The organism is Desulfosarcina variabilis str. Montpellier (assembly GCF_048565275.1).
Taxonomy (GTDB): domain Bacteria; phylum Desulfobacterota; class Desulfobacteria; order Desulfobacterales; family Desulfosarcinaceae; genus Desulfosarcina; species Desulfosarcina variabilis.
Window position 1 is genome coordinate 7321257 of sequence record NZ_CP159846.1, and the last position, 57671, is coordinate 7378927.

44 protein-coding genes (2 of these 44 cut by a window edge) are annotated in these 57671 nt (G+C 55.7%); 21 read left to right on the plus strand and 23 right to left on the minus strand.

Features of this window, described 5'->3' with window-relative positions:
- Positions 1-937, minus strand: partial view of an OFA family MFS transporter gene (locus Dvar_RS33090; protein WP_419657396.1) — the 5' portion only. It extends 404 nt beyond the left edge of the window; 937 of the gene's 1341 nt are visible here — the first part of the coding sequence; its start codon is at positions 935-937; the stop codon falls past the left edge of the window.
- A gap of 535 nt (positions 938-1472) precedes the next feature.
- Positions 1473-1721: a hypothetical protein gene (locus Dvar_RS33095; RefSeq protein ID WP_419657397.1), complete on the minus strand. Its 249-nt coding sequence runs from the start codon at positions 1719-1721 to the stop codon at positions 1473-1475.
- A gap of 127 nt (positions 1722-1848) precedes the next feature.
- On the opposite strand from Dvar_RS33095, the gene Dvar_RS33100 reads away from it, so the two are divergent.
- Positions 1849-2148 (plus strand): DUF2845 domain-containing protein, encoded by a 300-nt coding sequence (locus Dvar_RS33100; RefSeq protein ID WP_419657398.1) that lies wholly within the window; start codon positions 1849-1851, stop codon positions 2146-2148.
- A 22-nt stretch (positions 2149-2170) separates the two neighbouring features.
- Here Dvar_RS33100 and hrpA read toward each other — a convergent pair whose 3' ends face one another.
- Complete coding sequence (hrpA, locus tag Dvar_RS33105; RefSeq protein WP_419657399.1) at positions 2171-6181, minus strand: ATP-dependent RNA helicase HrpA; 4011 nt, start codon at positions 6179-6181, stop codon at positions 2171-2173.
- Between the two features lie 293 nt (positions 6182-6474).
- On the opposite strand from hrpA, the gene Dvar_RS33110 reads away from it, so the two are divergent.
- Positions 6475-7638: an ATP-binding protein gene (locus Dvar_RS33110; RefSeq protein WP_419657400.1), complete on the plus strand. Its 1164-nt coding sequence runs from the start codon at positions 6475-6477 to the stop codon at positions 7636-7638.
- A 669-nt stretch (positions 7639-8307) separates the two neighbouring features.
- Positions 8308-8877 carry a hypothetical protein gene (locus tag Dvar_RS33115; protein WP_419657401.1) on the plus strand — a complete coding sequence of 190 codons (570 nt, stop codon included), beginning with the start codon at positions 8308-8310 and terminating at the stop codon, positions 8875-8877.
- Between the two features lie 30 nt (positions 8878-8907).
- Here Dvar_RS33115 and Dvar_RS33120 read toward each other — a convergent pair whose 3' ends face one another.
- From Dvar_RS33120 to Dvar_RS33170, 11 genes are all read right to left on the minus strand, one after another.
- Entirely contained in the window at positions 8908-9240 is a 333-nt protein-coding gene (locus Dvar_RS33120; protein ID WP_419657402.1) for a PilZ domain-containing protein, read from the minus strand.
- 137 nt (positions 9241-9377) lie between these two features.
- Positions 9378-12194, minus strand: coding sequence for an RNA polymerase-associated protein RapA (rapA, locus tag Dvar_RS33125; protein WP_419657403.1), 2817 nt, complete (start codon positions 12192-12194; stop codon positions 9378-9380).
- Between the two features lie 254 nt (positions 12195-12448).
- A complete protein-coding gene (locus tag Dvar_RS33130) occupies positions 12449-13594 on the minus strand; it encodes a TRAP transporter substrate-binding protein (RefSeq protein ID WP_419657404.1) in 1146 nt (381 codons plus the stop codon).
- A 128-nt stretch (positions 13595-13722) separates the two neighbouring features.
- Positions 13723-15048: a TRAP transporter large permease gene (locus Dvar_RS33135; protein WP_419657405.1), complete on the minus strand. Its 1326-nt coding sequence runs from the start codon at positions 15046-15048 to the stop codon at positions 13723-13725.
- Complete coding sequence (locus Dvar_RS33140) at positions 15048-15581, minus strand: TRAP transporter small permease subunit (RefSeq protein ID WP_419657406.1); 534 nt, start codon at positions 15579-15581, stop codon at positions 15048-15050. The genes Dvar_RS33135 and Dvar_RS33140 overlap by 1 nt, the downstream gene beginning before the upstream one ends.
- 297 nt (positions 15582-15878) lie before the next feature.
- Positions 15879-16292, minus strand: coding sequence for a hypothetical protein (locus Dvar_RS33145; protein ID WP_419657407.1), 414 nt, complete (start codon positions 16290-16292; stop codon positions 15879-15881).
- A gap of 51 nt (positions 16293-16343) precedes the next feature.
- Positions 16344-16472 carry a hypothetical protein gene (locus tag Dvar_RS33150; protein ID WP_419657408.1) on the minus strand — a complete coding sequence of 43 codons (129 nt, stop codon included), beginning with the start codon at positions 16470-16472 and terminating at the stop codon, positions 16344-16346.
- Entirely contained in the window at positions 16450-17475 is a 1026-nt protein-coding gene (gene cydB, locus Dvar_RS33155; protein ID WP_419657409.1) for a cytochrome d ubiquinol oxidase subunit II, read from the minus strand. The genes Dvar_RS33150 and cydB overlap by 23 nt, the downstream gene beginning before the upstream one ends.
- Entirely contained in the window at positions 17468-18874 is a 1407-nt protein-coding gene (locus tag Dvar_RS33160) for a cytochrome ubiquinol oxidase subunit I (RefSeq protein ID WP_419657410.1), read from the minus strand. The genes cydB and Dvar_RS33160 overlap by 8 nt, the downstream gene beginning before the upstream one ends.
- A gap of 318 nt (positions 18875-19192) precedes the next feature.
- Positions 19193-19498: a putative quinol monooxygenase gene (locus tag Dvar_RS33165; RefSeq protein WP_419657411.1), complete on the minus strand. Its 306-nt coding sequence runs from the start codon at positions 19496-19498 to the stop codon at positions 19193-19195.
- Complete coding sequence (locus tag Dvar_RS33170) at positions 19495-21045, minus strand: sigma-54 interaction domain-containing protein (protein ID WP_419657412.1); 1551 nt, start codon at positions 21043-21045, stop codon at positions 19495-19497. Before Dvar_RS33170 ends, Dvar_RS33165 begins: the two co-directional genes overlap by 4 nt.
- A gap of 397 nt (positions 21046-21442) precedes the next feature.
- Here Dvar_RS33170 and Dvar_RS33175 point away from each other — a divergent pair, with 397 nt between their 5' ends.
- Positions 21443-22693, plus strand: a complete 1251-nt coding sequence (locus tag Dvar_RS33175; protein WP_419657413.1) for a thiolase family protein — start codon at positions 21443-21445, stop codon at positions 22691-22693.
- Positions 22694-22707: 14 nt separating this feature from the next.
- Positions 22708-23865, plus strand: coding sequence for an acyl-CoA dehydrogenase family protein (locus tag Dvar_RS33180; protein ID WP_419657414.1), 1158 nt, complete (start codon positions 22708-22710; stop codon positions 23863-23865).
- 236 nt (positions 23866-24101) lie between these two features.
- Here the strand turns inward: Dvar_RS33180 and aqpZ are convergent, their stop codons facing one another.
- Positions 24102-24851: an aquaporin Z gene (gene aqpZ, locus Dvar_RS33185; RefSeq protein WP_419657415.1), complete on the minus strand. Its 750-nt coding sequence runs from the start codon at positions 24849-24851 to the stop codon at positions 24102-24104.
- 458 nt (positions 24852-25309) lie between these two features.
- On the opposite strand from aqpZ, the gene Dvar_RS33190 reads away from it, so the two are divergent.
- The 6 genes from Dvar_RS33190 (at position 25310) to Dvar_RS33215 (ending at position 35658) form a co-directional block, all read left to right on the plus strand.
- Positions 25310-27043 (plus strand): acyl-CoA carboxylase subunit beta, encoded by a 1734-nt coding sequence (locus Dvar_RS33190; protein ID WP_419657416.1) that lies wholly within the window; start codon positions 25310-25312, stop codon positions 27041-27043.
- A 759-nt stretch (positions 27044-27802) separates the two neighbouring features.
- Positions 27803-28942: an ABC transporter substrate-binding protein gene (locus tag Dvar_RS33195; RefSeq protein WP_419657417.1), complete on the plus strand. Its 1140-nt coding sequence runs from the start codon at positions 27803-27805 to the stop codon at positions 28940-28942.
- Entirely contained in the window at positions 28939-29967 is a 1029-nt protein-coding gene (locus tag Dvar_RS33200) for a FecCD family ABC transporter permease (protein ID WP_419657418.1), read from the plus strand. Before Dvar_RS33195 ends, Dvar_RS33200 begins: the two co-directional genes overlap by 4 nt.
- 156 nt (positions 29968-30123) lie before the next feature.
- Positions 30124-30738 carry an ABC transporter ATP-binding protein gene (locus Dvar_RS33205; RefSeq protein ID WP_419657419.1) on the plus strand — a complete coding sequence of 205 codons (615 nt, stop codon included), beginning with the start codon at positions 30124-30126 and terminating at the stop codon, positions 30736-30738.
- A gap of 299 nt (positions 30739-31037) precedes the next feature.
- On the plus strand, positions 31038-34934 hold the full coding sequence (gene cobN, locus Dvar_RS33210) for a cobaltochelatase subunit CobN (RefSeq protein WP_419657420.1): 3897 nt from the start codon (positions 31038-31040) through the stop codon (positions 34932-34934).
- Positions 34935-34977: 43 nt separating this feature from the next.
- Positions 34978-35658, plus strand: a complete 681-nt coding sequence (locus Dvar_RS33215) for an ABC transporter substrate-binding protein (RefSeq protein WP_419657421.1) — start codon at positions 34978-34980, stop codon at positions 35656-35658.
- Between the two features lie 4 nt (positions 35659-35662).
- Here the strand turns inward: Dvar_RS33215 and Dvar_RS33220 are convergent, their stop codons facing one another.
- The 8 genes from Dvar_RS33220 to Dvar_RS33255 all read right to left on the minus strand — a co-directional run bounded on the left by Dvar_RS33220 (position 35663) and on the right by Dvar_RS33255 (position 41973).
- On the minus strand, positions 35663-36055 hold the full coding sequence (locus Dvar_RS33220) for a type II toxin-antitoxin system VapC family toxin (RefSeq protein WP_419657422.1): 393 nt from the start codon (positions 36053-36055) through the stop codon (positions 35663-35665).
- The gene (locus Dvar_RS33225) at positions 36055-36288 is read right to left on the minus strand and encodes a type II toxin-antitoxin system Phd/YefM family antitoxin (protein WP_419657423.1); all 234 of its coding nucleotides are present in this window, start codon (positions 36286-36288) and stop codon (positions 36055-36057) included. The genes Dvar_RS33220 and Dvar_RS33225 overlap by 1 nt, the downstream gene beginning before the upstream one ends.
- Before the next feature lie 133 nt (positions 36289-36421).
- Complete coding sequence (locus Dvar_RS33230; RefSeq protein ID WP_419657424.1) at positions 36422-37777, minus strand: tetratricopeptide repeat protein; 1356 nt, start codon at positions 37775-37777, stop codon at positions 36422-36424.
- Positions 37778-37779: 2 nt separating this feature from the next.
- Positions 37780-38484: an energy transducer TonB gene (locus Dvar_RS33235; protein ID WP_419657425.1), complete on the minus strand. Its 705-nt coding sequence runs from the start codon at positions 38482-38484 to the stop codon at positions 37780-37782.
- A gap of 119 nt (positions 38485-38603) precedes the next feature.
- Positions 38604-39020: an ExbD/TolR family protein gene (locus Dvar_RS33240; protein WP_419657426.1), complete on the minus strand. Its 417-nt coding sequence runs from the start codon at positions 39018-39020 to the stop codon at positions 38604-38606.
- Between the two features lie 135 nt (positions 39021-39155).
- Positions 39156-39767 carry a MotA/TolQ/ExbB proton channel family protein gene (locus Dvar_RS33245; RefSeq protein WP_419657427.1) on the minus strand — a complete coding sequence of 204 codons (612 nt, stop codon included), beginning with the start codon at positions 39765-39767 and terminating at the stop codon, positions 39156-39158.
- A complete protein-coding gene (locus Dvar_RS33250; RefSeq protein WP_419657428.1) occupies positions 39764-41203 on the minus strand; it encodes a MotA/TolQ/ExbB proton channel family protein in 1440 nt (479 codons plus the stop codon). Before Dvar_RS33250 ends, Dvar_RS33245 begins: the two co-directional genes overlap by 4 nt.
- On the minus strand, positions 41200-41973 hold the full coding sequence (locus Dvar_RS33255) for a DUF3450 domain-containing protein (protein WP_419657429.1): 774 nt from the start codon (positions 41971-41973) through the stop codon (positions 41200-41202). Before Dvar_RS33255 ends, Dvar_RS33250 begins: the two co-directional genes overlap by 4 nt.
- Positions 41974-42814: 841 nt before the next feature.
- Between Dvar_RS33255 and cobN (Dvar_RS33260) the strand changes: the two genes are divergently transcribed.
- The 10 genes from cobN (Dvar_RS33260) to Dvar_RS33305 all read left to right on the plus strand — a co-directional run.
- On the plus strand, positions 42815-46729 hold the full coding sequence (gene cobN / locus Dvar_RS33260) for a cobaltochelatase subunit CobN (RefSeq protein WP_419657430.1): 3915 nt from the start codon (positions 42815-42817) through the stop codon (positions 46727-46729).
- 205 nt (positions 46730-46934) lie between these two features.
- Complete coding sequence (locus Dvar_RS33265) at positions 46935-49151, plus strand: TonB-dependent receptor (RefSeq protein ID WP_419657431.1); 2217 nt, start codon at positions 46935-46937, stop codon at positions 49149-49151.
- 66 nt (positions 49152-49217) lie between these two features.
- Positions 49218-50255, plus strand: a complete 1038-nt coding sequence (locus Dvar_RS33270; RefSeq protein ID WP_419657432.1) for an ABC transporter substrate-binding protein — start codon at positions 49218-49220, stop codon at positions 50253-50255.
- Between the two features lie 85 nt (positions 50256-50340).
- Positions 50341-51156, plus strand: coding sequence for an AAA family ATPase (locus tag Dvar_RS33275; protein WP_419657433.1), 816 nt, complete (start codon positions 50341-50343; stop codon positions 51154-51156).
- Complete coding sequence (locus Dvar_RS33280) at positions 51149-52471, plus strand: nitrogenase component 1 (protein WP_419657434.1); 1323 nt, start codon at positions 51149-51151, stop codon at positions 52469-52471. The genes Dvar_RS33275 and Dvar_RS33280 overlap by 8 nt, the downstream gene beginning before the upstream one ends.
- A complete protein-coding gene (locus Dvar_RS33285; RefSeq protein WP_419657435.1) occupies positions 52446-53804 on the plus strand; it encodes a nitrogenase component 1 in 1359 nt (452 codons plus the stop codon). The genes Dvar_RS33280 and Dvar_RS33285 overlap by 26 nt, the downstream gene beginning before the upstream one ends.
- Before the next feature lie 9 nt (positions 53805-53813).
- The gene (locus Dvar_RS33290) at positions 53814-54527 is read left to right on the plus strand and encodes an ABC transporter substrate-binding protein (protein WP_419657436.1); all 714 of its coding nucleotides are present in this window, start codon (positions 53814-53816) and stop codon (positions 54525-54527) included.
- A gap of 27 nt (positions 54528-54554) precedes the next feature.
- A complete protein-coding gene (locus Dvar_RS33295; RefSeq protein ID WP_419657437.1) occupies positions 54555-55757 on the plus strand; it encodes an ABC transporter substrate-binding protein in 1203 nt (400 codons plus the stop codon).
- Positions 55758-55766: 9 nt separating this feature from the next.
- Positions 55767-56843: a FecCD family ABC transporter permease gene (locus Dvar_RS33300; RefSeq protein WP_419657438.1), complete on the plus strand. Its 1077-nt coding sequence runs from the start codon at positions 55767-55769 to the stop codon at positions 56841-56843.
- 13 nt (positions 56844-56856) lie between these two features.
- A protein-coding gene (locus Dvar_RS33305; RefSeq protein ID WP_419657439.1) for an ABC transporter ATP-binding protein crosses the window boundary here: on the plus strand, positions 56857-57671 show its 5' portion. 19 nt of this gene lie beyond the right edge of the window; 815 of the gene's 834 nt are visible here — the first part of the coding sequence; it begins with the start codon at positions 56857-56859; the stop codon falls past the right edge of the window.

The window sequence follows — 57671 nt, forward strand, 5'->3', positions numbered from 1 at the left end:
AAGCGTTGACCCGGCCGATCTTGTCGGAGTAAAAACCGGTTCCCACCCGGCCCGAGGCATTGATCAGCCCGCCGAAGGATACCAGAATCCAGGCATTGGCGGCCAGGAAAGGCACATCGGCCGCGGCTTTCTTCAACAGACCGGCGGCATTGGCGATGATTAATAGACCGGATTGGGTGGAAATGGTGAACATGATGACCAGGGCATAGAACTGCCAGGATTTGAAAATCTCCTTGGGCGTCCAATCATGTTTGGTGCTGTCCTGGACCTGGTTGACCTTGAGATTTGCCGGTACAGGCGGCACATACCCTTCAGGAGGTGTAAACAGAAGCTGGCCGCAAAGAATGGTCACCACGGCAAAAAGCATACCCAACCCAACAAAACTGCCGGTGATTCCATAATTGTCCATGAAGTACTGACCGAGCCCACCGATGTAAATGGCAGCACCCCCGTAGCCCGCGACAACCGTGCCGGCGATTAATCCGCGTTTGTGGGGTCCGAACCATTTCAGGGCCGCCGGTGTGGGCGCCGCGTAACCGAGCCCCATGCCGATCCCGCCAAGGATACCGAATCCTATGATCAGGCCGGTCTGGCTTTTCATCAACCCGGCGAGAATACATCCGGCCGCCAGGAAGAGGCCGCCGGCGGTAGCACCCACCTTGGGGCCGAATTTATCCTGGATCCTGCCGCCGGGGATCATGAGCACGGCAAAAAGGATCACACAAATGGCAAAGGGAGTGGCGGCCTGGGCGTTGGTGAGATACGTCCAGCCGGCATTCAAACCGGTCATCGTTTCACCGGCTCTGTCAACATCAACCAAGGCCTTTTTCCAGATACTCCAAGCATATAAAATACCAAGACATAAGTTGATGGTGGTTCCGGCAAACGTGGTGATCCATCCCTTCATGGGAACTTTTGATACTGGCTGTGCCGACATACGACCTCCCTTTGCTGTGGTTGAATGAGTTGGCGAACTGGGAAAATAAATACAGTTGGCTTTAGCGACTGATCCGCCATCTGGTGTGGCTTTTATATTTACTACATTTAATGAACTAGCTTCATTTTTATTATTTTTTTGTTAAACTGGCTTGGAATTGTTTAATAAATATGATTCATTATTTAACAACAAAACTTAGCAAAAAAAGTGCCAAGATTTATTAAAACTATTTTTTCATCCCTAAAAGGCACTCAAGGGCCATCCAATATAAAATTTAAGCTTTTGTATTCTAAAGAAAATTAAATTTTTCAAGGGTTCGTTGAAAGAAAAAATAAAAATGAAACCGGAAGCGGGTGGGTCGGGATGGATGGGTGAATACTCATGCAGTATACAACTATAATTGTAGATTTTTTCTCCCGAGTCTTTGGTAATAATCCGAAACAACATCAAAATTTTAAAAATTACAAAGCATGTTGCAGTTACAACTTTTATTGTAATAAGCCATGGGCGTCCTTGCATGACAGGCACCATCGCATCATGCCATGCTAAACCGGATATGAAACGGAATACTATGAATCACCCGATTTGCCAGCGGCTTGAATGGTCTGAACTCCACCAGCCACATACTGAATCGAAACAACCAACGATAGTACGTGACCGGCATAACATTCACCGCACGAAGATCATACAGTCTGGCCTCCGTCCAGTAATACACACCGAGGCGGTTCCAGCGGTAGGCCAGGGTCCTCAAGGGCACCAATGTTGCTTTTTTAAAACGTTTCATCTCGCACCTCCTTTTGAAATACCTGTAACCTGATTCGGCGCATTCAATCTGTAAGCTGGGTCACATTTTTTTTGTGATCTATGTACGTCAGATGATATATTAATATTTTAAAGAAGGGAGGCAATCGATGAAGGGCATGAGCATGGTGCTGATCATTGGCTTTTTTTTCGGGGCATGGACGGCAACATCGTTGGCTCAGACCATGCGTTGCGGAAACGATTTTATCCAAATCAACGACAGCAGCTTCATTGTCGTCAAAAAATGCGGTGAACCGGTTTCCAAAGTCCAGGTGGGATATACCATTGACCAGGCCGGGAATCGTGAACTGGTCATCGAAGAGTGGGTCTATGGACCCGTAAAAGGGTATTACTACTTTGTCACCATGACCGGTGGGCATGTAACCAATATAAGATCCGAACGTCCATAGGTAGTGCCCATCCAGAAAATAGTCACCGCATGCGTTCGATCTCACCGATCAGCTTGTTGAGCCGCTTGGGCGAAACCGGTCCGTCGGTCCCCACTTCCTGGGCAAAAAGAGACACCTTGTACTCTTCGATCATCCAGAAAAAGGCTTCCACGGCGCTTCGTTTTTCGTTTGATGTCGCAGCATCCATGGACGTTAACATCTGGTTGAGACTTTCCAGAAACGGTGCCACCTGCCCCTGCCGCAAGCGGTCTTTTTCCAGGTCGGTCAGGCCGCGCTGCACCCGGATGGAAATGGCTTTCAGATATCGCACCAGGTGCCCAAGACGCTGGCGGTCGTAGAGGAAGACAAAGTTCTCCGGCACCAGACGCGTCAACTCATCACCCAGGGTTTGCAGGAATTGCACCACCAATGGCGCAGTGATGCGCCGTTTTTCTACTTCCAGAATTCGGCAGCGGGCCTCGTGGTGGGCCTCGATCACTGCGATCACCGCAGTACGCAGCGCCTCGCCGCTCTGGTGAATACGCATCCCAATGAGCTTGGCCACATGGTCGTCAAAGGCCTGTTGGGTGAGCAGATTGACGGCAAACAGCGTTTGGGTGACGCACTGGACCATCTGGGCCTCAATGGCCGTCATGCCGCCAAAGTAGTAAACCTGGCGCTTTAAAAGGGCCGGTAGCTTGAGACTTTTCTTAAGGTACTTAAGATCCTCGGCAAAACGGCGGCTGAGAAGTGCCGCTACCCCCTCCAGGTGAGCGGTGTGGGCGGTTTTCGAATCTGTTAACAGCCGGATACCGATGCTCTCGTTTATGACGGTCAAACGCGGATACAGACGCCACGGCGTGCCCCGCGAATCATCCACGGTCAGCACATCGGGCAGATCACCAAAATCCCAGTCCGTTATCCCCTGCCGCTCCCATTTGCGCTTGAGCGCCTGCATGCCCTTGGGCAGCCGCGGCTGCGCGGCCTGCTGGTCCAGCAAGGATTCATCTCTCCCACTGGCCACAACCCGCCCTTTGGTATCGGTGATGGAAAGGCGCATCTTTAAATGATCCGGCAACGCATCCACGGGCCAGGCCGATGCCGGGATATCCACCTTCAGGCGCGAGAAAAGAAAGCGGCTCAGGGCCGTGGGCAGACTCTCCCGGCCGCGGGGCATCTCCCGTACCAGCAGGTCCACCGTATCGGCCACTGGCACCAGTTGGACCCGATGGGCCTTGGGCAGCCCCTTGATCAGGGCGGTGATCTTCTCGGCCAAAAGTCCCGGCACCAGCCAGTCCAGTTGCTCACGGGGCACATCGCCGGTGGTCTCCAGCGGAACGGTCAGGGTCACCCCGTCGGATTCTTCACCGGGTTCAAAGGCATAGTCACACTCCAGCACCCGATGGCCCAGGTCCAGTTGTTGGGGAAACTGCTCCAGTTCATCCGCTTCAGGCAGATAGCGGGTCAACAGATCCTTATTCAATCGCAGGAACCCGTCCCCGCCTTTTTTGCGAATGCGGTACTTCAGGGTACGCATATCGCACACGCCGGGCAAGCGCTCCTGGTAAAAGGCGACCAGCACCGCATCGTCAACGAGAATATCGCGCCGCCGGATACGATCTTCCATGTTGCGCACATCGGCCACCAGCTCGGCGTTGTGGCGCATGAACCCCAGGGGCTCGCGGACATCCATCTCGATCAAGGCGCTGCGGATGAAAATCTCGTTGGCCTTGGCCGGATCGATGCGACCGAATGCCACCTGGCGATCCTCGACAATGGGCAGGCCAAAAAGACTCACCTGCTCCCTTGCCACCACTTCGCCCCGGCTGCGTGCCCAGTGGGGGTCCGACCAGCTGCGCCGGCACAAATCGCCGCCCAGCGGCTCCAGCCACCCCACGTCAATGGTCGCCACCTTGCGCGCAAAAAGCCGTGAGGTTTCCACCATTTCAGCGGCCACGATCCAGTCCCCGGGATTTTTGAATAGCCCGGAGCCAGGAAAAATCATCACCTCCCGCTCCTTGGCGGCCCGAAAAAAAACCTTCTCTTTTTTCAAGGCGATATTGGACAAAAACCCACTTAAGATTGCACGGTGAATCGCTGCATACAATGGATGGAAGCCCCCATCGTCAGCCCGCCCGGCATCGGGCACAGGCCCGGCGTTCCTCACGCCGATCCCTTCGGTTTGCATGCCCTGCTCCTTGAGCACGGCCGTGATCTGGTTGTGAATATCACGCCATTCACGGATGCGCCGGAAACTGAGAAAATGCTGACGACAGAATTTTTTGAGTGCGTTCATGCTGCGGGGGGCTTGGGGCCCATGGTGAATGGCCGTCCAGAGATTGAGGATGGTGATAAAATCGGACAAGGGATCCACAAACGGCCGGTGAGCCTGATCAGCCAGGTTCTCCTTGTCCAGCGGCCGTTCGCGCACATCCTGAATACTCAAGGCCGCGGCGATAACCGTTACCTGGGCAAGGCAATTCTCTTTTTGCGCCTCGATAAGCATCCGCGACAGGCGCGGGTCAATGGGCATGCGCGCCATGATGCGGCCGTTGTCGGTCAGCCCAAAGGCCTTGCGGGCATTGGGGCGCCAGATAGCCCCCAGTTCCTCCAATAGATTGAAACCGTCCCGGATACTCTTCTCTGCCGGCCGATCGATAAAAGGAAACGTGTCGATATCCCCCAGCTTGAGAGAGATCATGCGCAGGATGACATCGGCCAGGTTGGCGCGCAGAATCTCCGGCTGGGTAAACAAGGGGCGGCTCTGGTAATCCTCTTCGCTGAACAGGCGGATGCAGATTCCGTTTTGCACCCGTCCGCAGCGCCCCTTGCGCTGGTCGGCGCTGCTGCGCGAGATGGGCACCACCGGCAATGATGTGGTGCGCGAGCGCGGCACATACTGGGAGATCCGCGCCAGCCCCGTATCAACGACGTATTTGATGCCCGGAATGGTAATCGAGGTTTCGGCCACATTGGTAGCCACAATGATTTTACGCCATCCGGTCGAGGCAAAAACCCGTTTCTGCTCGGCCTGGCTGAGCCGGGCAAACAGGGGTAGAATCACGGTCCGCGGATAGCTGCGTCCCTCCAGGGTCTCGCAGGTTTCACGAATATCCTGCTCGGTGGGCATAAAGACCAGCACATCGCCCCGGGCATGCCGACCGGACAACTGGTCGATGGCCTGGGCCGCCAAATCGACCGAGGTGCGTTCTTCCGGCTCTTCCCGGTCATCGGTATCGGGTACAAAATAACGGGTTTCCACTGGATAGAGCCGGCCGGAAACCTCGATCACCGGTGCATAGTCAAAGGCCTTGGAAAATTTCTCCGTATCGATGGTGGCCGAGGTAATGACCAGCTTGAGGTTGTGGCGCCGCTCGACCAGGCGTTTTAAAATCCCCAGCACAAAATCGATGTTCAGGCTGCGCTCGTGGGCCTCGTCCACGATGATGGTGTCGTATTCGTTGAGCCAGGGATCGCCTTGGGTTTCGGCCAGCAGAATCCCGTCGGTGACTACCTTTATATAGGCATCCGGATCAGCGGTGTCCTGGAACCGGATCTTGTAGCCCACTGAGCGGCCCAGTTCCTCTCCCAGTTCTTCGGCAATGCGGGCCGCCACGGTGGTGGCGGCAATCCGCCGAGGTTGGGTGCAGGCAATTTTGCCGTCGATCCCCCGGCCGGCAGCCAGGCAGAATTTAGGAATCTGGGTGGTTTTCCCCGAACCGGTCTCACCGGATATGATCGTTACCGGGTGGTTTTTCAGGCTCTCGATGATATCGTTCTTGGCTTCGGAAATGGGCAGATGCAAAAGGTCCTCAAACCGGGGCACCCGCTGGAGTCGCCGGCGCTTTCGCTGGGCTGCCACCTGAAGACGCGATTCCAGGCCCGCCAAGCGCCCGGCAAAAGCCGCCTCATCCATCCGTTTTTTAGATCGCAGCAAACGGTCCAATTCACGGCGCAAGGCGATCGTATCGCTGTGCATCAGGGTTTTAAGCGTTTTTCTAAACTGACTTATCGGGTTGCGGCTGTCGGCCATATTGCTTTTACTTTCCCACATCGAATTCTATCAACGATAACGATTCATGATACAAATAACCCTTTTCGGCAAAGGGGCTATTTTTCGCCAAGCAATAGTTACCATGAAAAATCTGGAATACAACCCTTTTTCCCCTAACCCGGCCGCGTAGGACAATCGTGAATCCTCGTGGTCGCAATCGGCTGTAACCGGGTTCCCAAGCTTTGTTGGGAACGCACCACTCCCCTATTATCCATCAGCCAATGCACCAAAGCGATGACCTTCACCGCCAAATAGTCCTTGCATTTTAGGATCTCAACTCCTAAAATGCAAGGATGATAAAACGCACGTCCAAAGATAATCTCCTATCTTTATTAGATTTATTTCCATCCGTAGCTTTATTGGGGCCACGTCAGGTTGGAAAGACTACCCTCGCCCTGGAAATAAGCACCAGAGGTGACTGTGTGTATCTTGATCTTGAATCCGAGGCAGATAAGGCAAAACTCGCAGACCCGGAACTTTTTCTTGAAGGCCTGGAAGACAAACTTGTGATTCTGGATGAAGTCCACCGCCTCCCCAATCTGTTTCAGGCATTACGAAGTTTGATTGATAAAGGCCGACGACATGGATTCACCGCGAAACGTTTTCTTTTATTGGGATCTGCGTCAATGGATCTTCTCAGGCAATCGGGTGAGTCCCTGGCCGGTCGCATCGCATATCTTGAACTGCCACCATTCAATCTAATCGAAGCATTACCGGAAACTATTGATGCACTCTGGTTACGGGGAGGTTTTCCGGACAGCTTTCTGGCGGCAAGTGATGCCAAAAGCATGATCTGGCGAAAAAACTTCATCCGGACGTATCTGGAACGGGATATTCCCCAGTTCGGACCGAGAATTCCGGCTGAAACGCTGAGGCGCTTCTGGACGATGCTGGCTCATTCCCAGGGCGGGCTGCTCAACGCATCGCAGCTTGCCCGTGGTCTGGGCGTAACCGGAAAAACAGTGTCCGGATATCTGGATTTGCTGGTTGACTTGCTCCTGGTACGTCGTCTGCCGCCTGTGCATCGCAATGTGGGGAAACGACTTGTCAAATCGCCAAAAGTCTATGTCAGGGATTCTGGTTTGGTCCATGCGTTGTTGGGGATCAACAACATTGAGACCCTGTTTGGCCACCCGGTAATCGGTACTAGCTGGGAGGGCTTTGCCATTGAAAACCTTATGACTGTCGCTCCGGAAGAAACGCACGCCGGCTTTTATCGTACATCAGCAGGAGCGGAAATAGACCTCCTGCTTGAAATGCCAAACAACCGACTCTGGGCCGTGGAGTTTAAGCGCGGATTGGCTCCTCGTCTGGAAAAGGGATTTCATCTTGCCAGAGAAGATGTAAAGCCAGACCGATGTTATGTGGTGTATTCCGGACAAGATCGATACAAGCTGGCAAAAGGTATAGAAGCCATCAGCCTGGCAGAGCTTATGCGTGAACTGCATGCGATATAGCCTCAATGTAAAAGATTCGCCCAATCGTGGAATGCACGGGGAGTTTATTCTAAAAATGACAGTCGAATTTAACTCATATTATCCGTACCCACGCAGAGCGTAAAACGCACCGCTACCATATTTTACAAACATCCAGCAGGCCCTGTTCCCCCGATGTAATTGCGTGCGCTCGAATAGCTATATGAAAGCAGGTTCTTATAGGTTATTCCGACCGCCGGAAATCACATAACAGCAGCTGGCCGGAGTTGACCAGAATACCCGAGCTGGTCGAAGTCACCAGAGCGTGATCGATTACACGTACGAGCACGAAAAAACGCCAATGCCTGTCGGTCGTGCTCGTGCTCAGCGAAGCGGTGCTCGTAATCGGAACGTTCGACATGGCATAATTACAATTGCTGGTTTCGTTTGACCGGCCTTGACCAATGTTTTGGGTACCCGATGGCTTGATCCCGGACACAGTACCAGCAGACACCACTCCCTCGCCCCGCGAGGGGAGAGGGTCGGGGTGAGGGGCGATAAAACCGACATTATCTAAAATAATCAGGCTTTATGCCAATGTTACTTGCGATTACCCTGATCCTTTGGCGAGTTAAATTTGTCACAGGCTACAAGATCTGCTAAACTCCAAATATAAAAATCAACTCTCCACATCCACATTTCGGTGCCTGAATGAAAAACACACCCAATAAATTTTTTTGGATTTTCATCCTGTTTGCCGCCATGGTCCTTTTGGGCGGAATTGACCAGACCACCAAGGATGCACTGAAGGTTCAACACATCCTTAAAACCATCGAACGAAAACCCAAGCAGCCCGACACCAACAAAGAATCGATTGCCGAAGTGTCAGAAAAAGAGGTCAATGCCTATATCGCCTATCGTCTGGCACGGGAGGAAAATCCGATTGTCAACAACCTGACCGTCAACCTTTTGGGTAACAATCAAATCCAGGGAAAAGTCCGCATCAAGGCAGATCAATTGAACCTGGGCGGACTGCTGGGCAAGGACCTGAATTTTGATTTCAAGGGGATTGTGCAAACCCGGGACAATGCGGCCCGGCTGAACCTGACGGATCTTTTCCTTGACGGGTATTCCGTCCAGCCGCAGGTGCTGGATTTTGTGATCAGCTCGGCTGGCGCGCTCTACGACACCGACGTGGGGCGTGTGGGGGACTGGTATACATTGCCTAAGGGCATGAAACGGGTCAAAGTACAAAAAGCCAAAGCAACGATTTACTATTGATCGTCCTACCGACCGATTGCGTTTAGTCCATCAACGCTCACTCTCATGAACGATTTCAGGAAACTCTCCTTCTTTGCAAATCAACCCGTCGATGGGATGATCAAAGACCACGGAAAAGCCCTTCACGTTGCTGAGTACCACGGTGCCCCTGATCGTCAGCGGGTCATCAAATTCGAAAACCGGAAACCGCAGCTCAATGGGTTGTCCCTGGGCAATTTTTCGCCACGTGCTGATAAACACACCCCTGGCGCCGATATTCTTGATAATGTCCCGAAATGTTCCTTCACGGACAGTGTAATCGGCGATAATAAAGGCCGGGCGACGGGGAAATTGACGTTTGTCATTCTTGGCGAAGAGATTCATACTGCTTTTTTTGCGCTACCGTTGATATCAGCTTATGTTTAAAAAAAGAGTCCCTTACCATGATTGGGCATGAATGCCAACGCCCAAATGTCAAATGAAGGATGAAATCGATTTAAAATGATTGTTCTGCGCCCCCATCATCCAATTTCGCCTGTGACCACCAGCCGCAGCGCATCCAGTCGAACGCGGGCCTTATCGACGGCCGCCAGCACTGCATCGCGGGTGCGTTTCGCATCGACGATGTCCTGATCCGCAATCGCCGGATTCGCCCGGCCCAGCGCCTCAAGCCGGCTGACCGTTTCCCCCAGTGTTTGCCGGGCGGCTTGGCGTGCTGTGGCAATGATCGGCTTGGATCTTTTCTGTGCCAGCCGCCGCCCCTTTTCCACCATTTGTGGAATCACGGGTGAAACAAGGGGCAGGATCTTGGTCCAAAGGGTATCCGGTCCATCCGCTAACGCGCCGGCATCCGCCTCTGACAGCCATTTGGGCTGCTCGCCAAGTTCATGGTCAACCACCACACGAAGCAGCGTAGGCGGCAAGAATGTACGCGGTGCGGTATTGGCCGGTGCCGCCGCCTCGATGACAAACAGCATTTCCAGCAAAATCGTCTTCTGGGAGGCGCTCGGCAGGCAGGCAAAAGCAGCGTTACCTTTTCCGGTGCCCAGAAAATGGTCCATGGCGCCAGTCACCAGCGGATGATCCGCAGTCAGAAAATCCAGATCCTCACGGGTCAGGGCCAGCTGGCGGTCCGTTGTAATGGTCAGGCCGGAAGGCCTGAACCCGGGCAATGCGTCGGCATACCGATGATCCGGCACCAGGTGGTACACGCCTCGATCGATTGGATCCATGACAATCCCCCATGCGTCCAGCAACTGCTCGACCAGCTCCGGGAAAACAGGATCGGCATCCACGTGTTGAATGCCTTCGATCAGCCGATCCACGATCGGGGCGGCCAAGATGCCGAGCTCCAGCAGCCGGTCCCTTCCCGATTCAAGAAAGCGCTGCTGGCGGGCAATCGCAAAGCGACCACAACGAATCAGACGGTCAAGCCGGACATCGGTGGGCGCCCCGCGCGGGTCGCGAATCAGGTCACACAGCGGGCGCCAAAGGCGACGCATCACCCAGCCCGCAGCAGGAACGTTTTGTTCCAAGGCGCTTAAGGCCTCATGATACCAGCGGGCCAGGATTTCGCCGGCGGTTCCTCTGACAAACGGCACCATGACCTTGACCACGCCTTTCTGGCCGATCCGATCCAAACGCCCGATGCGCTGTTCCAAGAGTTCCGGGTCAGGCGGTAAATCGAATAGCACCAGGTGCCGCGCAAACTGAAAGTTGCGTCCTTCGCTGCCGATCTCCGAGCAAAGCAGCAATACGGCACCGTCCGGCTGTGCGAACCAGGCTGCATTGCGATCCCGTTGAACAAGGGTCATGCCGTCATGATACCGGCCGGTCTTGACGCTGATGCGCCTTTCCAACTGGGCATGAAGCGCCTTGACCTTCTCGGCACTGTGGCAGATCAACAGAATTTTCTCGTTCCGATGCGCCTGCAGATAGCCTTCCAACCAGGCCACACGGGGATCATCGGCAAAATCGATCTCGGATGAAGCCGCTTCCAAGGCGCAGTCCGCCAAAACCTCCCGGTCGATGCGATCCCGGATGCCACGCCCGTCAGCTTTTATATCAAGCGGCAGCATTCGTGCCTGCCGGCCCGGAAAACCGCTGACCATTTGCCGGGTGGTTTTAAACATCACCCGGCCCGTTCCATAGCGATCGATAATTCTTTTGATCAACTGCTGCCGGCCGGCCAAATCGGTGGGGACTTGACGAATATCCCGGTCGGTAATCCCGGCGCTGTCGGCCAGTTGACCAAGGGTGGCACTATCCATGGCCGGATCTTTGACCAGGGCCTCGACCAACCGGGCAATCTGTTCAAAGGATTGGTTCTCAGCCTTGAATCGATCGTAATCGGGGTACCGCTGCGGGTCGAGCAGCTTAAGGCGGGCGTAGTGTCCGTGAGAAGACAGGTGCCCGGGCGTGGCGGTAATCAGGATCACTCGCCAAATGACCTGCGACAACGCTTCCACCAGGGCGAATAATCGCCCGTCCGGCTGCATATGATGCGCTTCGTCCACCACCAGCAGATCATATTGCCCCTCCAGCAAATGCTTGTTCAGGGCAGGCTTCGCCTGGGTAATAAAAGACACCGAGCAAAGTCCCAAGGGTTCCTGCTCAAAAGGATTGTGCCCGGCTGCGGTGTCAAGGCTGGCCAACCACGTGTCATCAAAGAATCTGAATCGCAAATTGAATCGCCGGGCCAATTCCACATACCATTGTACCACCAGGGCATCGGGAACAATGATCAGAATTCGGCTGATCCGCCCGGTCATGATCAAGCGATGGATGATCAGACCGGCTTCAATGGTTTTTCCGAGTCCGGTTTCGTCGGCCAGCAGCACCCGCGGATGGGTTCGATCGCTCACCTCATGGGCAATGGCGAATTGGTGCGCAATCAGGTCCACGCGCCCGCCCACAAACCCCTCTACCAAGTCACCGGTCATGCGATGACGGTAACCCAAGATACGGCGCCGCAAATCAAAAAGCGAGGATGCATCCCGTTGCCCGGCCAGAATCCGATCCTTGGGCGTATCAAGGGTCAACAGGCCGGCCAATCGATCCTCACGCAGCCGCGTGTCACCGCTGCAATAGACCATCAGATCGCCTTCCATCTCAACAGTGGTGATGGTCAGAACGTTGCCGGCATCGTCCTGCACCCGATCGCCGGGATGAAAAACCACACGCCGCAGAGGAGCGCTCTGGGCCGCATACAGACGGACCATGCCGCTGTCCGGATAGCGCAGGTGAACCGTTCTTCCTTCCACGGCATCAATGATACCGATTCCCAGTTCGGGTTCCATTTCGCTGGCCCAGCGCTGGCCCACGGCAAAGTCGCTCATCGGCGGTTCCTTCCAAAAGAATCATCGGCTCCAGCAGATTTACCGGAACCGATGATCGAATACATCGTTACGCCCCCATGAAAAGGGAGGTTTTATCACAGCCCTTCAAACACCTAAACACCACTTGGCTGAAAAGCCTGGATCAAGCCCGATAACAAGGCGGAAAACGGCTCAAAAGCGGAGCATATATGTAATATGTGAGCATTTTGAGACGTTTTCCAACGCCGTTAGCGGGTTTTAGACAGGGTTTTCAATTACCCCTTCAGGGAGAACTTGGGCTGAATAATATTATAGTAGGCCGTCTCTGAGATGCTGCCCCAGGTACCGACAATCTTCTGGAAGGCCTTGAAAGCATCATTGACCTTGGTGGCCATGGGCGTCTTGGCCGCTTCCTCGGCCAGCACCTCGTCGGCCAGTTTTCTCAGTTCACCCAGCACCTCATCCGGGAACTGGATCAGCTCGACCTTTTTCTCGTTGATCAACGTCTGCAGGGCCTGGCCGTTGCGCGCTTCGAACTGGGACAGCACCCAGTGCTCGGTTTCCACACAGGCTGCATCGATAATATGCTGAAGGTCCTTGGGCAGCTCGTCATACACCTTTTTATTGAAAAAATACTCCAGATAGGTTCCTGGTTCATGCCAGCCGGGGTAATAATAGTACTTGGCCGCCTGGTAGAAGCCCATACGCAGGTCATGCAACGGTCCGACCCACTCGGTGGCGTCGATCACACCACGCTCGAGTGAAGTAAAAATCTCACCACCGGGCAACAGCACCACGGTCCCGCCGGCCTTGGCCACAACCTTGCCGCCCAGGCCCGGGATTCTCATTTTAAGGCCCTTGTAGTCATCGATCGTGTTGATTTTTTTGTTGAACCAGCCGCCCATCTGCACACCGGTGGAGCCACCGGGACGGGGAACCAGGTTAAACGGCGCATAGGTTTCTTCCCACAGTTTCAATCCGTCCCCCCCGTGAAACCAAGCGCTCATGCCCTGCCCGTTCATGCCAAAGGGCACCGCGGCGAACCACTGCGTGGCTGGTTCTTTGCCCGCCCAGTAATAGGCGGCGCCACTGCCCACTTCCACGGTACCGTCGGAAACCGACTGGAAGCTTTCCAGGGCCGGAACCAGTTCACCGGCAGCAAATACCTGAATTTTGATACGACCATCGGAGAGTTCTTCAATGCGCTTGGCCAGTCGCTCGCAGCCATCCTGCAGGACCGGCAGTTTGGGGGGCCAGGTGGTGACCATCCGCCAGTTGTAGGTCTTCTTTGTGACAACCGCCGGCGCTTCCACCTTTTTTTCTTCTTTCTTTTCCCCACAACCCATCACCCCGGCTGTAGTCACGGCTGCTGCGGCTGCTCCCAAGCCTGCTTTCTTTAGAAAGTCTCTTCTTTTCATCATCTCCTCCTCGAAAGCGTTAGTATTGAAGGACCACCACTAAAAAAACGGTTAAACGATTTTAACGTACTGATTCGAAAGAATGGCTGACCAATGGTGACGCGCGCACAAAAGGGCGTTGTTGCAAGTGATTAGGGACCGAAGACCACTCTCGGCAGCCACGTAGCCAATTGGGGGAACAGGACCACGATGGCCAGTCCGATAATCTGAACGACGACAAAAGGAATGATGCCGCGATAGATGTGCCCGGTGGTTATTTCCGGCGGCGTCACCGCCTTCAGGTAAAACAGGGAAAACCCGAATGGGGGAGTCATAAACGAAGTTTGCAGGTTGACCGCGATCAGGATACAGAACCAGACGGGATCAAACCCGAATTCGATCATGATCGGCGCCAGCACCGGCACGTGAATAAATGTGATTTCGATAAAATCGAGAAAGAAGCCGATCACGAAAATCAGCCCCATGACAATGGCCAGCACCATGTTATGGCTGTATTTGTGTGCCAGGGACCCTAAGAACTCACGCACCAGGCCGTCCCCGCCCAGCCCTCTGAAAACCAGCCCGAAAGCGGCCGCACCGCACAGGATGATAAACACCATGCAGGTCAGACGTACCGTGGTCTGCATCACGTCATGCAGAATCTGCATGGAAAATTTACGGTTGACCAAAGTCAAAAACGTGGCGCCCACAGCGCCCACGGCAGCCGCCTCGGTGGGTGAGGCAATGCCGGCAAATATGGAACCCAGCACGGCGACCATGAGAAACAAAGGCGGAAACAGCGCCTTGCCTACACGGGACAGTAATTGAGCGGGAGAAATGGCGTCCAGCTCGGCCTTGGGAATGGCCGGCGCCCATTTGGGGCGCAGAAAGGAGATGACCGCAATGTAGAGGATAAACAGGCCGACCAGCAGCAGCCCCGGGAAAACAGCGCCAATGAACAGATCACCAACGGAAACCCCGACAATATCACCGATCAATACCAACACGATGCTGGGCGGAATGATCTGCCCCAGGGTACCCGACGCCGACACCGTGCCCGTGGCCAGTTCCTTCTGGTAGCCGCGTCGCAGCATGGTGGGAACGGCCAGAAGGCCCATGGTCACCACCGTGGCGCCGACAATCCCCGTGGATGCGCCTAAAAGAGCGCCCACCACGACAACCGAAATGGCCAGCCCACCGCGCATGCGGCCGAAAAGCAGCCCCATGGTATCGAGCAGTTCTTCGGCCAGCCCCGAGCGCTCGAGCATCACCCCCATGAAAACAAACAGGGGCACGGCAATGAGCGTCACATTGGTCATCACCCCCCAGATGCGCAGGGGCAACAAGTTGAAAAAGGACCAGCCGAAACCGATCAAACCAAAGCACAGGGCGGTCCCCATCAAGGTGAACGTGACCGGGAAACCCGCCATGAGCAGAATGGTCAGTGCCAGGAACATCCAGGCGGGCAGAAGCTCCATCAGGCGTTCTCCTCGTCTGCTGTTTCAAGCCCCAGGACCTGCAACAGGGCGTGCAGGCCCATGGAGATTCCCTGAAGCAGCAGAAGGATATAGCCGACGGTCATGGTTCCCTTGACGATGAAGCGATAGGGAATACCGCCGGGATCCGGTGATCCCTCCATGATTGAAAAGGAATTACCGACGAATTTCCATGACGTGCTGATGACCAGGAGGCAACCGGGAATGAGAAAGAAAATGACGCCGATGAGATTGATCCACGCCTTGCCTTTGGTGCCAAGACGTTGATAGATGATATCCACGCGCACATGCCCGTCGTGAAGCAGGGTGTAGCCGGCACCGATGAGAAAAATGAAAGCGAACAGATGCCATTCCAATTCCTGGGTGAAAACGAAACTGATCTTGAACGCATAGCGCATCACCACATCGACAAAAACAACCAGAACCAGAAGCAGCGACACCCAGGAAACCACACGCCCCACCAGCTCGTTGGACCGATCGATGATCCCAGTGATCATCTTGATAGATTTGATCATCGGTACTGCCTCAAAAGGAACATCGGCATCAACCTGTTAGGCATATCATTCACATTCATCAACTTTGATATTGGCGATGTTGCAGATAATTACTAAGTTCTTCAACTCATTACAATAGCTGACCGGCATTGTCAACATACAGAGAAAATGAATGCGGTTCAGGCGGCATCATCGCAATCGGTGTCGGAATCGCTATCGAGGCAATTGTGAATCACCATTCGTTGATAGCCATGAGCTTTGGGCAGTCAATACCCACGCGTGTCGGCAATGAATTTCATCTCCGATCCTAAAACGCTTCTATTCTTTGTCGGAGAAAAATTCAGGATAGAGTCTTTTTTTGCATTCCGGACAGATGCCATGGCTGAACCGGGCCGCCGACTTGTCATGGATGTAGGATTCGAGCGCCTGCCAATTTCCGTTTTCATCCCTGATCTTTTTGCAGGACGAACACACCGGCAAAATACCTTCGAGATGTTTCATGTGCTGAAATATCTTTCGGGTATAATTGATGATCATCGCCCCCAGGGCAGCAACCAAGAGGCTCTCAAACGATGCCTCTTTCCAGTTGAACGGTGTCGGCATTTCGTCAAAAAGCAGGTGGGAGATGTCTATCCATTCATCAAACCAGATAAACAGGATGATAAGTGCAAAGCCGATAATTTCATAGGTAATGACTTTTTTGGAAACCCCATAGGGGCCAAGCCTATCCATTTTCCCACCCTGGAATAAAAGGTTATTAAAATGAATCCAGCCTCCCGGTGACTATCCCCCCATTTTAAGCGCCAATTTCACCAAACCGGCAAGCAGCAGCATGGCAATCATTCCCCCGGCAAACAGGCCGACAAACCAGAGCCATTGACGCTGTTTTTCAGTAAGCCGCATCGTGCTCATGGGAGGCTTTGCCCCTGAACACCCAGAAGCAATACCCCGTATAGGCCAGCACGCAGGGCAACAAAATAATCGTTCCCAGCAGCAACAGCGATTGACTCTCGGGTGCGGCAGCCGCATCCCACAGCGAGACCTTGAACGGCACCAGCCAGGGCCAGGTACTGACGCCGATCCCGATATAGTTCATGAGAAAAATACCCAGTGTCAGCAAAAATGGCCGTATTTCCCGACTTCCACCCCGCAGATCGCGCCAGAGCATGATAAAAAAGACAATGGATAGAATCGGCATGGGCTGCAGAAAATAAAAGTTGGGCAAACTGAACCACAGCGCCTTGATGTCACTGTTCATCAGCGGCATGGAAAGGCTCACCAGGCCCATGAACAAGGCCACAAGAAACATTAGGTACGTTGCGCACTTGCGCGCCCAGGCAAGGGTTTCGTCCTCGGTTTTCATCATCGTCCAGGTGGCGCCCAGCAGCGCATACCCGGTAACCAGGGCCACACCGGTCATAATGCTAAACGGGCTCAGCCAGTCCAGCACACCGCCGGCAAAGCTGCGTCCGTTAACGGCAACCCCCTGAACAAATGTCCCCAGCACCATCCCCTGCATGAACGTGGCCACCAGGGAGCCATAATGAAAGGAGTAATCCCATAAACGCCTGGATTTCTCGGCCTTGAAACGGAATTCAAAGGCTACGCCCCGAAAAATTAATCCCAGCAACATGAGAATAATGGGAATGTAAAACGCCGGCATGAGGATGGCATAGGCCAGAGGAAACGCGGCAAACAGCCCGCCGCCGCCCAGCACCAGCCAGGTTTCGTTGCCGTCCCAGAACGGAGCCACGGAATTCATCATCCGGTCGCGGCACTGGTCCGTGGGAGCAAAGGGAAAAAGAATCCCCACCCCCAGATCAAAACCATCCAGCAGAATATAGAGGAAAATGGCCGTACCGATTAATGCGTACCAAACCAGTGGCAGGTCCACAGCACCTTCAAAACTAAACATCTTTCCCTCCTGTCTGATGCGCCATGTCCGTGACCAGGGGGGGCTGTTTGACCCCATGGCTGCCATAGGCGTCATCTTCCGAAATGTCCGGACCGTTGCCGATAATTTTCAAAATATAGTAGGCCGCAGCAGTAAACAGCAGGCCATAGGTGAGCACAAAGGCGGTCAGGGAAATGGCCACCGGTCCGCCCGCCACCGGTGAAATGGTTTCCGAGGTTCTGAGCACACCAAATACGATAAACGGTTGCCGGCCCACCTCGGTGACAAACCATCCGGCCACGACGGCCACAAAGCCTGCCGGCGTCATGGCCATGCACCAGAGATGAAACCAACGGGTGGTGAACAGTGTTTTGCGGATGTAAAGAACCAGCGCCACCAGCCCCGTGGCGATCATCAGCATGCCCAGGCCCACCATCAGACGAAACATCCAGAAAACCATGGCCACCGGCGGGCGATCGCCCCTGGGCCATGCATTCAGTCCTTTGACCTCGCCATTGGGATCATGGGTCAGAATCAGGCTGGAAAGCTTGGGGATGGTGATTTCAAAATGGTTGCGCTCCTGGATCTGGTCGGGCAGCGCAAACAATCGCAGGGCGGCCCCCTTTTCCGTTTCCCAGATGCCCTCCATGGCCGCCACCTTGACCGGCTGGTGTTCAAAGGTGTTCAGCCCGTGCATGTCACCAAACAGAAGCTGCATGGGGGCCACGAAAATGGCCATGATCATGGCCATGCCGAGCATGACCCGGGCATGGCGTTCATGCAGTCCGCGCCACAGGTAATAGCCTCCAATGCCGCCCACCACAAAGGCCGTGGTCAGATAGGCGCCGGTTACCATGTGGATAAACCGATAGGGAAAGGAGGGGTTGAAAATCAACTGCATCCAATCCGTCGGGTAGATAAGGCCATCCGCCCCTTCGCGGAAACCGGCCGGGGTCTGCATCCAGCTGTTGGCGGAAAGGATCCAAAAAGCCGATAAGAGCGTACCCACGGCCACAATCACCGTGGCCGTAAAATGCATGCGTTTGCTGACCCGGTTCCAGCCGAAGAGCATGATGCCCAGAAACGAGGCTTCCAGAAAAAACGCCGTCAGGACTTCATAGCCAAGCAGGGGGCCCAGGACATTGCCGACCTTGTCGGAAAACACCGACCAGTTGGTGCCGAACTGGTAGGACAGCACCACGCCGGAAACCACCCCCATGCCAAAGGCCACCGCAAATACTTTCACCCACATGCGGTAAACCTGTTCATAAACCGGGTTGCCGGTTTTCAGCCAGCGCCACTCCACCACCGCCAGCCAACTGGCCAGCCCGATGGTAAAGGCCGGAAAGGTGATGTGGTAGGCCACGGTAAAGGCGAACTGAACGCGCGCCAGAAATACAGGATCAAGGTGGGAAAACATAAACGTACCTCGATGGGGTTAAATGGGTTTCAATGGAAGTGAACGATAAGGTTGTTCAATTCATAATAAATGGTATCCCGGCAAAGTCAAGCCGAACGGATTCCCGGCAGCAATTGCAATTTTGAAGGTGTTCAGCAGAAATTTCATCGATCGATTGTAAAAATGAGGATCGATTACGATTACGCGCACGAGCACGAAAAACGCCAATGCCCGTCGTGCTCGTGCTTAAGCTATGCGGTGCTCGTAATCGTAATCGGAAAGCTCGACCTGGCATAATTACAATTGCCGGCAGCCCGGGCCAGAACAATCGCATGTAGCTCAGGCGGCTTCGAGCACCTTTAGTGACATCCCCTCAACCATGTCTTTGACCTTCTCGCGATAGGCGGCCATGTGAGGGGTTTTTAAATGCGCATGCAGATCTTCCAGGCGCTCCCAGCGCTCGATGATGGTCACCAGATTAGGGCCAAGCACCTGGGGAGGCAGCCCCGCGTCCACATCGATGGTGGGCATGTAGTCGATGCACCCCTTCTCGGCCAGCACAGTCTGGACATTGGCCTTGAAGATTTCAAGAAAGGCGTCACGTTTTCCCGGTTTTACACGAATTGATGCAATAACATAAATCATGGTTTTCTCCTTTCTCGGCCAAAAGCGATGCCCATTTTTTTCATGCGCTTGCGCAAGGTTGACGGATGAATGGCAAGGATTTTGGCAGCGCCTTTTTCTCCTTCCACCTGTCCGTTGCACATACGCAATACCTTTTGGATGTGCCTGGCCATGACGTGATCCAGTTGCAGGGGGCCGTTATCATAAGCTTCCCGAACACCGGCCACCGCTGTTGTGCCATTGCCATTGGTGGGTCCCGGATGAATATCGCGAAATGTCAATGGACCGCCCCGGCTGACAATCAATTCCCGTTCAACGGCATTTTCAAGTTCACGGGCATTGCCCGGCCACGCGTACTGCATAAGCCGGTCCATGGCGCCCGGCGCCAGGGGGGGGATCACTCCCAATTTCATTTCCATGCCTTTTTTCTGAATGAAATGCTGCACCAGGACGGGCAGATCTTCCCGTCTGTGTCGGAGCGGCGGGATGGCAATGGGAAACACCCGCAAGCGGAAATAAAGATCTTCCCGAAAGCTGCCGGCGGCAAGCATCTGCTCCAGGTCGCGGTGGGTCGCCGCAATAACCCGGATGTCCACGCGAATGGTTTCCACCCCGCCCACGCGTTCGATTTCCTTTTCCTGAAGCACCCGCAGCAAACGGACCTGCATTTCAGGCGGCAATTCCCCGATTTCATCCAGGAAAATGGTGCCCCCGTTGGCCCGTTCGAATCGCCCCCGCTTCTGTGACACGGCACCGGTAAAAGCCCCTTTCTCATGGCCGAAAAGCTCGCTGTCCATCAGGCTTTCGGCGATTGCCCCGCAGTTCACGCGAATAAACGGTCCGTCTGCCCGGGGAGAAAGATTGTGGATCGCATTGGCCAGGACTTCCTTACCCACGCCGGTCTCTCCCAGCAGCAGCACCGGGCTGGCCAGGGGAGCGACCTGGCGCACCAGCTCCATCACCGGCCGGAGCCCGAACTCGGCGCCGATGACCGCTTCACCGGTCATGCTGCGCAATTCATCCTGCAAATAGCGGTTGTCATCGGCCAGCATATCCTGAAGGGCCTGCAGCTCACGGTAACGCAGGCTGTTGGCCAGGGCGATGGCAAAAGGCTCGTTGAGCATGGAGATCAGCTTGACGTGGTGAGGATTGAAATGGATCTCCGCCTCACTGAAAACCGACACCGTGCCCACGAAGCTGCCTTCCAAGGCCAGGTCCAGAATTAATACGGAAAAATTCTCAACACCCAACTGGCGCGCCACCGGCCCGGCAACGGCATCGTCCCGGGCCCGCGCCACCAGCTTGGTTCGCATGGCGCGTTGGGCCTCCACCTGCTGCATCCCCTGGGATGACAAGGGGGTACGCAGCGCCATGGACCGGGCATTGTCGATGGTGGCCATGGCCACGGTTTCCACAATACCCAACTCGCGGTCGTAAATATGAAAGGCCATATGCGTCGCCGGCAAATAGCGGGCCAGAAATCGCAGGCATTGCTGCATGGCCTTTTCTATTTCCAGGCTGCCGCAGATTCTCAATGTGGCTTCCCTGAAAAAATGGCTTTCATCCAATCGGATGCCCCTCCTTTCTGGAATATATTCCAGTCTACTCTCATTCTGTCCCATTTTCCAGTCTAAACTGGAAAATGGGACAGAATATACCTCATAATAATCGCAACAAACTGTATTTAAATGATTTTTCAGACTGGCACATATTCTGCTTTTATAAAATAATCTGTAAATCAGTTTTCAGTGCCAAGATTAAAGTGTTGCGCATCCTCGAAGAATGATTCGTATTTATCATACTTTGCAGCGACGAAGGATACGCGTCGCGCCGCTAGCGGATTTCCAAGGAAGTCGCCCCATAATCGTGTGATTTCATGGAGTTGAATATTTCCCCGGAAGCCGGGGTAAGCCGCTTTTTACGAATCCGTCTTTAACACTTAATCCTAAAATAGGAGAAACGCCCATGAAAGACGTTGTCATCGTCAGTGCCTGTCGGACCGCCATCGGCGCTTTCGGCGGCACCCTGAAAACCTTAACAGGTGCCACACTGGCCAGTATCGTCATGAAAGAAGCTATCCGCCGGGCCAAGATCGACCCCGCCCTAATCGATGATGTGCGCTTTGGCTGTTGTCTGGAACACCATGACACCCTGAATATTGCCCGCGTCGGGGCTTTGCTGGCCGGCATCCCGGACGCGGTGCCGGCGGTCACCATCAACCGGGTATGTATTTCCGGGATGGAAGCTGCAATTTCCGGCATGGCCATGATCCAGGCCGAAATGGCCGATGTGGTGCTGGCCGGCGGTGTGGAACATATGTCCGGAGTTCCCTTTACCGTTCCGGCTGCCCGCTGGGGGGCCCGGCTGCAGGACCAGACCTTTGTAGACGCCATGATCCATGCCCTTCACTGTGGGTCGCATGTGATGCCCTTTGATGAAAATGCCCCGCTGGATACCACCCAGGCCCCGGCCAGCCATTTTCTGGGCAAACCGTATATCATGGGCCACACGGCCGAGTTTATCGCCCAGAAACAGGGCATCACCCGTCAGGAGATGGACGAGGTGGCCCTGCGCAGCCAGAACAATGCCGAACGGGCCACCAATGACGGCTCTTTTGCCGAGGAAATCGTTCCCGTCCCCGTGCCGCGCCGTAAGCAGGAACCGCTCATGTTTGACAAGGATGAGCATTTTCGCCCGGGCCTGACCATGGAGCAGTTGCAAAAACTGCCGCCGGCGTTCATCCCCAAGACCGGCATGGTCACGGCCGGCAACGCCAGCGGGATCAACGACGGTGCCGCCGCCATGGTGATCATGTCCGCTGAAAAGGCCGAGGAACTGGGGCTTTCTCCCATCGCGCGCATCCGTGCCGTGGGCAAGGGCGCCTGCCATCCGGCACTGATGGGCCTGTCGCCGGTGCCGGCGGTAGAGAATCTGCTCAAGCGTAGCGGGCTTTCCATTCCGGATTTCGAACTGGTCGAACTCAATGAGGCCTTTGCCGCCCAGTACATCGGATGCGAACGCGATTTGGGCCTCAACCGCGAAATCACCAATGTCAATGGATCGGGCATCGGTCTGGGACACCCGGTGGGCGCCACCGGCTGCCGCATCATGGTCACCCTGATCCACGCCATGAAAAAAAGAGGCAACCAGCTTGGCTTGGCGACCTTGTGCGGCGGCGGGGGGGTGTCCATGGCCTGTGCGATTGAAATGAAATAAAAGGAGAACAAACAATGGATTTTGAACTGAGCAAACAGCAAAAAGAGATCCAAAAAGCAGTCCGCGAATTCGTTAAGGGTGAGTTCAAAAAGGATGTGATCGAAGAACTGCTCGAAAAACACGAGTACCCGGAAAAAATCTGGAAGAAGGCCGCCGAGCTGGGGTTTATCGGCATCCATTATCCGGAACAATACTCGGGGATGGGGCTGGGCTGCTTGGAAAACATCATCGTGGCCGAAGAACTGGCCCGGGGTGACAGCACCGTCGGCACCTGCCTGTTGATTGCCGATTTCGCATCCGAAATCATCCTGCATTTTGGCAGCGAAGAGCAAAAAACCAAGTGGCTACCCAAGGTCGCCGAGGGTGAATGTCTCTCCTGCGGGGCGTTTACCGAGCCGGATCATGGCTCCGATATCACCACCGTGGAGACCACAGCCGTCAAGGACGGAGATGAATGGGTGATCAACGGCAACAAGATTTTCATCACCAACAGCGGCCCACTGGCCGGGTTCTACTGCGTGCTGGCCAAGACCGACCCCGACGCATCGCCAACCTACAGAGGGCTCAGCCTGATTCTGGTCGAGGCCGACAACCCGGGCGTATCCACTCAGGATGTAGGTAAAAAAATGGGCATCACCCTCTCCTACACGGCCGAAGTCGTATTCAAGGATGTCCGCGTGCCCATGGCCAATCTCATCGGAGAAGAGAACAAGGGCTTTTATCAGCTCCTGGAGTTTTTTGACGAAAGCCGCATCCTGGTGGCCGCCCAGGCACTGGGAACGGCCCAGGGCGCCTTTGACCGGGCTTTGGACTATGTCAAGCAGCGCGAGCAATTCGGCAAGAAAATCGCCCAGTTTCAGGTCAATCAGCACAAATTGGCCGACATGGCCACACGCATCGAACTGGCTCGTCTGGTCACCTACAAGGCAGCCTGGAATTTCGACCAGGGCAAGATCGATCCCAAACTGACCTCCATGGCCAAGATGACCGCCGCCAAAGCCGCCGTGGATGTCTGCGACGAAGCGATCCAGCTGATGGGGGGGTATGGCTACATGCAGGAATACGACGTGGAACGCTATTACCGGGATGCCAAAATCACCGAAATCTACGAGGGCACCAAGGAAATCCAGAAGAACACCATCGCCAGCATCGTGCTCGGCAAAATCAAATAATCCTGACCTTCACCCATACTGGGCGCAGTTTTAATCATATCAGAGGGGCGAAAACCTGTTTCGCCCCTCTGAACGTGTAAGAGCCTGTTTGATAAATCCGTCTAAGGCCCGCTAACGGCGTTGGAAAGTATCTCAAAATGCTCACATATTCCATATATGCTCTGCTTTTGAGCCACTTTCCGCCTTGTTATCGGGTCTGATCCAGACTTCTCAAAACAGGCTCTAAAACCTGGATTTTAAAAACGGTCTTCCACATACACCGGTGATTCATCCGAAGCGCTGCCGCGCGCCTGTTGCAGTTCAACGGGACCGCCGATGTATCGATAGACGCCCGCACCAAGCAGTGCGCCGATGATAGGGGCGACCCAGAAAAGCCAGAGCTGGCCGATCGCCCAATCCCCGAGGAAAATGGCCACGCCCGTGCTGCGGGCCGGATTCACCGACGTGTTGGTCACCGGAATACTGATCAGATGAATCAGGGTCAGGCACAGGCCAATGGCAATGGGCGCCAGCCACCGGGAAGCCCGGGCATCGGTGGCGCCAAGAATCACGATCAGAAACATCATGGTCATGACGATCTCGGTCACCAGTGCCGCACTCATTGAATAGCCCCCCGGGGAGTGAACACCATAGCCATTGCAAGCAAAACCGGCAGTGATATCAAAACCGGCCTGGCCGCTGGCGATAAAATAGAGCACGCCACCGGCCACAACACCCCCCACCAACTGAGCAATGATGTACGGCAGCAATTGGCTCCCCTCAAACCGTCCACCGGCCCAGAGCCCGATGGAGACCGCCGGGTTCAGGTGGCAACCGGAGATATGACCGATGGCAAAGGCCATGGTCAAAACGGTCAGCCCGAAGGCCAGGGCCACCCCTAACAACCCGATGCCGAGATCCGGAAATGCGGCCGCCAGCACCGCACTGCCACATCCACCAAGCACCAGCCAAAACGTCCCCACACACTCCGCTACATACTTTTTCATACACGCCTCCTTGATTGGTTAAACAGGTTCGCCGGATGTCGTAGGCCTATCGATAAATCGGCGAACGCCAATAATTTGAGCCATACACGGCTTCTTCAAAGGCAACAGCACCACATCAAGCTGAGACGAGATCCAGGATCGATTCTTTTTACCGCTTTATCATTTCAATATGGGAAACAGGAGTCATGGGCGGAACAAAAAGGACAGCAAACAAAGGATGGAACAATTTCAGAGTTAACGATTTTTGCCCTGACGGTCAAGAGAAATAAAGCTTGTCGTCAGGCCAATCGAACCATTACGAAAAGTGTGGTGTATAAGAACAAAGCACATTTAATACCAAGGTTACATGCGATTGCCCTAACCTCCCTCGGGAAAATGATTGACAGATGGAACCGGGTTGGCTAAAAATTCACGAGATCTTAAATTTGATCAAATTTTAAATTTTATAAAGGATCAAAATGAGGCCCTATTTCGAAAAAATGCCCGAGTTCGGCCAGCCGCTCAGCGATGCCGTGAAACAGCAGTTCAGCAGCAGCGCCGCACAGATTCTGGCCATGGAAAAAGAGGTGGACGCCGCCGTCCAAAAAGTAAAGCGGGCCGGCTTTCCAGAAGAAAAAATCAACGCCCGGGGTCAGCTGACCGTCTGGCAGCGCTTGCGTTACCTTATTGATCCGGGAACCTGGTGCCCCCTGCACACGCTCTACAACCCGCAGGACAATGTCGAGGGCAACACCAACGTGTTCGACGGGTTGGGCAAAATCTCGGGCAAATGGGCCGTGATCATCGGTTTTGACAACAAGACCATGGCCGGGGCCTGGATTCCCGGTCAGAGCGAAAACATCCTTCGCGTGACCAACCTGGCCAAACGACTCAGAATCCCTTTGGTGTGGGTGGTCAACTGCTCGGGCGTCAAACTTCCCGAGCAGGAGAAGTTCTACGCCAACCGCCGGGGCAGCGGTACGCCGTTTTTCCGCCATGCTGAACTCAACCAAATCGGCACACCGGTGCTGGCCGGTATTTACGGTACCAACCCAGCCGGCGGCGGTTACCAGGGCATCAGCCCCACGATCCTGTTCGCCCACAAAGATTGCAATATCGCCGTGGGCGGCGGCGGCATCCTGAGCGGCATGTCGCCCAAGGGCTACTTTGACGAAGAAGGCGCCGAGGCACTCATTGCCGCCGCCAAGCAGTTCAAGGTCAAACCGCCCGGATCGGCATCGATCCATCATGATGAAACCGGATTCTTCCGCTATGTCTTTGATACCGAGGAAGGCGTGCTGGACGGCATCAAAGAGTACATGCAGGACATGCCGGCTTATGATCCCAAACACTTTCGCGTGGCCAAACCCAAGGCGCCGGCTTTTTCGCAGAAAGACCTGTACCACCTGCTGCCGTTTGAACAAAAGCGCGCCTACAGTTTCGATGAAATCCTGGCCCGTCTGGTAGACGGCAGTGAGCACATGGAATTTCATCCGGATCGGGGACCGGAGATTTACACCGGTCTGGTCAAGATCGACGGCTATCTGGTGGGCGTCATCGGTAACCGACAGGGATTTCTCAAACCCGGCTATCCCGAGTATGCCGATTATCCGGGCATCGGCGGTAAATTGTACCGTCAGGGACTGATCAAAATGAACGAATTCGTCACCTTCTGCGGCCGGGACCGCATCCCCATCGTCTGGTTTCAGGATACCAGCGGCATCGATGTGGGTGACGTCGCCGAAAAGGCCGAGCTGCTTGGTCTGGGCCAGAGCCTGATCTACTCGATCCAGCAGACCGACGTGCCGCAGATTCTGATCGTGCTGCGCAAGGGCACGGCTGCCGCCCACTATGTCATGGGCGGTCCCACGGCCAACCGTCACAACGCCTTCACCTTAGGTGTGGCCACCACGGAAATATACGTTATGCACGGCGAGACGGCTGCGGCCGCCTCCTATTCCCGGCGCCTGGTCAAGGAAAAGGACGCCGGACGGCCCCTTCAGCCCATCGTGGACAAGATGAACGAGATGGCCAAGGAATATCATGACAACTCACGCCCCATCTACTGTGCCCAGAAAGGGATGGTGGATGAAGTTGTCAATCTCTATCAGATCAGAAACTACCTGAAGGCCTTTGCGGGCTCCGTGTACCAGAATCCGAAATCGATCTGCCCGCAACATCAGATGATCCTGCCGCGCACCATTGCCGGTTGATATAGTGTTTAAGATAATGTTTTTGGCAAGGCCTTAAAGGAAAAAGCCGTATTATAATACTGCGACGACCGATAACGCAGCCCAAAAACATTATCTTGAATGCTATGGTTCCCACATAGGGTGGGGGGGTTATTGTGTCGGCCCCAATATGAAACGTCCAGTCAGAGTGACTGGGCGTTTTCTTTTGATACATCCGCGAGCCTGCTTCCGTCCGGCAGCATCTGATCGTGGGGAATTCCCTGCTGTTCCAATTGATACCGCCGACACGATTTCCAGTGGGATTCGGTTGAACAATAATTCTCGCTCCATTTCTCTGAAATGACACCCTGCCGTTCCCATCTTCGCAGCGGGCATATCGCATACCAGTAACATGTCATTTTTCTCTTTTTGCCTTCCTTATCTTCACTCACAGTTAAGGGCACCATTGGCAAAGCCTTAAGGGAGGAAGCGGTATGATCAATAACGCTTTCGACCGATAACACAGTCCAAAAACATGATCTTGAATGCTATACCACGATTTGTTCTAAAAACTTGACTTATATGTCCCTGTCAAGTAGGAAATTCGGCTACGCATACGACTGAAGCCGTATAAACCATTTTTTATTACTCGTTTGACGAAAGCGCTCCAGCCAAAAAACAGGCGGGCGGTTTCAGTTAAAACCAAAGCAAATCCAAAGGCCATGAAGGCTCTCAAGACCGCTGAAGCGGAAAGGGAGTTTTATGGCCTTTTTTGTTCGCGGTCCAAAAGGAACATATAAAATGCACGGTGTTTGCCGGTCTCACTGTATGCGATTGCTGACCATGACCAAAGTTTTCATCCTGTGCCCCCAAGTGGTTCCGCCCAACCCGGCCTGCCCCGCCCCACGGCCCAGGGGCATGGCAGGCCTGGGGGCCTTGATTTTATTGTTGATCATAGCTGTTCTGCCTCTGCCGGCACAGGCCATGAAGACAACCGACGCCCTGGGCCGGCAGGTAACCATACCCACGCCGGTACGACGCATCGTGGCCCTCAACTCCGACAGTCTGGAAATCCTGCGCACCCTCAAGGCCCAGGACCGGATTGTTGGGGTATATGCCGAAATCCTTCGCGAACCGACCTTTTGGGGGACCTTGACCAACCTGCCCAAGACCGGCGGCTGGCGAACACCCAACCTGGAGGCCATCGCGGATCTTGCACCGGACCTGGTGCTGACCTATAGCCGCAATCCCGGTGAGCAGTTCGACCGTAAAATGGCCGCCCTGGGCATCCCGGTGCTGCGTCTGGATTTTTACAAGCTGGCCACCCTGGAAGACGAAGTCAAGCGGCTTGGAGAACTGTTGGGAAAGATCGATGAGGCCCGGTCCTTTTGTGATTGGCATGCCGGCCATCTGGCGTTGATCCGGGACCGGGTGGCAGAAGCACCCCATCATCCGGCCGTTTACATTGAAAGCTATTCGGATCTGTCCACCGTCGGTCCCACGTCAGGCGCCCATGAGATGTGTCTGCTGGCCGGCGGCCGCAATATCGCCGCCGACACGGTCCTGCCCTACCCCAAAATCACTCCCGAATGGGTCCTCGCTCAGAATCCTGAGATCATCGTCAAAGCCGCCGCCTGGAGCAACGGCTACCAAGCCAATGGCGCCAGCAGTTTCAACGCCCGCCGCGATGCGATCATGAAAAGGCCGGTGTGGTCCACGATTCCGGCCGTGCAAAACGGCCGGGTGCATGTGATGGATAGTGCCATCTGGACCGGTCCCCGGGCCCTGATCGGCGTGGCCTGGCTGGCTCGCTGGTTTTATCCCCAGCGCTTTGCCGATGTGGATCCGAATCACTGGCATGGGGAGTATCTCCAGCGCTTCCAGGGCATCGCCTACCAAGGGATCTACACCTCCGATTCACTATTAAAGGAAACCCGATGAACGCCACGGACACCATCACCCTGGCCTACCGCAGGCGGTCGAACGCGCGCATGCTGTTTATCCTGGCAGCTATCCTGGTGATGGCGGTCATGGCCATGGTGGCCTTGTGCGTTGGCGCATCCGGAATGCGCCTTGCCGATGTGGTGGCGGCGCTTTTCGCTGATTCCGGCCGGGCCCACGGCATCGTCTGGATGCTGCGGCTGCCGCGTATCGTGCTGGCATGTCTGGTGGGTTTCGGACTGGGCACAGCCGGAGCGGTCTTCCAGGCCATCCTGCGCAATCCCCTGGCCTCACCCTATACCCTGGGTGTTGGGTCCGGTGCGGGATTCGGTGCTGTGACCGTGATCATCTTCTTTAGCGGCATGCACCGCTGGGCCGTGGCCGGCGGGGCCTTTGCCTGTGCCATGCTTTCGGCGGCCGTGATCCTGGCCGTGGCCCGCTTGCGCCAGGCATCCACCGAGACCATGATCCTTGGCGGCATCGCGCAGATGTTTCTTTTCTCTTCGCTCACGTCCCTGTTCCAGTATATGGGCACAATGGATCAGGTGCACGAGATTGTCTTCTGGTTTTTCGGTAGCCTTTCCAAGGCCGGTTGGCCGGAAATCGCCCTGGTGGCCGTCATGGTCGGTGGCCCCTTGCCCTATCTGCTACGTCGTGCCTGGGATTTCGATCTGCTCACCGCGGGTGACGAGTCAGCCACCGCCCTTGGCATCGACGTCGGCCGCTTACGGTTGCGCAGCGTTACGGCCGCTTCCCTGATGACCGCCGGCTGTATCTGTTTTGCCGGTGTCATCGGCTTCATCGGCCTGGTGGCGCCCCACATCACGCGCATGATCATCGGCGGCGACCACCGCTACCTGCTTCCGGCATCGGGTCTGATCGGCGCAGTGGTGGTGCTAATCGCCGATACCCTGGGGCGCACGCTCTGGTCTCCTCACGTGCTACCCATCGGCATTGTCACTTCCTTTATCGGCGTGCCGTTTTTCTTTTATTTGTTGATTAAACAGAAAAAGGCCTACTGGTAATGCTGGACGGATTCGTAAAAAGCCCAATATCGGCGTTACGCTTCACCCTTCGTCACTGCGGAGTACGATCAGTACGCCTCATTCCTCAGGATTCGCAAGCCTTGATCTCGGGCTTTTTACGAATCCGTCCCAAATGCTACTTTTTAGGGGGCCACGATGCTTGAAATCTTTGACATTCAGGCGGGGTACGGACACACCCGGGTGCTGGCCGGCATATCGGCGGCGGTCGGCAAAGGAGAAGTCCTGGGGATCGTGGGCCCCAATGGCGCGGGCAAAACCACATTGATCAAATGCATTGCCCGAATCATCGAGCCCAGCGGCGGCCGGGTCAGTATCGACGGCATTGACGTCCGCCGCCTCTCCCGCCCGACCCTGGCCCAAAAGATCGGCTACGTGCCCCAGCACCTGCCGTCGCGCTTTTCCATGAGCGTGTTTGAAACCGTGCTCACCGGCCGTCGGCCCCATGCCGCCTGGCGGCCGTCAAAACGTGACCTTGACCGGACCGCCCGGGTTATCCGGCAGCTGGGACTGGATGATTTGGCCTTGCGCGATGTGGGTGAGCTCTCCGGCGGCCAGATCCAGAAAGTTCTCCTGGCCCGGGCCCTTGCTCAGCAGCCCGACTACCTCTTGCTGGACGAGCCGACCAGCAGCCTGGATCTCTACCACCAGCTGGAAGTCATGCAAATGGTCTCGGCCCTGGTACGCCAAAACGCCATTGGTGCGATCATGGCCATGCACGATCTGACACTGGCCGGCCGATTGATCTTTTGACCGCCGACACAATCCGCGAGGTTTACGGTGTGGAAGCGGTCGTGCGCCGGGAAAACGGGTATGTTTTCGTTCATCCCTTGCAGTGTGCGGGGAGGCGAGCGGTTAGCGATTAGCAGTTAGTGCCTTATTCGTCATTTCATGTCGAAAAAAACAAGAAATTCAGAGAAGGCTTGTTGCCGATTTTATTGGAAAATAACAAATCACAAGCACCAAATTCCAAATAAATTCCAAATCCCAACATCCAATTTCCAAACTTGGCATAAGATTGCGGTGTTTGTAACTTGAATAAGGAATCAACCATGTCATCTTCCACCCCCATTCATATCGTCTCCATCATGTGGGGCTCCTACCTGCCCACGTTTCTTAAGGCTGCCGAGGCAAGCCGGCATGTGACCCTGTCGATCTTCTCTCAAAAGCAAATCGAAAACGATCTTGATGTGCTCGAGCTTTTCTGGCAGAGCGCTGCCCGGGCCGACGTGGTGTTTCTCTACTGGACCGCGGATGGTTTCTGGGAGGAGGTCAACGCCCGGCTCGATGAATTCACGGCTGGCAAGACCATCATCACCACCTCATTCGACCCGGCCAACTGGGGCCGCCGGGCCACAGTGGAAGTGCCGGTCTGTGCCCGGGCCTACGGCTATCTGGCCGAAGGCGGGGTAGAAAACTACCGTCGGCTGCTGGACTTCATCGCCCATCAGGTGGATGCGGCCATCCCGGTCGAGGATCCTGAGCCCCTGCCTTGGCAGGGCATCCTGCATCCGCCGGATCAGACCGTCTACCCCACCATTGAAGATTATCACAAGGCGCATCCGGCCGAACATGCCCGGACCGTGGGACTCTTTTTCTCCCGCCATACCTTTACCAACACCGATGGATCGCTGGAAGCCGAACTGATCGAAGCGCTCACCTCCCGAGGGGTGAACGTCCTGCCGGTCTTCTCACACGGTGTGCGCGACAAGGCCGCCGGCGCCCTGGGGCCTATTGAAACCGCCAGGCAATTCTTCATGGACGATGAAGGCCGGCCCCGCATCCAGGCATTGATCAACCTGCATTTTTTCTTTCTCGGACGCGAGCCGCGAGGTGATGTGGCCGCCACCGGCGTGGCCGCCCAGTCGGTAGAACTGTTCTCTCAGATCAACGTGCCGGTGATCAAGCCGGTCGTCGCCTACAGCCAGGACATCGCCGAGTGGGAGGAAAATCCCCAGGGGCTTTTTGCCGAAGTGACCTTTGGCATTGCCATGCCTGAATTCGAGGGCAACATCGAACCCATTATCATGGCGGCAAGCCGCAAGATGACCGATGAGAAAACCGATACGGTGTTCGAGATTCGCGAAACCATTGCCGAGCGCGTCCAGCGCCTGGCCGACCGGGTGGTCAATTGGACCCGCCTGACGGCCACGCCCAAGGCCGATCGCAAGGTGGTCTTCGTACTGCACAAAAACGAGTGCGCTGGCCTGGAAGCCAGTCTGGGCGGCGCTGCCGGCCTGGATTCCGGTGAAAGCATTGTGCGCATCCTGCGGCAAATGGCGGATAATGGCTATCAGATCAAGGATATCCCCGAATCGGGTGAGACCTTGATGCAGACGTTTCTCCAGCGCAAGGCCATTGCCGAGTTCCGCTGGACCACAGTAGACGAGATCGTCAACAAAGGCGGTCATCTGGCACTCCTGGACAACCAGATTTACGAGAAATGGTTCGATGCCCTGCCGGAGAAGGCACGCCGGGAACTGGTCGAGGGCTGGGGAGAGCCGCCGGGAAAGACCATGAACGGCGTGCCGCCCAGCATGGTGCTGGACGAGAAGCTGGTCATCACCGGACTTAACTTCGGCAACGTCAACGTGATCATGCAGCCCAAGCGCGGGTGCGCCGGCTCCCGCTGCGATGGCCAAGTGTGCAAGATCCTGCATGATCCCGACATCCCGCCGCCCCACCAGTACATCGCCACCTACATGTACATGGAGCACGTTTTCGGCGCCCACGTGATCATCCACGTGGGCACCCACGGCAACCTGGAGTGGCTGCCCGGCAAGGGGGCCGGCCTGTCCGGCGCCTGCTGGCCGGACATCTCCATCGGCACCCTGCCCCATCTTTACATCTACAATGCCGACAATCCGGCCGAGGGCGTGGTGGCCAAACGGCGCAGCAACGCCGTGCTGGTCGATCACCTGCAGGCGGTCATGACCACGGCCGACACTTACGGTGGGCTGGAGGAACTGGAGGAATTGCTCGATGAACACCAGCGGGCCCGGGACTTGGACCCAGCCCGCGCCCACCAGCTCGAGCATCTGATTCGCGAGGCCATCGATCGCCACCACCTGTCAGACGATGTTAACATGGACGCCCTGGCCTTCGACGACCTGACGGTCCGTTGTCATGAGATTATTTCCAGTGTCAAGAACAGTCAGACCCGCGTGAGCATGCACGTTCTGGGCGACATCCCCCAGGGCGATGACCGGGCCGAGACCATCAACACGATCCTGCGTTTTGACAGCGACAATCCCTTGAACACCCGGCGCCTGGTCTTCGACCTGTGGAATGAGGACATTCATGATGCCCTCAAGCAGCCGGGGAAGCGCGGCAACAACGGAAAGACCTACGGCCAGATCTTATTGGATGCCGACCGCGCAGCTCATACGCTCATCGCTCGCCTCATGGCGGGTGAGAAAACCAAGGAAGCGATCGAAAAGCTCCTGGGCGGCCGTCCCACGGGTGATCTTCTCGATCGGTTCGAGCGCTTCGCCGACTTGGTGGGCGAAATCGATCGCCGCATCAATGCCTCAAGGGAGATCGACGTCCTTTTGGCAGCCATGGCCGGCGGCCATGTGCCGGCCGGTCCTTCGGGTTACCTCTCCCGGGGGCGCTATGATATTCTGCCCACGGGCCGTAACTTTTACAATGTGGATCCCACACGCATCCCCACCCGGGCCGCCTGCCGGGTCGGTGAACGACTGGCCGAGGCCCTGATGGCGCGTCACCTCAAGGAGGAAGCGCGCTATCCCGAAACCGTGGGCATGGTCTGGATGGCATCGGACATCATGCGCGCCGACGGCGAACAGATGGGCCAGATAATGCATCTTTTAGGCACTCGGCCCCGCTGGCGAGCCAATGGCCAGGTGGACGGCTTCGAGATCATTCCAGCTGATCAACTGGACCGGCCGCGCATTGATCTGAACATTCGCGTGTCGGGCATCACCCGCGATTGTTTTCCCGATTCGGTCAAGTATATCGACGACGTGGTCCAGGCCGTGGCCCTTTTGGACGAGCCCCCCGAGGTCAACTTCGTGCGCAAGCATATCGTGGATCAGGCTGCCGACCAGGACCTTTCCATTTCCGATGAGAAGGCCTTTCGCCGTCTCAGCTACCGCATCTTCTGCGCCCAGCCCGGCGTGTACAAGGCCGGGGTCAATCTGGCGGTCTACGCATCAGCCTGGAAAACCGAGGGCGATCTTTCCGATGTCTACCTGTTCTGGAACGGCTACGCCTATGGCGGCGGTGCTGGAGATGGCACCTACGGAGTTCAGGCCCACCAGGAACTGACCGCCAACCTGTCCCGGGTGGAGGTGACCTTTGACAAGCACATCTCCGATGAAGGCGATTTTCTCAACTGCTGCGGTTACTACAGCAACTATGGCGGCATGACCGTGGCCGCCAAAACCCTGTCGGGCAAGGCCCCCCGAACCTACTACGGCGATACCCGCGACCCGGCCGCCGTTACTGTCACCGATTTTGCCGATGAGATGCGCCGCGTGGTACGGGCCAAACTGCTGCATCCCAAATACATCCAGGGCATGAAAGCCCACGGATATAAAGGTGCCGGGGATCTGTCCAAACGCATCGGAAGGGTTTACGGCTTCGGCGCCACCACCGGCCAGGTGGACAACTGGATCTTCGACGAGATCGCCACAACCTTCATGCTCGATCCTGAGATGAAGAAATGGTTCCAGGAGGTCAACCCCTGGGCCATGGAGGAAATCGGCCGCCGCCTGCTGGAAGCCGAAAGCCGCGGCATCTGGAAGGCGGACCCGGATCTGCTGGACCGCCTCAAGGAGGCCTATCTGGACACCGAGGCCACCCTGGAAGACACCATGGGCGACGTGACCGGCGATTTCCAGGGCGGTAGCGTGGACGTGATCACCGCCGACGAGGTGGATGGCTGGAAATCGGCCATGCAGGCGGTGTTGGAGAAAAAGTCATAGATGTAAATTGCCTCTCATTCTATTTATAATCGCCACGCCTTCGATGGCGTCTGAAGTTTGCCAGGATGCGCAGACCGTCGTCGATGGTGCGGGCCGAACCGTTCAGATATGTCCATCGGCCACCCTGATCGTACTGATCACCTCTCAGGAGATTTTCAGACTGCTTGGTGTGGAGGAGCGTGTTGTCGCGGTTCATCGATGGGTCAAGGCTCTGCATCCGGAAGAAAATCCAGTCATGGCCGGCAAACCCATCGTGGGCGGTTTTTCCGCCGGGGACGTGAACTATGAAAAGATTGTTGAAATTGCCAGTCAGACCCCTGGAGAAGACGTTGTCATTACCTATGAATCACCCTGGGCAGATAATATCGAAAACCATCTGGATGGCATGGACGGTATCAAGACGCTGAAACTCAGCATCAACAAAATGGAGCATTTCACCCAGCAATGCCGCCTGCTGGTAACGGTTGTGGGCAGAGAAAAGGCATGGCTGGAATACGATAGCTGGCGCAAGAAAATCTTACGATTCTTGCAGGCAAGGCTGGAGAAAGTAGCGACTGCAAAAAAACCGCGAGTATACTACAACACCTCCGCCAAAGGGCACTATGACACCGTCAATGCAGCGCACTTTGTAGCCAAGATGATCAACATGGCAGGCGGCGACAATATCGGGGATGCCCTGCCCGCCGGAGGCAATCAGATTTCGCCTGAATGGCTGCTGTCTTAAAATATTACCAGGTGGAATTGACATACGGATAATCAAGAATTTTCTGGTCTTTCGTTACAAGTGTAAGGCTGTGGATTCGGGCCGTTGATACAATGAGGCGATCGGCAGGATCCTTATGGAATGTTCCAGGTAAATCGCAAGAGTCGATTGCGATGTCAGGTGAAAGATCAATTACAGTAATACCCGCACCATCGATGGCCCGCGACAACCATTGTGATGGTGAAATTTTCAACGCAATCCTTTTTTTTGCCACCATCATGGCAAACTCCCATATGGAAATCGAGGCGATATAGCGATCATTCGTTTTGGCCTCGCGAATCATAACCTTTGCATTTTCAGTGAGATTTTCCGGTTCCGTCAGACTCCACCACCAAACATGGGTGTCCAAAAGGATCATCAATCGATTTCCCACTCAGTGGAATCAATAACCGGTTTTGTCAGATCTTCAAGTGTCTGCCCAGTTCCTGATAACGCACCCAAAAAAGGGTCCTTTTTATTATCCTGGTCGACATGAACAATTTTCGCGATGGGCCTGCCACGCTTGGTGATAATGACTTCACGGTGAGTGGAATTCACCTGATCCAGGATTGTAAAACATTTCCTTCGGAATTCTGCAGCATTGATTTCCATAATCCCCCTCCATATTTATGTACACTTTATTGTGTACACTTTTAATTGTCAATCGAAAATGTTTTAACCAAACGGGGGGGACGTTGGGCAGACCGCACATCTCCTATTTTTGGAGTTCTGCGCCACGTTTGGTCTATTGTTGCGGGTGCATTTTGTCCGCAGACAGCACTGCCAACTGCTTGAGGGCCGTATTGGCGGCTTTTCTCTGCTGGCGATGCCTGGCGGCCCTGGCAAAGGCGTCTTTGCTGGTAGCAAAATCGTTTATCTGCCAGGCCGCATATCCGGCCATCAACCAGGCCCGGCCAACATGGCGGCCCTTGTTCCGGGCGGCCCTTTTATACGCCGCAACCGCCTGTTCAAACTGATCCATGCTGTAGTAAAGCTCGCCCTTGAGCAGCATGATATCAGCATCCTCCGAATCCGGATCCACCGCATCGATGACGGCCAGGGCTGTTTCCGGCTTGCCCAGCTGGCGATAGGCGGTCGCCAGCTGCTGCAGCATCTGTTTGTCTTTTTTTTCTTTCAGACAGGCTTCGTAGAGCGGCGCGGCCTTGACGGGAATATTCAACTGCAGATTCAAATCGGCCAGCAGCTTCTTTTCTTCCATGGTCATCGGGGTGAGCAGTGAATAGACGGTCAGGGCCATCAAGGCATCTTCATAATTCTCGGCATTCAACTGGATGTGGGTCCGTGCCTTCCACCACTTGGCCAGGGTCGGCGTCTGCCGGGTAAGCGTATGCACCAGAGCAAGGGCTTCACGCTGCATGTCCAGCTGCATGTACTGGTGAAGCAGAATCTCCTGCCATTGAATCTGCTTTTCACCGGTAAAGGCCGCTGCCAGTTCCTTGATATACGGCAAGGCTCGCCGGGGCTTTTCCGCGGCGAGCAGGGCATGGACCATGTGTTCTTTCCACTCCAGCTTGATCGCCTCCGGGTGAGCCGCGAACAATTCTTCGAACAGGCCGATGGATTGCTTGTAGTCATCGGCCATCAGATAAGCGACCGCACTGTAGTAGAGGTACTCGGGCTTTTTCTCGGTTGCTGTGTCGTACGCTTTTTTAAAGCAACTGGCGGCGTCGGCATTGTGGTTCAGTTCATAATGGGCGTTGGCCAGGTTCAACCACGCATACGTATGGCCCGGATCACGGGCAAGGGCTCGCTGATACGCTGCCGCGGCATCTTTGTACTGCTCACCCATCAGGTAGCAGTTGCCCAGACAGAATTCGATTTCAGCATGGTGATAGCCCTTGGGATCCTTATCGCCGGGTTTGAAATCGGGACCGCCGCGGGCCTGAAATGTCTTGAGCGTTTCGATGGCACGCGGGTATTCCTTGGCCTCGATCATGGGCTGGACGTTGGCTAAAATCAGCTGTGCCGGCAGCGGCAATGGCGGGGCCTCATCTTTTTCACGTGCCATCCCCAGTGCCGGTATAAAAACCAGGATCAACAGAAGAACAACCAACCATTTGAAGTATTTAAATACTGCCATGTTTACTCCAATTCGTATCTGATTACTGTCTCCACCTGCGCCTTCACCGGCATGCCCTCGACCGTGCCGGGCTTGAACCGCCAGCCCCTCACGCAGCGTTGAACGCTCCGTTCAAACAGACCCTTCGGGTCGGCATCCAAAATGGTGATGTCGCCCACCCGGCCGGCTTCATCCACCACAAAGGACACCTTGACCCATCCTTCAATTCCACGCCGGCGCGCCTGAACCGGATATACCGGTGGAATGCGCGTCAAGGTGGTCAGAGGACCATCCAGCTGCCCCACGGAAAACGCACCTTGCAAGGCATTGGCGTTGGCCAGTGGGGCACTTTTGAGCGGCGGCAGCACCAGAGCGTTGGGGCCGCCGGGAAGCCGCGGGTTGACCTTGAACGGCAGGGTCAGTTTTTGTCTCATGGGCTGCCGGGGTGCGGCGTCGGGCTTGCGCATCTTTTCGGGTTCGGGCGGCTTTGGCGGTGGGGGCTGTTTTCGTTTGACTTCAGAGTCCGGTCGTTTCATGCGAATAACGTTAATCTGGGACAAAAGCGTGTCGATGGACGGCCGGGATGGCGCGGGATCCACCAGATGGGGCATTAGTATAAACAGAACCAGATTCAATCCGGCAGCGACCAATCCGGCCCCCAACCAAGTCGCCCATGTACGCCGGTGGATGGCGTCGAAATAATCGTTATATTCGGTGGTCACTGACATGTTCCATTACCATTGACAAACGTAAAGAAATGAATCGGAGATGGGGTGAACCGGTGACAGGGAAATGTGTAAACCACCCCCCCCCCTCTCCCCTTCTCCCCCTCTCCCAATCACCATCATCATCCCTCGGGCACACTGGCGGCCAGCGAAACATTGGCGGCCCCGGCCATGCGGCAACCGTCCATCACCTGGATGGCCACCCCGGTACTACTGGCCTTGTCGGCCACCACCACCACGGCCCCTTCCGGATTCTCGGCCAGTGCGCGCTCCACGTTGGCCCGCACCGCACGCGGATCGATCTCCCGGTGATCCATGAACAGCCGGTTGCTCTGGTCGATGGCGATCAGGATCGTGGCCTTGTTCTGCACCATGGCCGTGGCTGCCGTGGGACGGCTGACGTCAATACCGGTCTCCTTGACAAAACTGGTGTTGACCAGAAAAAAAATCAGCAATATAAAAACCATATCAATAAGCGGCGCAATATTTAATTCTGGTGTTGCCCGTTTCCCGCGTCGAGCCGCTGCTATATTCAGCATATGTCAACTCCTAACTCCATTGACGGTTCGTCTTTCGTCCCTCGTCTTTCGTCCATCGTTCTCTCGCCCCCGCCTTCCACTTTCCGCCTTCAGCCTTCCACCGTTAACCGATGACTGACAACCGACAACCGACAACTAAAGCTGCCGCCGCAAATAATACCCCGCCCGTGCCACCCGCTGCTGCAGAATTCGCGCCCGGCGATCCAGAAACCCTTTCATATAGAGCCCGGGGATGGCCACCAACAGGCCGGTCTGGGTCGTGATCAGGGCCTCGGAAATACCGCCGGCCATGCCCTTGGCGTTGCCGGTACCGAAAACCGATAGAACATCAAAGGTCCCGATCATACCGGTAACCGTGCCCAACAGGCCCAGAAGCGGCGCAACGGCGGCCAGCACACCGATGACGGCCAGATGGTCGTTCAAAGACCGGTTGATGGTGAACACGGTCTCATCGAGGATAAACCGATCCAGCATGCGCTCAAAGCTGCGCCGCTGGATAAAGCGCGCCACCAGAAGCGACACCGCCCCGCGGTATTGATTGGGGTCCGGCAATCGGTTCTCATGGATGTGCGCCAACGCCTTTTGTAGCGGCATGTTCTTGAGATGCAGGCGTCTGAAAAACAGCGCCCGCTCCACAATCAAAAGCCACATGCCCACACTGACCAGCGCCAGGGGCAGCATGGTCACCCCACCGGCGCGCAGGTACTCCTCCAAGCGAAGGGACTGAGTGATTAAAAGATCAATCACAGTACTTTACCCCTGTTTTTATGGATGACATTGACCAGCGCGACCGCTTTTTCTTCCAGCTCGCCAATTTTTTTATCCACGGCACGGCTCAAAAGGGTCTGGGAGAGCATCAAGGGAATGGCCACGGTCAGCCCCAGCATGGTCGTTACCAGGGCCTCGGAAATGCCACCCGACATCAGACGCGGATCACCGGTGCCGTGCAGGGTAATCACGTGAAACGTATCGATCATGCCGGTGACGGTGCCCAGAAGCCCCAACAGGGGGGCAATGGCAGCCAGCATGCCCAAGGTGGACAAAAACCGTTCCATGGGGGGAATTTCTCTTAAAATGGCTTCCTGCAGCGAGTTCTCCATCTCCTCACGCTGCATCTGGCAGCAGTCCAGGCCGGATTTCAGCACCCTGGCAACCGGAATATTCGGATGACATTCACACGCTTTTTCGCAGGCCAGCCAATCATTTTCGGCAGTATGCGATTCAATGGTCTGCACCAATTTGTCGGCATCCAATTTTTTGCGCAGCAAAAAAATCACCCGTTCAAGGATAATCAAAATCCCCACGGCCAGAATGATCAGAATCGGCCAGACAATCGGCCCGCCCTTGGGAACCTGTTCCCAAAGCTTGAGTTCATGGGTCAGCTGGCGCAAGGCACCCCCGCGGGAGACGTCCATGGGAACGCTGTCGCTTTTACCGCTTAAGTATCGCCTCAGCTGTTTTTGCATGCGGTTGTCGGGAAGCCGTGAAAGCGCATAGAGTTTTCTCCCCGTGGCTGAGTAATTGCAAAATCCCACTTCGCTGCCGATCCGATAAGCCGCGGTAAACGGCCCCAGCACCAGCACATCCGCCTTAACCTCACGACCGGCCCGGTCAACAATCAAAGATTCACGAAGCATCACTTCACCGGCAGCGGCAATCCGCGCGCGCAGCCCCTCGGCCAGGGCACGCACATCATCCATGCCGGGAAAGCGCTGATTCTGGGAGATGGTTTCGAGAAACAAGGTGGGCTTTTCATCAAGGGCGGTTTGCAGATTCTGGGTGATCAATGCATCGACATCCTTGGCATTGATGCGGATGACGCCCACCAGTTCGTTGATCATGCTGTCGGTCTGCGCCAGGGACTCGCTGAGCTCCTGCTCATGCTGGTCCAGGTCTTTACTCTCCTGCTTTAAGGACTCGACCGCTTGATCCAATTTTTGGTTGGCGGCTTCAAGATCGGCAATGGCTTTTTCCAGAGCGCTGCGATCCTGCATGATCTTGGCCCGGCTCTCGGCAGCCGCTTTTTCGGCAGCGGCTTTTTCGGCCGCTGCTTTCTGGACCAATTCCGCTTTGGCTTGCTGGGCCTCCATCTGAATCGCCCGCATGTCCTGGGCCGCTGATGGCGAAACCATCATCAAGCTAATCAACAATACTGCCAGTAACCAACAAATACGTGTCTTCATTTGACCACCATCCTTCCTACCGGCAGGGTGAGCATTTCCACCGGCTTGCGTTTGGCGGCGATATCGATGGCGGCATGGATGGATGGGTTATGGGACCCAGGCAAGGGTTGCCACGCATTGTCAGCAATATTGTAAAAACCGCACTTCTTGCGGTCCAGGCTCTGGTAGAACAAGCTGAGCCGTCCCAACCGAAAGATATCGACCAGCATGGTCTGCCCGTCGATGGTGATGGTTTCCTGGTAAGTCTCGATGGTCGTGCCGTATTCGGCCTCCACCATAAACGCTTCCATGACCTTGCGATACTTTTCGCTGACCGATACGTCCGGATCGGTCATCAGATGCTCAAGATTGTCGATGCGTTTTTCTCGCTCTTCAGGAAGGAAGGGATAACCATCAGATACTTGTGTTTTTAAAAGGGCGAGCATTTCTTCGAGGAAGGGCTGGATTTGGTCGGAAATCTGCTGGATGTCGGCAAGCTGTTTTTCCTTGGTGGCAATGCGCGCCCGGCTGGCGTCAGTATAATCCTGCAAATCCTGTCGCTGCGCCTGCAGCTGTTTCTGCTCGGCTTGCAGTTGTTCAAATTGAGCGGTCAGCTTCTCTTTTTCCAACCGCCATTTTTCCTCTTCCTGCTGATTCACCTGGCGGGTCTGGATGGATTGGCGGACCGGTTTTTCAACACGCTGCTCCGTATCGCTGGCAAGAACGGGCAAATCAGGTAAAAACAACAAGCAACAAATCAACATCCATATCAACAACATCTTTATCGTCATCTATCGGTCTCCTGAACTGTGTAACCTTGATGAACCCCATATATAAAAAATTCCCATCTCGAAACATTTTTCGTATACATAAAATACAATCCGAGAAATCCTTTTTAAGTCCCAAAGCATTCTGTATAAAGTGGTTAATCAACCGCTTCAACTGTCTTCTCGAAACAAATGCTCAAAACGGAAAAAGCCATAACGACTTCTTCCTGTGCAGGAGTATGCCTTCATGGCTTTTTATCAACAATTATCTTATTTTATGGCAACTAACGATTACTAAAGTAAATTTATCATTTACTTGATTTTACATATATTCGTATACATAATTTTTCGTGTCTATATCTACTAAAACTTTTTGTGTCAATATTTTTTCTCAAGTTACGTTGACAGTATAATGATAAAATCTGTTGACTTTAATGTATCTACCGAGTAGCGTTATTCGTTATTAAAAATTACGAGTATGGCAGAAGCCGTACGATTAGTTCAAAGCCCAAAAGCCCGTTGAAGCAAATCGCGCGCGGCGAATACGTACTGAAAGCAAAGGCCACGAAGGTCAACACTCCCGATTAAGGGGGGTGTCTCTTCGTGGCTTTTTTGTGTTTGAAGGGGCGGCCGGTCTCCCGCCAAAGCGTATCCAGCCGCCGTTGTATACCCCCCTCGCAGGGAGGGGATGAGCTGTTTTTATCACCGAAGACCCGCAGCCGTTAATCGGGCGAGCAGACATCCCAACAAAAAAGTCTTTTAATAAGAAACGCTAATGGGGCCACCATCAATTTTCTGGTCGTGCTCATTGAAGCGAAGGGATTGTTGCGCCTGCAGCCTAAGTCGAAACAGGGAGAAATTCATCATGCCGATCAAGCTCTGCGTCGTTGCCTGGAAAAGTCACCTACCCCTACTTGTAAAGGTTGCCAGATCTCTTGACTGGCTGGACATCAGCGCCCATGTCAGCACCGAGCTGGCCGACGACCCATTGAAACTGGAAGCGGCGATAGAGGAGATCAAACACGCCGACCTGGTTTTTTTCTACCGCTCTTCCGAAGGTTTCTGGGAAGCCATCGAAAAAGAACTGGCCGAGGGGACCGATGCACCGGTGGTCTGCATCGGCCACGACCCGTCCCTGTGGACACTTTCCTCGACTCCTTTAGCTACGGTTTCGCGATGTTATGATTATTTTACGCTAGGCGGGGAAGAAAATTACACCAACATGTTGCGCTTCATGGGCGCAGAGGTGCTTGGCCAGCAAGTGTCCTATGACCCGCCCGTGCCGGTTCCCTGGGAGGGATTCTACCATCCCCGGGCGGACGTGAACCATTTTGACAGTCTGGAGGCCTATCTGGCCTGGTACGATCCCGGTTCCGCGCCTGTCGTTGGTGTTCTGATCAGCCGCCATTATTGGGTCAGCGGCAGCCTTACGGTAGAAGATGCCATTATCATGGCACTGGAGGCCCGGGGGCTCAACGTCATCCCGGTCTTTTCCTACAGCGTACGCGACAAGGGACTGGGTACCCGCAGCAGCGGCGAGGTCGTCCGTGACGTCTTCCTGAAGCCCGACGGAACCTGCCGGATCGACGCCTTGGTCAAACTGCAACCGTTTTTCCTGGAAAGCCAGGCAGGCCAGGATATGTCCGATGGCCGGCATGCCACCCCCGGCGTCAGACTGCTGGAAACACTGGACGTGCCCATCTTCGGCCCCATTACCGCCTACTACAAAACCATCGAGGAGTGGGAGGTCGATGACCAGGGAATCGGTAACGGCATTGCCTGGTCCGTGGCCATGCCCGAGTTCGAAGGTGTGATCGAACCCATGATCGTCGGCGGCGGGAAACGTATCGATGATCAGGCCGGCGGCGAGGCATTGGAAGAGCGCCAGCCCATCCATGAGCGCTGCAGGCGTCTGGCCGCGCGGGTGGCCCAGTGGGTTCGATTGCGCCGTACGCTGGTGGCCGAGCGCAAGGTTGCCTTTGTACTGCACAACAACCCTTGCGCCTCGATGGAGGCCACGGTGGGCGTGGGCGCCCATCTGGACACCCTGGAGAGCGTGGCGTGTATTCTGCACCGCATGCAGGCCGCCGGCTACCGCGTAACCCCACCGGAAGACGGTAAGGATCTTATCGACACCATCATGGAGAAAAAAGCCATCTCCGAATTCCGCTGGACCACGGTGGATGAAATCGTAAGCAAGGGTGGCACCCTGGGCCGGGTCTCCCTTGACGACTATTTAAAATGGTGGGAAACCTTTCCCGCCAAAACCAAAAAACGCATCAGCGAAGCCTGGGGCAACCCGCCCGGTGAGGAACTCAACGGGATCCCGCCGGCCATGGTGTATGAGAACACCATCCTGGTAACCGGCGTGGACTATGGTAACGCCGTGGTCTGCGTCCAGCCCAAGCGCGGCTGCGCCGGCCCCAAGTGCGATGGCCGGGTATGCAAAATCCTGCATGATCCGGATGTACCGCCACCGCACCAGTACCTGGCCACCTATCGCTACATCGAGGATACCTTTGCCGCCCACGTGGTGGTGCATGTGGGCACCCACGGCAACCTCGAATTTCTCCCGGGCAAAGGCGTGGGGCTTTCCGAGTCCTGTCTGCCGGATCTGTCCATCCACACCTTGCCCCATCTTTATATCTACAATGCCGACAACCCGCCCGAGGGAACGATTGCCAAACGCCGCTCCCTGGCCACCCTGGTGGATCATATGCAGACCGTGATGCAGCAGGGCGGCCTTTACGAAGGCCTCGAGGAACTGGACCGTCTGCTCGGTGAATACGAGCAGGCCAAACTCACCGACCGGGGCCGGGCCCACACCCTTGTCCATATGATCATGGATTCCATTGAGAAGACCGACCTGGCCAGGGAAATCGGTCTTGATCCTGATGAGCCCTCAGATGTTCCCATTGAAGAAACCCTGCGCCGCACCCACGAGGCCCTGAGCCGCATCCGCAACACCCAGATCCAGGATGGTATGCACATTTTCGGGCAAATCCCTGAAGGCGAACGGCGCATCGATTTCATCAACGCCATCCTGCGCTTTGATGCCGGAGAAACCATTTCCTTGCGCAAAATGCTTTGCCGGGCCATGGGACTGGATCTTGGCGTGCTGCTCAAGGACCAGGGGGTGATCAATGACGCCTTTGGCATGAGTCACGGCCAGTTGCTGGAAAAGATCGACAGCCTGGGACGGCAGGCCATCGCGGCGATCCTGGCCTCGTCCAATGGGCAGCTCAGGCAGCAGATAACCGGGCTTCTGGGCGACCGGCTGCAGGACGAAACCGCCCTGGACCCGCTCGACATCATCCGTGAGCGCATCGTTGATCTCACCAAACGCATCGACGAATCAACGGAAATCGATGCGCTGATGCACGGCTTTCAAGGCGGCTACATCCCTTCCGGGCCGTCTGGTCTGATCACCCGCGGCCGGGACGACATCCTGCCCACAGGCCGCAACTTCTTCTCGCTTGATCCGGAAAAAGTACCCACCCAGGCCGCCTACAAAGTCGGCGAGAAGCTGGCCGTGGCCCTGATCAAAAAGCATGCGGCGGAAGAAGGCCGTACTCCTGAAAACGTGGCCATCTTCTGGATGTGCACGGATATCATGTGGTCCGATGGTGAGGGCATGGGCCAGATCATGTCCCTGATCGGCGTGCGTCCCCGCTGGCTGCCCAATGGCAAGGTCCGGGGGTTTGATGTCATCCCCCTGGAAGATCTTGGCCGGCCACGCATCGACGTCACCATCCGGGCCTCGGGGATCTCCCGGGACAATTTTCCCAATTGTCTCGAGTTGGTCGACGAAGCCGTCCACGCCGTGGCCAGCCTGGATGAACCGGAGGAGATGAACTTCATCCGCAAGCACGCCCTGGAAAAAATCCAGGAAGAAAACAGCCCCGAGGAGGACCGGCAAGCCTGGCGCCGTGCCACCTACCGCGTCTTTTCCTCCAAGCCGGGCACTTACATGCCCGGCGTCAACCTGGCGGTCTATGCCTCGGCCTGGAAGGACGAGGCCGACCTGGCCGATATCTTTGTCTACTGGAACGGCTATACCTACGGCAAGAAGGTCTTCGGCGAGGAATCCCAACGGGAGCTGATCCATTCGCTGAAAAGCGTCGATGTGACCTTTAACAAGGTGGTCACCGACGAATACGACCTGTTCGGCTGCTGCTGCTACTTCGGCACTCACGGCGGCATGACCGCCGCGGCGCGCAACATATCGGGCCGGCCCGTGAAAAGCTATTACGGCGACACCCGCGAGCCCGAGCATATCGCCGTCACCGACCTGGCCGATGAGATCCGCAGGGTCGTACGCACCAAGCTGCTCAATCCCAAATGGATCGAAGGCATGAAACGCCACGGCTACAAGGGCGCCGGCGACATCTCCGGCCGCGTGGGCCGGGTATACGGTTGGGAGGCCACGACCCAGGAGGTGGATGACTGGATCTTCGATGATATCGCCCGCACCTTCATGCTCGATCCCGAAAACCGGGAATTTTTCGAGAAAAACAACCCCTGGGCCCTGGAGGAAATCGGCCGCCGCCTGCTCGAAGCCGAAGGCCGCGGCCTGTGGCAGGCCGACCCCGAGGTGCTCGAGGCGCTTAAAGAGCGCTACCTGGAGGTCGAAGGCTGGATCGAGGACACCATGGGGGACGTGCAGGGCGAGTTCCAGGGCGGGTCCATCGACATCCTTACCACCGAGGAAGTTGGCAATTGGGAAGTGATGATGAAGGAGGTTAAGGAGAAAATGAGGGCTGCGCGGCCGCCCCAGTAGCCTGTTTAAAAACCTCGTCTAAGGCCCGCTACCGGTGTTGGAAACCGTCTCGAAATGCTCACATATTGCATATATGCTCCGCTTTAGGGCCGTTTTCCGCCTTGTTATCGGACCTTACCCAAGATTTTCAAACAGGCTATCAGATTGCTGATACAATTGCACGGAAACAGAACACGATTATTAGGAGAAAGTGGAGAAGATGAAAATGGAGTGGAAAAGGAAACTGTGTCTGCTTGTGTGTTGCGTGGCCATGGCCACGCCGGCTGCGGCCGAGGATAAAAAAAAAGTTCAACTGGATGAAGTAGTCGTCACGGCCACTCGCACGGAAAAAGATGCAGCTTCCGCGCCGGCCAGTGTCTCCGTGGTAACCCAGGAAGATATCGAAAAAAGTGGTGTCAGGTCCGTGGACGAAGCCGTAAGCCATATCGCCGGCGCCTACGGTCCCAGAGGGATAAAGGGCGGAATGATGGACTCCCTTTCCGGCGGAGGGCTCACCCTGCGCGGTGTTCCCCGGGCCAGCAACACCTTGTTCATGGTGGATGGAATTATCCTGAACGACTCGTATTCCGGCAGCCAGCGCAGCAGCCTGGCCGTCGCCCCGCAAAATGTCGATCGTATCGAAGTCGTCAAAGGCCCGTTTTCCAGTCTGTATGGTGGTTACGCCGTTGGCGGTGTAGTCAATATCATGACCAGAATGCCCGAGGAACTCGAACTGATGATAAAATCCGGGTACGGTTCCAGCTTTGACCGGGGTGAAAGCCCGGATGATGTGGCGACCTTTTACGTTTCGGGCGGCGACAAGATCAAGGATAAGCTGAGCGTTCTGCTAAGCTACGGTTATAATACAACCAACGGCTATCCGACCAACTTGAACCAGCAATCGACTATGCCGCCGGAAGGTATCAGCGGCTGGCAGGCAACCACCGATACGTCCGGCGATCCCCAGTATCTCATCGGTGATCGGGGTGACAAGACCTGGTGGGATGATAACCTCTCCTTTAAAGCCGGATACGATTTCAGCGAACAGACCCAAATGCGCCTTTCTTTTACAAACTCACGATTCGAGTATGACTACGACGATCCGCATACCTATCTGGAAGATGAAAACGGCAATCCGGTCTGGTCATACGAGAATGGACGCACCGTACGTGAAGGCACCTTTTTGTCTAGCGGGCGTTCCTACAATGAGGAAAGGCGCTACGGGTTGACCTTCGATACCGAGCTTTCGATATTTCAAATCAAAGCCGCCATGGGATACGTGGATCGCCCGGAGTATTATTACCTGTCACCAAGTTCCACCTCCGCCACCAGGGACGGCGGCGGCGGAACGGTCACCGAAACCCCGTCCTCCAGTTACAATGTCGATCTTCAGACAACCTTTCCGATGATCGGCCGCCAGACGGTGACCATCGGCGGCGCCTTGAAGCATGGCGAGGCAAATACACGCAAACACAATGTGACCAACTGGGATGATGAAGATTCAAAGACCGATCTCGCCTTTCAGGCCAAGGGGCAGGACCGGACCTGGTCCATCTTTGCCCAGGACGAAATCGCACTGTTGGACAGCCTGACCACCTATATCGGCTTTCGCCAGGATTGGTGGGAAACCTATGACGGATATGCCAATTCCGTGGGTGACGAGGGATATCCGACAACCTATACCGAGCGCGGTGAATCCGCATTCAGCCCCAAGGCGGCCCTGGTCTATCAGCCTTTTGACGTCACTACCCTGCGGGCCTCCATGGGCCGATCGTTTCGTCCGCCGACATTGTATGAATTGTACACCATCTGGATTTACGGGGAGCAAACGACCATGGCCGACCCGCATCTGAAACCCGAAACAACCACCTCCTGGGATGTGGGTATCGAGCAGCACCTGTGGGAAGGCGCCAAAATCGGCGTTACCTATTTCGATAACAAGATGGAGGATTTGATCTACAACCAAACCCTGTCGGATACGCTTATTCAGCGTACCAATGTGGGCGAGGCGGAAAGCCATGGGGTGGAAATCGAAATCGAACAACGGGTAAATGACGGACTGAAGCTTTTTGCCAATTATACCTACACCGATTCCGAGGTGACGAAAAACGATGCCGAGCCTGAAATGGTGGGCAAGCAGCTGGTCCAGGTGCCCGAGCATATGTTTAATGTCGGCGGCAGTTTCAGGATTGGCGACTTTTCAGGATCGCTTACCGGTCAATATGTGAGCAAGCGTTACAGAACCGATGACAACAGCGACGAGGAAAACGACGTCTACCAATCGTACGATCCCTACTTTGTTGCCGATGTCAGAGTCGCGTACCAGTTAACCAGCTTCGCCGAGATTTCGCTGTCCGTGGATAACATCCTGGATGAAGATTACTTCAGCTACTATAAAGCGCCGGGGAGAAGCTGGTTCGCCGGGTTGACCTTGACGTATTGAGCCCCAAGATGGGCGGTTAGCGTTTAGCAATTAGCTGTTAGCCCTTATCTTGAGCGAGAATTCCAAATGAGCCGCTATCTGTTTATTACCATCCTGACCCTGTGTGGAATGCTCAATAGTCTATCGGCCTGGTCTGCGGATCAGGCCGCCGCAACGGTGCGTTTCCGTGATGCCTTCGGCAATCCGGTACAGGTGGCGGCGCCGGCCCGGCGCATCGTCGTCATCAACGGCGATGCGGTGGAGATTCTGTGCGCCATCGGTGCAAGGGATAATATTGTCGGCATCAGCAGCCATACCGCAAAGAACCCGGGTCCCGTGGGAAAAATGTCGGATAAAACGGTCGTCGGACCATCCACAGGCCCGAGCATCGAGAAAATTATCGAGTGCCGGCCCGACCTGGTGATCGCCTATGAGATGTGGATGTCCCAGAAGGCGTTCGAGGCGAAACTGATTCCTTTGGGCATCCCGGTGGCCCGACTGTTCTGCTATCGCATCGATCACCTGGATGAGGAAATCCGCATCCTGGGCCGGCTGGTCGGCAGACAAGACCAGGCCGAAGCCTATATCGCCTATAAAAACCGGATCATCGACACGGTCAAACAAAAGACCGGCAATCTTAAACCCAAAATCCGCGTCTACAATGAATCCTACGCGCCCTACAAAACGGTTTCCGATGGTTGTGGCGCCGATTTGCTGCTCGATATAGCCGGCCTCGACAACATTGCCGCCGGCCAATCGATTCCCTGGCCTGAAGCTACCAGCGAATGGCTGGTGGAACAAAACCCGGATCTGATCATCAAAGTCGCCAGTGCGACCTTTATCAAGAACGGCTATGGCGTGGATGACGTTCAGGCCATGGATGCGTTCCGCAACGCGTTGATCACCCGGCCGGCCTGGAACCGGATCAAGGCGGTAAAAAGCGGTCGCGTGCATATCCTGGCCAGTGAACTCTGGGTCGGACCGCGGGCGCCCATCGGCATTCTCTACATGGCCAAGTGGGCCTATCCCGAGCATTTTGCGGACATGGACCCTGAGGCCATCCACCGCCAGTGGCTGAAAAAATGGCATGGCAGAGAGCTGAAGGGAATTTATGTCTACCCGTAAAACTGCAAACTGGGCGATGACGCCACTCAATGAAAATTGACAATTTTTATCCATTGCCTGTGCAATGGACCCTGGAGAGCGATGAATGAAGCAGATAGCGATTTACGGCAAGGGCGGCATCGGCAAATCGACCATCACCACCAATGTGTCGGTTTGCATGGTGGCCTCGGGCAGAAAGGTCCTGCAGATCGGCTGCGATCCCAAGCATGACTCCACCCAGATGCTGCACCACGGCGATCTTCAGCCCACGGTGCTCGACCTGTTGCGGGCCAACGGTCCGGCCGGCATCACCCGCGAGGATATTCTGAAAACCGGTTACGGCGGCGTGTTGACCATCGAGGCCGGCGGCCCCGAACCGGGTATCGGCTGCGCCGGCCGGGGAATCATCTCCATGTTCGAAATTCTGGAAAAACTGGATGTGATCACCGACGACATTGATACGATTCTCTATGATGTATTGGGGGACGTGGTCTGCGGCGGGTTTGCCGTTCCCATCCGCAAGAATTACGCCCGGGAAATCTATATTGTCACCTCCGGAGAATTCATGTCCCTGTATGCCGCCAACAACATCTGCAAATGCATCGCCCGCTTTGCGTCGCGGGGCAACGGCACCCTGGCCGGCATCATCGGCAACGCCCGGCTGAACAAGGACTGGGAACGAGACCTGATCCAGGAATTCGCCGACAGTGTGGGGGCCCGGCTGGTGGGCTATTTCCCGCGGGAGGAGATCTTTCACGATGCCGAGGTCAATCAGCGCACGGTCATGGAGTATCAGCCGGATCACGCAGTAGCAAAAATGTTCGCCGACCTGGCCGGGGTGGTCGCCGACCCGCCGCCTCTGGTCTGCCCGACGCCTTTGGACCAACACGGACTCGATCGCCTGGTGAAACGCCATGGATGATATCACGAGCAAATACTGCATGCCACGCATCAAAGGCAGCCAGCTGTCCTGTACCCTGGTGGGATCGCTCAGCGTGCTTTTCAATCTTAAGGACACGGCCGTGCTCCTGCACGGCACCACGGGGTGTGCCCACTACGGAATGAAATTCTGCCAGCAGATGATGATGCGTGCCGATGAAATCATGCCGGGGTATCAGCTGCCGCCGGTTAATTTCGGCACCACGGCCCTTTCCGAAAACGAGTTGATCTTCGGCGGCGAGGACCGGCTCTGCGAGAAAATCGCTGAAATGCTGAACGCCTATCCGAATCTTCCCCTTTTCGTAATCCCCAGCTGCATCGTGGAGGTGATCGGCGACGATGTTCAGGGCGCGTGCGAGCGCATGTCCCGGGACACCGGCCGCACGGTGATCTATTTCAACATGGGCGGGTTTTTGAAAGGCGACCACTTCCAGGGGGTCAATACGACCTACTTCGATCTGATCGATCATTTTCTCCCCCCACCCACCCAAACCGACCCACGGGCAGTCAACCTGGTGGCCGAACGCGGCCTGATGCCCGCAGCGGAAATCGATTTCCTCGAAGTCAGGCGGCTATTGGCAAAACTGGGGCTTTCGATCAACACGCGCTTTGTGCGCCACCTGGCCTTTGCCGACCTTGGCCGGGTCACCAAGGCGGCCCTGAACCTGCCGTCTGTCAGCAACCAGTCCATGGCAATATGTCAGCGCCTTCATGAACGCTTTGACATGCCCTTCCTGCGTGAGGGCTTTCCCAGCGGTTTTGCCGATACCCGCAGTTGGCTGGAGGCCATCCGGGAGAGCCTGACCCTGGATGTAAACATCGAGTCGCTGATGCGCGAGGAATGGGATTTCTTCCGCACCGAAATCGATCGACTGGGCAACCCGCTGGCGGGCCTCAAGGTCATCATCAACGCGGTCCCCATCCACCTGGGGTGGCTGACTGAATTTCTGGAGGCCGTCGGCGCCGATCTCATGCAGATCAATCTTCTCGACACCGGCTATTTCCAAACCGATTTCATCGACAATCCCGGCGCACTGCCCTGCCCAGTGAATGCCCGCATGCGTTTCGAGGACGTCCTGGCCAATAACCTCGACGCGCACGCCGACATGATTCTGCAGTGTTCGGTGCACTACTCCCCCCTGCCGAACCATCAGCCGGGATTGTTGATCAAGGAAGTTCCCGTGGTGCCCCCGGTGGGGCCCCGGGGACTTCTCAACCTTTTTGTCAACTGGTCGCAATGGATACGTTCCAATCAAGTGGAAGGATGGCGAAATGAGCCTATCGAACACCTCGTCTAACCCGCCTCAGAATTACGCGTCGCCCTGCTCGCTGGCCGGTGCGGTATGTGCCCTGGCCGGCATCGACGGCATCGACATCCTGGTCAACGGCCCCAGTTCATGCACCGGTTTCACCACAGGCCTGGTGGATGGTGGCCACCCCATCCGGGAACGCAATAGCCCCGTATTCAGTCGTATCGCGACCGGCGGGCTCCCCAGAATCCCTTGTAGTGAAATCACGGACGCGGATGTCATCCTGGGCATCGGCGACAAGCTGACCCAGGCGGTGGAAACCCTGGCCGAAAAGCGCCGTTGCGAGCGCATCGCCATCATCAACTCGTGCAGTTTGAGCCTGATCGGCGAGGATGCCACCAACATTTTAAAGGAGCATGCCCTGGCCGACCGGATCCTCTACCTCGAATCCACCGGGTGCAGCAAGAGCAGCGCCACCGGCCACAACGAGGCCATGATCCAGTTGATTGAACGGCTGGCCCGACCGCAAACCAGTCCCCAGGAGAAAACAATCAATCTGCTGGGCCTGTCCATCGGCCAGTACGGCTGGAAGCATGATCTGGCGGAAATGCAGCGTCTTCTGGACATGGCCGGCATCCGCCTCAACACGGCCCTGGCCGCCGGATGTTCCCTGGATGCGGTACGCGGAATCACCGATGCGGCCCTGAATGTGGTCGTCAACCCGGACTATGGTCTGGAGATCGCCCGGTTCATGGAATCGCGCTACGGAACCCCTTACATTGCCGCCCCGCGGCTGCCCATCGGCTTCGAGACCAGCTACCAGTTCATGGCCGACCTGCTGGCGGTTTTCGATCTGGCCATGCCCGCCGCCCTGGAAGCCGAAGCGCGCCGCTGCCGCCGGGAAGCGGTTCTGGCGCTCAGCCACTCCCCGCGCAGTGACCTGCTGCGGGGACTGCCCGTGGCGGTTTTCGGTGAATGGTCGTTTGTTTCCGGTCTGTCCTGCTTTCTCGAGCAGTATTTGGGCTGCGCACCGGTCATCCTGGGCATTGAAGGCAAACAGGAACTCACACCTGATGAAATCGCGGACTGGCATGACGACAAAACCTGTCAAACCGAGATTCTGCTCAACCCGGATGCCGGCCAAAAGCTTGCCGCCATCAAGGAAAAGCGGCCGGTGATTCTTTTCGGGTCGGCTTTTGAGGAATATCTGCTGGCACAGGCCGGATATGCCCCCGCCTTTTTCGTCCAGACCACCGGGCCCGGATTTCAACGGGTCAATCTGGTGCACCGGCCCTATATCGGTTTTGCCGGGGTGTTGACCTTTGTCGAGGCCGTGCTCAATTGTCGCCTGACCGAGCGATATCCCTATGCGGAGATTTAGTCGCAGAACATGCAACGTCCCACCCAGATATTGATGAGAAAAACCCTATATATGGTGGCCGCCGCCACCGTTTTGTGGTTTCTCATCGCCGTTTCGGCACTCCCCTCCCCTTGCCCGGCAACGATCGTTGTTACCGATGAAATGGGAAGCCATGTGAGTTTGCCGACAAAGCCCAAACGGATGGTCGTTTTGACCGGTTACCCCGCGGAGGTCATCTGCGCGCTGGGGGCGGGGAATCGCATCGTCGGCATCTGCAGCCCGGAAAAGGAGTTCCTGCCCGAGATTCGCCGGAAGCCGTCGCTGGGGCAAAGCTCAGTCAATCCCAATCTGGAGAAACTCTTGGAGCTCAATCCGGATTTGGTAATCGCTTACCAATGGACGAAATGGGTGGTGCAAAAGGATCCGGATATCATCATCAAGATCCCGCGATCCGGAGCCACCGGTGTGGACATCTCAACCGGCTATCTGAAACAGCTTCACGAAGAGATCATGCAACGCGAGGAGTTGCGCCGACTTCAAGCGATACGGCAAAACAGGGTATTTGTCATCCATCCCAGGCTATGTGCCGGCCCGCGCCAGATTATCGGGACCGCTTATTATGCCAAGTGGTTTTACCCCGCATTGTTTCCCGATCTGGACCCAGGGAAACTGCATGCGCAAATGCTTAAGCGGTTTTGGGGTCTGGACCTTCACGGGGCATGGGGGTATCCCGAGAATGACTGATGTACGATGGATCGAAAGCGACAATTCATGGCAGGATTGACTAAAAAAAATGAGAATAGTTGTGCGTTCGCCACATGGATTGGTTTTTCCTTCATGCTGGTTTTCATCGCCATTGCGCCGTCGGTCCTGGCCACGGATAATTTGAAGGTTGCACCGGTTCAGGCGTTTTCTTCAAGCAGTAAGCATTCTGCAAGCCAATTGGTCAACAGCCAAATGATCAAGATCGTGGACGGTGTGGGCCGGCACGTTGAAGTTCCCTATCCCTTGCGACGCATCGTGGCCGCCAACGGCACTTACGGCCCGGAGATGCTCTGTTCCTTGGGGGCTTCCGACCGCATTGTCGCTGTGGCCGACCACGCCAAGCTGGGCACCCTGCATCTCGCGTCCTTTTTAGAGCAAGTTCCCGGGGTGGGGCGGACGACGGCGCTCAATGCGGAAAAAGTCGTCGAAGTGAACCCCCAAGTAGTCCTGCTCTACGAAAATTTCTATCCCTATCCCGAAGCCTTCATGGATGTTCTGAACCTGGCGGGAATCAAGATGGTGGTCATGGATTTTCACCGGCCGGAGGTCTTTGATGCCCGCATCCGCCTGATGGGCCGCCTGCTGGACAGGCAGGAACGGGCGGAATCACTCATCGTCTTTGAAAATCGGCATCTGGATCTGATTCAGCAACGGATAGCGCATATGCCGGTTAAAAAAAGGCCTCGGGTATACCTGGAAAGCTATCGGCCCTTTCAGGTAGTGACACCGAGAAACCCGGATCACGCCCTGTTGAAAACGTGCGGGGGGATCAACATTTTCAACGATCTGACCACCCCGGCATCATCGGTCGCCATCGCCGCTGCGGAAACGATCATCGAAAGAAACCCCGACATCATTATCAAACATATCAGCACGGATATTGTTCCGGGCGCCGGTTACGGGGCACGGGATGCCGGCGCGCTGGAAAAGGTCAGGGCCTTGGTGATGAAACGCCCGGGATGGGAAAAAATATCGGCTGTCAAAACCGGGAAAGTCTACGTCATCGACACGGGCGCCAAGGCGACCCACCCGAGTGTCTACTGCGCGTATCTCGCCAAGTGGCTTCACCCTGAAGTCTTCAAGGATGTGGATCCAACAGTGGTCTACAGGCAGTGGATGGAGACCTTTCTGGGCATCCCATTCAAGGGTGTCTATGCTTATCCGGAAGAGCCCGTCGGGTCCACCCCCACAAGAGGAAAAGGAGTGTAGTTGTTGCCCATGCAGATGCAAACAAAAATCGAAACCTTGAGAAAAGCCGATATCCAGGCCAGGCATAGAAAAATTCTGTTTCCCCTGATCGGTCTGGTCTCGCTTGCAGTTTTCGGGGTGTTGGCGGCGTCCTGGGGCGCGGCGTCGATCACCACCCAGGATGTCGTGCGATCGGTTCTGGCCAAGCTGTTTCCCTTTACCGGTATCAAGGCAACGCCGCTGGCCGATACAATTGTCTGGAACCTGCGACTACCGCGCATTGCCATGGCCAGCGTGGCCGGCGCCGGGTTCGCCGTATCCGGGGCCGCCATGCAGGGCATCATGAGAAATCCACTGGTCAGCCCCTTTACCATCGGCATCTCTTCCGGCGCCGGGTTCGGCGCCTCTCTGGCCATTGTATTGGGGGTCGGCGTATTCAGCGGCGGCCAGTACCTGATCATCGGCAATGCCTTTTTCTTTGCCCTTCTGGCCGCCGGCCTGGTGTACGGCGTGGCGCGTTTTCGGGGCGTAACGCCGGAGACCCTGATCCTGGGCGGCATCGCCCTGATGTATCTCTTCTCCGCCTCGACGTCCATGCTGCAATATCTCGCCTCGGAACAACAGCTCCAGGGCGTGGTATTCTGGCTTTTTGGCAGCCTGGCATCGGCCACCTGGCAGAGTCTGGCCATTGTCACGCTTGTTTTTCTGGTCTGCTGTCCACTGCTCATTAAATACGCCTGGGATCTCAATGCGCTGGCCACCGGCGACGAGGTGGCCACGAGCCTGGGCATCAACGCCGCCCGGGTGCGGCTGGTGGCCATGATCCTGGCCAGCCTGATCACGGCCACAATCATCTGCTTTACCGGTATCATCGGGTTCGTCTGCCTGGTGGCCCCGCATATCACCCGCATGCTCATCGGCAGCGACCATCGTTTCCTGATTCCCTTTGCCGCCATCGTGGGGGCATTGTTGCTGCTGGCTGCGGACACCGCGGGTAGAACCCTGTTTGCACCGGCCGAGCTGCCGGTGGGCATCGTCACCGCCTATATCGGCGTGCCCATGTTTCTTTATTTGTTGATTACGAGAAGGAAGCAGTATTTCCAATGAAAGAAAGCAAGCTTTGATTAACACGGAAGGGTTGACAAAACGATTCGGGAACATGGTTGCATTGGATGGCCTGACGCTGCATATCCGGCAGGGAGAAGTGTTTGGATTGTTGGGTCCCAACGGTGCGGGCAAATCCACTACCGTGCGCATGCTCGACACGTTGAGCGTTCCGAGCGCGGGCAAGGCCACGGTCAACGGTTTCGACGTGGTGCGCCAGGCCCATCATGTCAAACGGATCATCGGCGTGGCGTGCCAGGAGCTCAACCTGGACAAGGAAATGACCGGCAGGGAAAATCTGCGCATTCACGCCCTGATGCACCGGATGAAAGACGCCAACCAAAAGATAGACGCCCTTTTGAAATGGTCGGGACTCGAAGACCGGGCCGACGGGATGGTGGCAAAATATTCCGGTGGCATGCAGCGGCTGCTGCTCATCTCCAGGGCAATTCTTCACAGGCCTGAGGTGGTGTTTCTGGACGAACCCACGGTAGGGCTCGACCCACAGGTCAGGAGACAAATTTGGGACCTGGTCCGGGAACTGCGGCAACAAAACGCAACCATTTTGCTGACCACCCATTATATCGAAGAAGCGGAATTGCTGTGCGACCGGATCGGCATTCTCGATGGAGGCAAATTGATCGCGCTGGGAAGCCCTGCCGAGTTGAAAAGAAAAGTTGGCCGGTTCGTGGTGGAAATCCGCAATAACGGCGCCACGCATTACCGCCTGTTCAGAAGCCGTGAGGACGCCCGCCAGCATGCAGACCAGATGAACAGCGACATTCTGATCCGCGAATCGAATCTGGAAGACGTGTTCATCCATTTGACGGG

What these genes read in the sequence shown, in the direction of transcription:
- Dvar_RS33235 (WP_419657425.1), bottom strand. Translation starts at nt 38,484, where the DNA reads ATGTCAGTGACCACCGAATATAACGATTATTTCGACGCCATCCACCGG.
- Dvar_RS33270 (WP_419657432.1), top strand. Translation starts at nt 49,218, where the DNA reads ATGAGCCGCTATCTGTTTATTACCATCCTGACCCTGTGTGGAATGCTC.
- Dvar_RS33200 (WP_419657418.1), top strand. Translation starts at nt 28,939, where the DNA reads ATGAACGCCACGGACACCATCACCCTGGCCTACCGCAGGCGGTCGAAC.
- Dvar_RS33290 (WP_419657436.1), top strand. Translation starts at nt 53,814, where the DNA reads ATGCAACGTCCCACCCAGATATTGATGAGAAAAACCCTATATATGGTG.
- cydB (WP_419657409.1), bottom strand. Translation starts at nt 17,475, where the DNA reads ATGTTTAGTTTTGAAGGTGCTGTGGACCTGCCACTGGTTTGGTACGCA.
- Dvar_RS33220 (WP_419657422.1), bottom strand. Translation starts at nt 36,055, where the DNA reads ATGATCCTTTTGGACACCCATGTTTGGTGGTGGAGTCTGACGGAACCG.
- Dvar_RS33205 (WP_419657419.1), top strand. Translation starts at nt 30,124, where the DNA reads ATGCTTGAAATCTTTGACATTCAGGCGGGGTACGGACACACCCGGGTG.
- Dvar_RS33150 (WP_419657408.1), bottom strand. Translation starts at nt 16,472, where the DNA reads ATGAGCACGATGCGGCTTACTGAAAAACAGCGTCAATGGCTCTGGTTT.
- Dvar_RS33180 (WP_419657414.1), top strand. Translation starts at nt 22,708, where the DNA reads ATGGATTTTGAACTGAGCAAACAGCAAAAAGAGATCCAAAAAGCAGTC.
- Dvar_RS33145 (WP_419657407.1), bottom strand. Translation starts at nt 16,292, where the DNA reads ATGGATAGGCTTGGCCCCTATGGGGTTTCCAAAAAAGTCATTACCTAT.
- Dvar_RS33140 (WP_419657406.1), bottom strand. Translation starts at nt 15,581, where the DNA reads ATGATCAAATCTATCAAGATGATCACTGGGATCATCGATCGGTCCAAC.
- Dvar_RS33285 (WP_419657435.1), top strand. Translation starts at nt 52,446, where the DNA reads ATGAGCCTATCGAACACCTCGTCTAACCCGCCTCAGAATTACGCGTCG.
- Dvar_RS33135 (WP_419657405.1), bottom strand. Translation starts at nt 15,048, where the DNA reads ATGGAGCTTCTGCCCGCCTGGATGTTCCTGGCACTGACCATTCTGCTC.
- Dvar_RS33095 (WP_419657397.1), bottom strand. Translation starts at nt 1,721, where the DNA reads ATGAAACGTTTTAAAAAAGCAACATTGGTGCCCTTGAGGACCCTGGCC.
- Dvar_RS33250 (WP_419657428.1), bottom strand. Translation starts at nt 41,203, where the DNA reads ATGAAGACACGTATTTGTTGGTTACTGGCAGTATTGTTGATTAGCTTG.
- Dvar_RS33300 (WP_419657438.1), top strand. Translation starts at nt 55,767, where the DNA reads ATGCAGATGCAAACAAAAATCGAAACCTTGAGAAAAGCCGATATCCAG.
- Dvar_RS33215 (WP_419657421.1), top strand. Translation starts at nt 34,978, where the DNA reads ATGGCGTCTGAAGTTTGCCAGGATGCGCAGACCGTCGTCGATGGTGCG.
- Dvar_RS33115 (WP_419657401.1), top strand. Translation starts at nt 8,308, where the DNA reads ATGAAAAACACACCCAATAAATTTTTTTGGATTTTCATCCTGTTTGCC.
- Dvar_RS33280 (WP_419657434.1), top strand. Translation starts at nt 51,149, where the DNA reads ATGGATGATATCACGAGCAAATACTGCATGCCACGCATCAAAGGCAGC.
- Dvar_RS33190 (WP_419657416.1), top strand. Translation starts at nt 25,310, where the DNA reads ATGAGGCCCTATTTCGAAAAAATGCCCGAGTTCGGCCAGCCGCTCAGC.
- Dvar_RS33230 (WP_419657424.1), bottom strand. Translation starts at nt 37,777, where the DNA reads ATGGCAGTATTTAAATACTTCAAATGGTTGGTTGTTCTTCTGTTGATC.
- Dvar_RS33130 (WP_419657404.1), bottom strand. Translation starts at nt 13,594, where the DNA reads ATGATGAAAAGAAGAGACTTTCTAAAGAAAGCAGGCTTGGGAGCAGCC.
- Dvar_RS33225 (WP_419657423.1), bottom strand. Translation starts at nt 36,288, where the DNA reads ATGGAAATCAATGCTGCAGAATTCCGAAGGAAATGTTTTACAATCCTG.
- cobN (WP_419657420.1), top strand. Translation starts at nt 31,038, where the DNA reads ATGTCATCTTCCACCCCCATTCATATCGTCTCCATCATGTGGGGCTCC.
- Dvar_RS33240 (WP_419657426.1), bottom strand. Translation starts at nt 39,020, where the DNA reads ATGCTGAATATAGCAGCGGCTCGACGCGGGAAACGGGCAACACCAGAA.
- cobN (WP_419657430.1), top strand. Translation starts at nt 42,815, where the DNA reads ATGCCGATCAAGCTCTGCGTCGTTGCCTGGAAAAGTCACCTACCCCTA.
- hrpA (WP_419657399.1), bottom strand. Translation starts at nt 6,181, where the DNA reads ATGTGGGAAAGTAAAAGCAATATGGCCGACAGCCGCAACCCGATAAGT.
- Dvar_RS33110 (WP_419657400.1), top strand. Translation starts at nt 6,475, where the DNA reads ATGATAAAACGCACGTCCAAAGATAATCTCCTATCTTTATTAGATTTA.
- Dvar_RS33265 (WP_419657431.1), top strand. Translation starts at nt 46,935, where the DNA reads ATGGAGTGGAAAAGGAAACTGTGTCTGCTTGTGTGTTGCGTGGCCATG.
- Dvar_RS33255 (WP_419657429.1), bottom strand. Translation starts at nt 41,973, where the DNA reads ATGACGATAAAGATGTTGTTGATATGGATGTTGATTTGTTGCTTGTTG.
- Dvar_RS33195 (WP_419657417.1), top strand. Translation starts at nt 27,803, where the DNA reads ATGCACGGTGTTTGCCGGTCTCACTGTATGCGATTGCTGACCATGACC.
- Dvar_RS33100 (WP_419657398.1), top strand. Translation starts at nt 1,849, where the DNA reads ATGAAGGGCATGAGCATGGTGCTGATCATTGGCTTTTTTTTCGGGGCA.
- Dvar_RS33175 (WP_419657413.1), top strand. Translation starts at nt 21,443, where the DNA reads ATGAAAGACGTTGTCATCGTCAGTGCCTGTCGGACCGCCATCGGCGCT.
- rapA (WP_419657403.1), bottom strand. Translation starts at nt 12,194, where the DNA reads ATGAGCGACTTTGCCGTGGGCCAGCGCTGGGCCAGCGAAATGGAACCC.
- Dvar_RS33275 (WP_419657433.1), top strand. Translation starts at nt 50,341, where the DNA reads ATGAAGCAGATAGCGATTTACGGCAAGGGCGGCATCGGCAAATCGACC.
- Dvar_RS33160 (WP_419657410.1), bottom strand. Translation starts at nt 18,874, where the DNA reads ATGTTTTCCCACCTTGATCCTGTATTTCTGGCGCGCGTTCAGTTCGCC.
- Dvar_RS33295 (WP_419657437.1), top strand. Translation starts at nt 54,555, where the DNA reads ATGGCAGGATTGACTAAAAAAAATGAGAATAGTTGTGCGTTCGCCACA.
- Dvar_RS33120 (WP_419657402.1), bottom strand. Translation starts at nt 9,240, where the DNA reads ATGAATCTCTTCGCCAAGAATGACAAACGTCAATTTCCCCGTCGCCCG.
- Dvar_RS33165 (WP_419657411.1), bottom strand. Translation starts at nt 19,498, where the DNA reads ATGATTTATGTTATTGCATCAATTCGTGTAAAACCGGGAAAACGTGAC.
- aqpZ (WP_419657415.1), bottom strand. Translation starts at nt 24,851, where the DNA reads ATGAAAAAGTATGTAGCGGAGTGTGTGGGGACGTTTTGGCTGGTGCTT.